At 64.6% G+C, this 57671-nt stretch carries 50 protein-coding genes and 1 pseudogene (2 of these 51 only partly in view); 28 read left to right on the forward strand and 23 right to left on the reverse strand.

The window, feature by feature from the left end:
- From J4D28_RS07465 to J4D28_RS07480, 4 genes are all read left to right on the forward strand, one after another.
- Positions 1-886: the 3' portion of an AraC family transcriptional regulator gene (locus J4D28_RS07465; protein WP_041988033.1), read on the forward strand. The gene continues 107 nt to the left of window position 1, outside the view; 886 of the gene's 993 nt are visible here — the last part of the coding sequence; its start codon lies beyond the left edge, outside the window; its stop codon occupies positions 884-886.
- 71 nt (positions 887-957) lie between these two features.
- Positions 958-2874 (forward strand): ankyrin repeat domain-containing protein, encoded by a 1917-nt coding sequence (locus J4D28_RS07470; RefSeq protein WP_103331570.1) that lies wholly within the window; start codon positions 958-960, stop codon positions 2872-2874.
- Between the two features lie 162 nt (positions 2875-3036).
- Positions 3037-4068 (forward strand): histone deacetylase family protein, encoded by a 1032-nt coding sequence (locus J4D28_RS07475; protein ID WP_009051617.1) that lies wholly within the window; start codon positions 3037-3039, stop codon positions 4066-4068.
- Between the two features lie 14 nt (positions 4069-4082).
- Positions 4083-5183: a polyamine ABC transporter substrate-binding protein gene (locus tag J4D28_RS07480; protein ID WP_038635808.1), complete on the forward strand. Its 1101-nt coding sequence runs from the start codon at positions 4083-4085 to the stop codon at positions 5181-5183.
- Between the two features lie 141 nt (positions 5184-5324).
- On the opposite strand, the gene J4D28_RS07485 is transcribed toward J4D28_RS07480, so the two are convergent.
- Positions 5325-6536: a YeeE/YedE family protein gene (locus J4D28_RS07485; protein ID WP_038635805.1), complete on the reverse strand. Its 1212-nt coding sequence runs from the start codon at positions 6534-6536 to the stop codon at positions 5325-5327.
- 39 nt (positions 6537-6575) lie between these two features.
- The gene (locus J4D28_RS07490) at positions 6576-8138 is read right to left on the reverse strand and encodes a PLP-dependent aminotransferase family protein (RefSeq protein WP_103331571.1); all 1563 of its coding nucleotides are present in this window, start codon (positions 8136-8138) and stop codon (positions 6576-6578) included.
- A 124-nt stretch (positions 8139-8262) separates the two neighbouring features.
- On the opposite strand from J4D28_RS07490, the gene J4D28_RS07495 reads away from it, so the two are divergent.
- Genes J4D28_RS07495 through J4D28_RS07505 form a run of 3 tightly spaced genes read left to right on the forward strand, consistent with a single transcriptional unit; the run spans position 8263 to position 10031 of the window.
- The gene (locus J4D28_RS07495) at positions 8263-8898 is read left to right on the forward strand and encodes an FMN-binding negative transcriptional regulator (RefSeq protein ID WP_103331572.1); all 636 of its coding nucleotides are present in this window, start codon (positions 8263-8265) and stop codon (positions 8896-8898) included.
- Positions 8895-9341, forward strand: coding sequence for a GNAT family N-acetyltransferase (locus J4D28_RS07500; protein ID WP_009051622.1), 447 nt, complete (start codon positions 8895-8897; stop codon positions 9339-9341). Before J4D28_RS07495 ends, J4D28_RS07500 begins: the two co-directional genes overlap by 4 nt.
- A gap of 18 nt (positions 9342-9359) precedes the next feature.
- Positions 9360-10031 carry a GNAT family N-acetyltransferase gene (locus J4D28_RS07505; RefSeq protein ID WP_009051623.1) on the forward strand — a complete coding sequence of 224 codons (672 nt, stop codon included), beginning with the start codon at positions 9360-9362 and terminating at the stop codon, positions 10029-10031.
- Between the two features lie 116 nt (positions 10032-10147).
- Here J4D28_RS07505 and J4D28_RS07510 read toward each other — a convergent pair whose 3' ends face one another.
- Positions 10148-11047, reverse strand: a complete 900-nt coding sequence (locus tag J4D28_RS07510) for a homocysteine S-methyltransferase family protein (protein WP_009051624.1) — start codon at positions 11045-11047, stop codon at positions 10148-10150.
- Positions 11048-11158: 111 nt separating this feature from the next.
- On the opposite strand from J4D28_RS07510, the gene J4D28_RS07515 reads away from it, so the two are divergent.
- A complete protein-coding gene (locus tag J4D28_RS07515; RefSeq protein ID WP_009051625.1) occupies positions 11159-11980 on the forward strand; it encodes an ABC transporter substrate-binding protein in 822 nt (273 codons plus the stop codon).
- Positions 11977-12813 carry an amino acid ABC transporter permease gene (locus J4D28_RS07520; protein WP_009051626.1) on the forward strand — a complete coding sequence of 279 codons (837 nt, stop codon included), beginning with the start codon at positions 11977-11979 and terminating at the stop codon, positions 12811-12813. The genes J4D28_RS07515 and J4D28_RS07520 overlap by 4 nt, the downstream gene beginning before the upstream one ends.
- Before the next feature lie 90 nt (positions 12814-12903).
- Here J4D28_RS07520 and J4D28_RS07525 read toward each other — a convergent pair.
- The 4 genes and pseudogenes from J4D28_RS07525 to J4D28_RS07540 form a co-directional block, all read right to left on the reverse strand.
- A pseudogene (locus J4D28_RS07525) lies at positions 12904-13167 on the reverse strand (helix-turn-helix domain-containing protein); the annotation flags it as partial.
- Entirely contained in the window at positions 13164-14438 is a 1275-nt protein-coding gene (locus tag J4D28_RS07530; RefSeq protein WP_103331574.1) for a type II toxin-antitoxin system HipA family toxin, read from the reverse strand. The pseudogene J4D28_RS07525 and the gene J4D28_RS07530, both read right to left, overlap by 4 nt.
- Positions 14439-14742: 304 nt before the next feature.
- A complete protein-coding gene (gene oadA / locus J4D28_RS07535) occupies positions 14743-16551 on the reverse strand; it encodes a sodium-extruding oxaloacetate decarboxylase subunit alpha (RefSeq protein WP_009051629.1) in 1809 nt (602 codons plus the stop codon).
- A 98-nt stretch (positions 16552-16649) separates the two neighbouring features.
- Positions 16650-18065, reverse strand: a complete 1416-nt coding sequence (locus tag J4D28_RS07540) for an acetyl-CoA carboxylase biotin carboxylase subunit (RefSeq protein WP_023967762.1) — start codon at positions 18063-18065, stop codon at positions 16650-16652.
- Positions 18066-18396: 331 nt separating this feature from the next.
- Here J4D28_RS07540 and J4D28_RS07545 point away from each other — a divergent pair, with 331 nt between their 5' ends.
- Positions 18397-19359: a LysR family transcriptional regulator gene (locus J4D28_RS07545; RefSeq protein ID WP_028683627.1), complete on the forward strand. Its 963-nt coding sequence runs from the start codon at positions 18397-18399 to the stop codon at positions 19357-19359.
- Here J4D28_RS07545 and J4D28_RS07550 read toward each other — a convergent pair.
- The 3 genes from J4D28_RS07550 to J4D28_RS07560 form a co-directional block, all read right to left on the reverse strand.
- Positions 19301-19513 (reverse strand): PA3496 family putative envelope integrity protein, encoded by a 213-nt coding sequence (locus tag J4D28_RS07550; RefSeq protein ID WP_007927592.1) that lies wholly within the window; start codon positions 19511-19513, stop codon positions 19301-19303. The genes J4D28_RS07545 and J4D28_RS07550 overlap by 59 nt on opposite strands.
- 240 nt (positions 19514-19753) lie before the next feature.
- Entirely contained in the window at positions 19754-20620 is an 867-nt protein-coding gene (hexR, locus tag J4D28_RS07555) for a transcriptional regulator HexR (protein WP_007927594.1), read from the reverse strand.
- 247 nt (positions 20621-20867) lie between these two features.
- Positions 20868-23732, reverse strand: coding sequence for a bifunctional diguanylate cyclase/phosphodiesterase (locus J4D28_RS07560; RefSeq protein ID WP_103330804.1), 2865 nt, complete (start codon positions 23730-23732; stop codon positions 20868-20870).
- A 246-nt stretch (positions 23733-23978) separates the two neighbouring features.
- Here J4D28_RS07560 and uvrD point away from each other — a divergent pair, with 246 nt between their 5' ends.
- The 4 genes from uvrD to J4D28_RS07580 all read left to right on the forward strand — a co-directional run bounded on the left by uvrD (position 23979) and on the right by J4D28_RS07580 (position 28421).
- On the forward strand, positions 23979-26162 hold the full coding sequence (gene uvrD / locus J4D28_RS07565) for a DNA helicase II (RefSeq protein ID WP_009041397.1): 2184 nt from the start codon (positions 23979-23981) through the stop codon (positions 26160-26162).
- Positions 26163-26454: 292 nt separating this feature from the next.
- Positions 26455-27333: a Tim44 domain-containing protein gene (locus tag J4D28_RS07570; RefSeq protein ID WP_009051633.1), complete on the forward strand. Its 879-nt coding sequence runs from the start codon at positions 26455-26457 to the stop codon at positions 27331-27333.
- 138 nt (positions 27334-27471) lie between these two features.
- Positions 27472-27879 carry an SMI1/KNR4 family protein gene (locus J4D28_RS07575; protein ID WP_007927598.1) on the forward strand — a complete coding sequence of 136 codons (408 nt, stop codon included), beginning with the start codon at positions 27472-27474 and terminating at the stop codon, positions 27877-27879.
- 56 nt (positions 27880-27935) lie between these two features.
- A complete protein-coding gene (locus tag J4D28_RS07580; protein ID WP_009051634.1) occupies positions 27936-28421 on the forward strand; it encodes a hypothetical protein in 486 nt (161 codons plus the stop codon).
- Here J4D28_RS07580 and J4D28_RS07585 read toward each other — a convergent pair.
- Positions 28418-30181: a cation:proton antiporter gene (locus tag J4D28_RS07585; RefSeq protein ID WP_009051635.1), complete on the reverse strand. Its 1764-nt coding sequence runs from the start codon at positions 30179-30181 to the stop codon at positions 28418-28420. The genes J4D28_RS07580 and J4D28_RS07585 overlap by 4 nt on opposite strands.
- A gap of 265 nt (positions 30182-30446) precedes the next feature.
- Here J4D28_RS07585 and J4D28_RS07590 point away from each other — a divergent pair, with 265 nt between their 5' ends.
- On the forward strand, positions 30447-30929 hold the full coding sequence (locus J4D28_RS07590) for an acyl-CoA thioesterase (protein ID WP_007927601.1): 483 nt from the start codon (positions 30447-30449) through the stop codon (positions 30927-30929).
- 62 nt (positions 30930-30991) lie between these two features.
- Here the strand turns inward: J4D28_RS07590 and pdxY are convergent, their stop codons facing one another.
- Positions 30992-31864, reverse strand: coding sequence for a pyridoxal kinase PdxY (gene pdxY / locus J4D28_RS07595; RefSeq protein ID WP_009051636.1), 873 nt, complete (start codon positions 31862-31864; stop codon positions 30992-30994).
- Positions 31865-31980: 116 nt separating this feature from the next.
- Between pdxY and J4D28_RS07600 the strand changes: the two genes are divergently transcribed.
- On the forward strand, positions 31981-32376 hold the full coding sequence (locus J4D28_RS07600) for a DUF3301 domain-containing protein (protein ID WP_009051637.1): 396 nt from the start codon (positions 31981-31983) through the stop codon (positions 32374-32376).
- Positions 32377-32518: 142 nt separating this feature from the next.
- On the opposite strand, the gene J4D28_RS07605 is transcribed toward J4D28_RS07600, so the two are convergent.
- From J4D28_RS07605 to dksA, 4 genes are all read right to left on the reverse strand, one after another.
- On the reverse strand, positions 32519-33481 hold the full coding sequence (locus J4D28_RS07605; RefSeq protein WP_103330803.1) for a GTP-binding protein: 963 nt from the start codon (positions 33479-33481) through the stop codon (positions 32519-32521).
- A 166-nt stretch (positions 33482-33647) separates the two neighbouring features.
- Positions 33648-34358, reverse strand: a complete 711-nt coding sequence (locus J4D28_RS07610) for a DUF1826 domain-containing protein (RefSeq protein WP_256587566.1) — start codon at positions 34356-34358, stop codon at positions 33648-33650.
- The gene (gene zigA / locus J4D28_RS07615; RefSeq protein ID WP_028683623.1) at positions 34358-35566 is read right to left on the reverse strand and encodes a zinc metallochaperone GTPase ZigA; all 1209 of its coding nucleotides are present in this window, start codon (positions 35564-35566) and stop codon (positions 34358-34360) included. Before zigA ends, J4D28_RS07610 begins: the two co-directional genes overlap by 1 nt.
- A gap of 33 nt (positions 35567-35599) precedes the next feature.
- Positions 35600-36004: an RNA polymerase-binding protein DksA gene (gene dksA, locus J4D28_RS07620; RefSeq protein WP_009051641.1), complete on the reverse strand. Its 405-nt coding sequence runs from the start codon at positions 36002-36004 to the stop codon at positions 35600-35602.
- Positions 36005-36138: 134 nt separating this feature from the next.
- On the opposite strand from dksA, the gene J4D28_RS07625 reads away from it, so the two are divergent.
- Positions 36139-36519 (forward strand): hypothetical protein, encoded by a 381-nt coding sequence (locus J4D28_RS07625; protein ID WP_053267916.1) that lies wholly within the window; start codon positions 36139-36141, stop codon positions 36517-36519.
- Between the two features lie 130 nt (positions 36520-36649).
- Here J4D28_RS07625 and J4D28_RS07630 read toward each other — a convergent pair whose 3' ends face one another.
- Entirely contained in the window at positions 36650-37870 is a 1221-nt protein-coding gene (locus J4D28_RS07630; RefSeq protein WP_101284034.1) for an N-acetylmuramoyl-L-alanine amidase, read from the reverse strand.
- Between the two features lie 130 nt (positions 37871-38000).
- Between J4D28_RS07630 and folE2 the strand changes: the two genes are divergently transcribed.
- From folE2 to thrS, 8 genes are read left to right on the forward strand one after another with little or no spacing between them, the layout of a single operon-like run.
- On the forward strand, positions 38001-38897 hold the full coding sequence (gene folE2, locus J4D28_RS07635; protein WP_101284036.1) for a GTP cyclohydrolase FolE2: 897 nt from the start codon (positions 38001-38003) through the stop codon (positions 38895-38897).
- Positions 38894-39562, forward strand: a complete 669-nt coding sequence (locus J4D28_RS07640; protein WP_009051645.1) for a metal ABC transporter ATP-binding protein — start codon at positions 38894-38896, stop codon at positions 39560-39562. Before folE2 ends, J4D28_RS07640 begins: the two co-directional genes overlap by 4 nt.
- A complete protein-coding gene (locus tag J4D28_RS07645) occupies positions 39562-40428 on the forward strand; it encodes a metal ABC transporter permease (RefSeq protein WP_009051646.1) in 867 nt (288 codons plus the stop codon). Before J4D28_RS07640 ends, J4D28_RS07645 begins: the two co-directional genes overlap by 1 nt.
- An 11-nt stretch (positions 40429-40439) precedes the next feature.
- Positions 40440-41324 (forward strand): metal ABC transporter substrate-binding protein, encoded by an 885-nt coding sequence (locus J4D28_RS07650; protein WP_103330802.1) that lies wholly within the window; start codon positions 40440-40442, stop codon positions 41322-41324.
- The gene (gene hisI / locus J4D28_RS07655) at positions 41321-41758 is read left to right on the forward strand and encodes a phosphoribosyl-AMP cyclohydrolase (RefSeq protein ID WP_009051648.1); all 438 of its coding nucleotides are present in this window, start codon (positions 41321-41323) and stop codon (positions 41756-41758) included. The genes J4D28_RS07650 and hisI overlap by 4 nt, the downstream gene beginning before the upstream one ends.
- Positions 41755-42315 carry a carbonate dehydratase gene (locus tag J4D28_RS07660; RefSeq protein ID WP_009051649.1) on the forward strand — a complete coding sequence of 187 codons (561 nt, stop codon included), beginning with the start codon at positions 41755-41757 and terminating at the stop codon, positions 42313-42315. The genes hisI and J4D28_RS07660 overlap by 4 nt, the downstream gene beginning before the upstream one ends.
- Before the next feature lie 2 nt (positions 42316-42317).
- Positions 42318-43655, forward strand: a complete 1338-nt coding sequence (locus J4D28_RS07665; RefSeq protein ID WP_103330801.1) for a dihydroorotase — start codon at positions 42318-42320, stop codon at positions 43653-43655.
- A gap of 41 nt (positions 43656-43696) precedes the next feature.
- Complete coding sequence (gene thrS / locus J4D28_RS07670) at positions 43697-45595, forward strand: threonine--tRNA ligase (RefSeq protein ID WP_009051651.1); 1899 nt, start codon at positions 43697-43699, stop codon at positions 45593-45595.
- 107 nt (positions 45596-45702) lie between these two features.
- On the opposite strand, the gene J4D28_RS07675 is transcribed toward thrS, so the two are convergent.
- Positions 45703-46224 (reverse strand): DUF3617 domain-containing protein, encoded by a 522-nt coding sequence (locus J4D28_RS07675; RefSeq protein ID WP_007927620.1) that lies wholly within the window; start codon positions 46222-46224, stop codon positions 45703-45705.
- A gap of 237 nt (positions 46225-46461) precedes the next feature.
- Between J4D28_RS07675 and cls the strand changes: the two genes are divergently transcribed.
- Positions 46462-47901, forward strand: coding sequence for a cardiolipin synthase (gene cls, locus J4D28_RS07680; RefSeq protein WP_103330800.1), 1440 nt, complete (start codon positions 46462-46464; stop codon positions 47899-47901).
- A gap of 1 nt (position 47902) precedes the next feature.
- Here cls and cfaB read toward each other — a convergent pair whose 3' ends face one another.
- The 5 genes from cfaB to hflK (J4D28_RS07705) form a co-directional block, all read right to left on the reverse strand.
- A complete protein-coding gene (gene cfaB, locus J4D28_RS07685; protein ID WP_009051653.1) occupies positions 47903-49090 on the reverse strand; it encodes a C17 cyclopropane fatty acid synthase CfaB in 1188 nt (395 codons plus the stop codon).
- A gap of 326 nt (positions 49091-49416) precedes the next feature.
- Positions 49417-51321 (reverse strand): cation-translocating P-type ATPase, encoded by a 1905-nt coding sequence (locus J4D28_RS07690; protein WP_028683619.1) that lies wholly within the window; start codon positions 51319-51321, stop codon positions 49417-49419.
- A complete protein-coding gene (gene hflK, locus J4D28_RS07695) occupies positions 51318-52376 on the reverse strand; it encodes a protease modulator HflK (protein WP_038635751.1) in 1059 nt (352 codons plus the stop codon). Before hflK (J4D28_RS07695) ends, J4D28_RS07690 begins: the two co-directional genes overlap by 4 nt.
- The gene (hflC, locus tag J4D28_RS07700; protein WP_028683618.1) at positions 52373-53416 is read right to left on the reverse strand and encodes a protease modulator HflC; all 1044 of its coding nucleotides are present in this window, start codon (positions 53414-53416) and stop codon (positions 52373-52375) included. The genes hflK (J4D28_RS07695) and hflC overlap by 4 nt, the downstream gene beginning before the upstream one ends.
- Positions 53413-55380 (reverse strand): protease modulator HflK, encoded by a 1968-nt coding sequence (gene hflK, locus J4D28_RS07705; protein WP_103330799.1) that lies wholly within the window; start codon positions 55378-55380, stop codon positions 53413-53415. The genes hflC and hflK (J4D28_RS07705) overlap by 4 nt, the downstream gene beginning before the upstream one ends.
- 240 nt (positions 55381-55620) lie before the next feature.
- On the opposite strand from hflK (J4D28_RS07705), the gene J4D28_RS07710 reads away from it, so the two are divergent.
- Both J4D28_RS07710 and J4D28_RS07715 read left to right on the forward strand, forming a co-directional pair.
- Entirely contained in the window at positions 55621-56274 is a 654-nt protein-coding gene (locus tag J4D28_RS07710) for a CDP-alcohol phosphatidyltransferase family protein (RefSeq protein ID WP_041987965.1), read from the forward strand.
- A gap of 10 nt (positions 56275-56284) precedes the next feature.
- Positions 56285-57671, forward strand: the 5' portion of a protein-coding gene (locus J4D28_RS07715) for a bifunctional alpha/beta hydrolase/class I SAM-dependent methyltransferase (protein ID WP_009051659.1). The gene runs 371 nt beyond the window's last position; 1387 of the gene's 1758 nt are visible here — the first part of the coding sequence; the start codon lies at positions 56285-56287; the stop codon falls past the right edge of the window.

Genomic DNA, 57671 nt, shown 5'->3' on the forward strand with positions numbered 1-57671 from the left:
CGCCGCCGACCTGAGCCGCGCCGACACCCGCATCACCACCAACCAGGAAATGCTGGTGTGCGCCAACGCCGTGGCCCTGCAACGGGATATCGGCCTGGAGCTGGGCCGGCGCATGCACGTTTCCAGCTACGGCATGCTCGGTTATGCCCTGCTCACCAGTGCCACCTTAGGTGACGCTTTGCGCCTGGCGCTGCGTTATCCGGCGCTGTTGGGAACACTTTTCGAGCTGAGCCTGGAAGCGGACGGCGAGCTGATCTGGCTGACCGCCGCGGATTACCGCGAGAACCCGGCGCTGGCGACCTTCAATATCGAGTTCTGCCTGGTGTCGCTGAAGGTCATCTGCGACGACCTGCTGGGCCATCCGTTACCGTTGCGCGGCGCCCGCTTCGACTACCCCGCCCCCGACTACCAGGGTCGCTACGCCGAGCGTTTCGACTGCCCGCTGCAATTCGATGCAAAGTCCAACGCCTTCGCCTTCGACCGGCGCTGGCTCGAGCAGCCGCTGCCCCTGGCGGACGCCATCACCCACCAGGCCATGGCCGAACGCTGCCGCAAACAGAACACCGAATTCACCGGGCGCCAGGCCTGGCTGGGACGCATCCGCCAGCTGCTGGCGGCGCAACTGGACGCCGCGCCGGGCCTGGAAGGCCTGGCCGAACAGATGAACTGCTCGGCCCGCACCCTGCGCCGGCACCTCAAGGACCTGGGTTGCAGCTATCAGGAACTGCTCGACGAGCTGCGCTTCGAGCGGGCCAAGCAAATGCTCTGCGAGGACGACTTGCCGATCTACCGCATCGCCGAGGCCCTGGGCTTCAGCGAAACCGCAAGCTTCCGCCATGCCTTCGTGCGCTGGAGCGGCGTCGCTCCCAGCCAGTTCCGGCCCTGACACAAACCCCGGCATAAAACCGCCGATTGCATTACATTGCCGGCCTTTCATACCGGCAAGGGACTGCAATCTTGAAACTCTTTACAGGCGCTGTTGCCAGGCACAACCGCTTTTACGGGGTCTGCCTGACACTGTTGATGCTCGCTGTCGCACCCGCCGCCCAGGCATTCGACCTGGACCTGGCCAAGATCAAATGGTGGCAAGTCTCCCGCGGCATTGTCCTGGACGAGCCGGAAACCGCCACCCTGCAGATCAAGCCGTTCCCCCTGCCCGGCCTTGCGCAACTTCCGGCGCGGATCGTGCTCAGCCAGTACCGCGGGCTGTTTTATCTCAATGCCTATCAGGACGCGCAGTACCAGCAGCGCATCTACAAGTCGCCGCCCTTGCCGCTGTTCAGCCCCGAGGAACTGCGGGCCTGCGTCTCGCCGGACGACCCGATCCAGGTCTCGGACAACTGGCCGCCCAGCAATCAACTCGAAGTCGGGCTGAGCCTGACGCCCTTGAGCTTCAACTGCATCAGCCCGGACTGGCAGCTCAGCCAGCGTTATCTGTTGATCGACCAACGTTATCCACAACAGCCGATGCTGGCCATCAGTCACCGCCGCGACCTGACCCAGATGGACTTCACCCCATTGCAACCGATCGGTAGCGAGATCGAGCAACAGTGGTTGTATGCCCTGCAGCGTTTTCCCCAGTGGTTCCGCCCCTTCAGCAGCGGCACGGGGCCGATCACCTTCAATGCCTATTCGCCACCGGCCACGGCGGACGACGTCTGGACCCAGTTCCGCGAGCTCCACGAGCAACTGCGCAAAGCCAAGGACAAGGCGCCGGGCATCCGCCAGGTGGAAGGTTTCTTCGCCGCCCATGACTTTCGCACCATCGCCCAGGACCGCAGCGAGTACCCGGGCCTGCTCAACGACATCGCCTACTGGACCAGCGAGGCCGGCCAGTTGAAAACCGCCCGCCCCTGGCTGCTGGAGGTGCTGCGCCGGGAACCCGGGCGCATGCCGACCTACCTCAACCTGGCCGACCTGGACTGGGCCCAGTTCGAACAACGACCGCTGGACAACATCCACCAGGGCCGCGCCATCGAACGCTATCGGCTGTATTGCGGCATGCGCCTGCAACGCCAATTGAGCGTGCCGCCGCGGGTATTGCAGCGTTTGGGCCTGAAGTCCGCCAACCCGCAGGCGTGCCAGGGCTTCTGGCCGCTGGTGGCCGCCGTGGACGCAGGCGACGAAGCCGAAGTCCGGCGCTTGCTGGCCGGTGGCGTCAGCGGCGAAGTCATGGCCGATGACGGGCGCAGCGCGCTGCTGCACGCCCTGGACGCGCCAAACCTGGAGATCGCCCGACTGCTGCTGGCCCACGGCGCCCATACCAGCGGCCAGTACAACTGGAGCACCCTGGCCCTGCAGGCCATGGAGCGCGACCTCAAGGACAGCCCCGACCTGAACCAGGGCGGGCGCCTGAAGTTCCTGCTGGAAGCCGGCGTCGCCATCGACGAGCAAAACAGCCGGGGCTACACCCCGCTGCTGCAACTGGCCGAGCAGCAACGCAACCTCGAAGGCTTCGCCTGGCTGCTGCAACACCCGCAGAACCTCGAACTGCGGACCGTGAATGACAACGAAACCGCACTGTACCGGGCCTTCTGGGGCAACAATTACGCGGCCATGAGGCTGCTGATAGATGCCGGCGCCAACCTCAACCTGAGCTACGGTCGTGGCACCTGCCATGACCAGCCCATGGGCCAGAGCCTGCTGATGTTCGTCGCCGACAAGACCTCCGCCGACGACAAGTCGCCCACTGTCAGCCAGCAGGAGACCCTGGACATGTTCACCCTGCTGTTGGAAAAAGGCGCCGATCCCGATGTCGGCCAGCGTTGCGAGAAAAAGGGTCGCGTCCTGCTGCTGGATATCATTGCCCGGAAAAAACGCGAGGACATGCTCCAGGTGCTGCAACGCTTCATTCAAGTACCGTCCGCAAGCTGAACCCGCTGGCGCCCCGCAATGGGGTGCCGTGCTGCTTCAGGGGGGCGAATTTCGGTCAAACGTTTTGGCCATATCGATCCCCTTTTGGCCGCTCCTGCCGTTCTCCAAAAGGCCCGGCGCCGCAAGACTGTGAGCACCGAACCAGCCTGCGGAGAACAAGAAATGCTGACGATCTACTCGGACGATCACCACCTGCACCACGGCCGCTGCGAACTGATCGACGGGCAACTGATGCCCTGCTTCGAAATGCCGTCGCGCGCCGACCACGTGCTGGACCGCGTGAAATATCGCAACCTGGGCCCGGTCGAGGCGCCCAGGGACTTCGGCCTGGGGCCGATCGAACGCATCCACAGCCGCGCCTACCTGGACTTTTTCAAGGGCGCCTGGGACCGCTGGGCGGCCCAGGGCATCGACGGCGACCTGCTGCCCTACACCTGGCCGGCGCGCACCCTGCGCAGCGTGATCCCCACCAGCCTGCATGGCCAGCTCGGCTACTACAGCTTCGACGGCGGCGCGCCGATCACCGCCGGCACCTGGCAGGCGGCCTACAGCGCCGCGCAAGTCGCCCTGACCGCCCAGGCGGTGATCCAGCGCGGCGCGCGCAGTGCCTTCGCCCTGTGCCGTCCGCCGGGACACCATGCCGCCGGCGACCTGATGGGCGGCTACTGCTACCTGAACAACGCGGCCATCGCCGCCCAGGCCTTCCTCGACCAGGGCCACAAGAAGGTCGCAATCCTCGACGTCGACTACCACCACGGCAACGGCACCCAGTCGATTTTCTACGCGCGCAACGACGTGCTGTTCACCTCGATCCATGGCCACCCGGAAGCCGAATTCCCGTTCTTCCTGGGCTATGCGGACGAGCTCGGCGAAGGCGCAGGGGTTGGCTTCAACTTCAACTACCCGCTGCCCGCCGGCAGCGGCTGGGACAGCTGGAGCGCGGCGCTGGAACAGGCCTGCGAGGAAATCCGCCGTTATGGCGCCGACATCGTGGTGGTGTCGCTGGGCGTGGACACCTTCAAGGACGACCCGATCTCGCAGTTCAAGCTCGACAGCCCGGACTACCTGGCCATGGGGCAACGCATCGCCGCCCTGGGCACGCCGACGCTGTTCGTCATGGAAGGCGGTTATGCGGTGGAAGAAATCGGCATCAACGCCGTGAACGTTCTCGAAGGCTTTCAAAGCGCCCAGTGAAGGAAACCCGCAACATGAACAGGCTCAAAAGCTATATCGCGCCCGCGCTCTGCGCGGCGCTGCTGGGCGGTGCCGCACAGGCTGAAGAACGTACCCTGCGTGTCTACAACTGGTTCGACTACATCACCCCCAAGGCCCTGGAAGACTTCAAGGCCGAGAACAGCCAGGTCAAGCTGGTCTACGACATCTTCGACACCAACGAGGCGCTGGAGGCCAAGCTGCTGACCGGCAACTCCGGCTACGACGTGGTGGTGCCGTCCAACGTGTTCCTCGCCAAGCAGATCGAGGCCGGGGTGTTCCAGCCGCTGGACCGTAGCAAGCTGCCGAACTGGAACCACCTCGATCCCAAGCTGATGAAGCTGATCGAAGCCAACGACCCGGGCAATAAGTTCGCCGTGCCCTACATGTACGGCACCATCCTGATCGGCTTCAACCCGGCCAAGGTCAAGGCCGCCCTCGGCGAGAACGCGCCGGTGGACAGCTGGGACCTGATCTTCAAGGAAGAGAACATCAGCAAGCTCAAGCAGTGCGGCGTGGCCCTGCTCGACTCGCCGTCGGAGATCCTGCCGCTGGCCCTGCAGCACCTGGGCCTGGACCCCAACAGCAAGCAGCCGGCGGACTACGCCAAGGCCGAAGCGCTGCTGCTGAAGATCCGCCCCTACGTCACCTACTTCCATTCGTCCAAGTACATGGCCGACATCGCCAACGGCGACATCTGCGTGGCGGTGGGGTATTCCGGCAGCTTCTCCCAGGCCGCCAACCGCGCCAAGGAAGCCAAGAACGGGGTGGTGGTGGACATGCGCCTGCCCAAGGAAGGGGCGCCGATCTGGTTCGACATGCTGGCGATCCCCAAAGGCGCGAAGAACCCGGACGATGCCTACACCTTCATCAACTACCTGCTGCAACCCAAGGTGATCGCCCCGGTCAGCGACTTCGTCGGCTACCCGAACCCGAACAAGGACGCCACCGAGCGGGTCGATCCGGCGATCCGCAACAACCCCAACCTGTACCCGACCGACACGGCGATGAGCACGCTGTACACCTTGCAGCCGCTACCCCGCGACGCGGAACGGGCACGGACCCGGGCCTGGACCAAGATCAAGGCCGGGACCTGATCGCCCGGCGCCTGTCTGTAGGAGCGGCCGGTCGACGCTCGATTGCCCGCGATGAACGATAACGCGGTGTGGCCGATACACCGCGGTGTCCCTATCGCGGGCAAGCCTCGCTCCTACAGAAGCTAGAAGCTCAAGGTCGATTCAACACCCCGTCAGCCCTTGCGGCTGGCGTTCCTCGGCAAAGAACCACGGCCGCAGGCGCACGCCCACGCCGTTGCCGATAAAGGCCGCCACCAGCCACAGCCAGCCGTGCAGGCTGCCGGAGGCGATGCCGCTGAAGTAGGCGCCAATGTTGCAGCCATAGGCCAGGCGCGAACCGTAACCCAGCAGCAACCCACCGATCACCGCCGCCACCAGCGAATGCGCGGGAATCTTCAGGCTCGGCGCGAAACGCCCGGCCAGGCCCGCCGCCAGCAAGGCGCCGAAGACGATGCCGATATCCATCACGCTGGTGATGTCCTGCCACACCGGCGCGGCCAGGGCCTTGGCGTTCGCCGCGCCCTGCCAGAACACCCAGCTGCCGACATCCACCCCCAGCCCGCTGGCGACCTTGGCGCCCCACAGGGCAAACGCCGAGGTGATGCCCCAGGGCCGTCCGGCCAGGGCCAGGGTGGCGAAGTTCAGCAAGGCCAGGGCGACCGCGCCCCACACCAGCGGCCAGGGCCCGCGCAGCAGACGGCGCCAGCCTTGGTGCGCGCTGTCGAGCGGTGCTTCCAGCGCGCCGTGGCGGTTCTTTTCCAGGCGCACCGTGACCAGGGCAATCAAGGCGAAAAGACCCAGGCTGAGCCCCAATGCCGGCGCCACACCGAAGCGCTGCACGATGGAAACCGGCGGCAGCGACGGCAAGGCGAACCACCAGTCCACATGCTGGGTGGCGATCAGCGAACCGCAGATGAAAAACAGCAGGGTCACCAGCATCCGTGCGTTACCGCCGCCCACGGTAAACAGCGTGCCGGATGCGCAACCGCCGCCCAGTTGCATGCCGATACCGAAGATAAACGCGCCGACAATCACCGAAACCCCGGCCGGCGCCACCAGCCCCGTGACCGGCGAACCGAACAGAGTCCCTGCGCCCAGGGCCGGGAAGAACAGCAGCACCGCCAGCGCCAGCATGACCATCTGCGCCCGCAGGCCGGCGCCGCGACGATCGCGGATAAACACCCGCCAGGCCGAAGTGAAACCAAAGGCCGCGTGATACAGGGTCAGGCCCAGGGCCGCGCCCAGCAGCAACAGCCACACCTGGCGCGAGCCGACCTGGGCCTGCAGGAATACGGCGCCGGCCAGCAACACGATCAAAGCGAACAAGGGCGCACCGAACTTGCGTTCGGGCACCGCGGAAAGAGTCAGGCTCATAAGGGTTCTCGGCAAAGACAATGGCCGCGAGTATAGCCATCACACGCCCCAGGCCCGACGCAGACGCTCCAGGGCACAGGCGATAGCGACCTCGGGCACAGCGGCGAAGCCCAGCACCAGCCCCGCGCGCGGGTCCCGCGGCAGCGGCGAATCCGGCAACCAGTAGTTGCTCAGGCCATTGATTTCCACATCCACCGCCGCGGCTTGCGCCACCAGCTCCTGCTCCCGGGCCAGGCTGTCCACCGGGATCGTCAGGTGCAGGCCCGCCGCCACGTTCGGCATCTTGCCCACCCCGGGAATATCCACAGGCCAGCCGGCCAGCAAGGCATTGCGCCGGCTCAAGGCGGCGCGGCGCATGCGCCGGATATGCCGCTGGAAATGCCCGGCGGCCATGAATTCGGCCATCACCGCCTGGGTGCTGACCTCGGAGTGGCGCACATCCACCGCCCGGCGCTGGGTGAAGGGCTGCACCAGCGCCGGCGGCAACACCAGGTAACCCAGGCGCAAGGCCGGGAACGCGACCTTGCCGAAGGTACCGACGTACAGCACCCGCCCCTGGCGGTCGAGGGCCGCCAAAGGTGCCAGCGGCGCCCCGCTGTAGCGGTACTCGCCGTCATAGTCGTCCTCGACTATCCAGCCGTTGCTGCGCTCGGCCCAGGCCAGCAGTTCCAGGCGCCGGGCCAGGCTCAGGGTCACCCCGGTGGGGTACTGGTGGGACGGCGTGACATAGGCCAGGCGGCAATCGCTCAGGCCCGCCAGGGCTGCACAGTCGAAGCCCTCGTTGTCCACCGCCACCCCGTGCAGGCGCGCGCCGGCAATCGCGAAGGCATGCCCCGCCGCCCGATAGCCGGGGTTTTCCACAGCCACGCCGTCGCCGGGGTTCACCAGCAACTGTGCACAAAGGCTTATGCCCTGTTGTGCACCACTGGTGATCACAATTTGTTCAGCGCTGCATTGCATACCGCGCGAACTGCGCAGGTAAGCCGCGATCAGCCCGCGCAGACGTTCTTCGCCGGCCGAATCGCCATAACACAGCTGGCCCAGATCCGGCTTGCGCCAGAAAGCCGCATTCAGCTTGGCCCAGACCTCGAACGGAAACAGATCGAAGGCCGGAATCCCCACCCGAAAAGCCCGTGGCGGACCGCTTTGCGGAGTCGACAGATGATGCTGTTCGACCCGCTCCAACGCCTCACTGTGGATAACTTTACTGGATGTAATCCCAGGTAAATTCGCGCTTTTTGTGGATAACCCTGTGGGTAAGCCTGGTGATAACCCTGTGGACACTTTTGTGGATAAATTTTTCGCCGACTTTTTGATCGGCAGCCGGCTCTCGGGCAATTGCGCCACATAGGTGCCGTCGCCGACCCGGCCTTCGATAAAACCCTCGGCGTACAGCTGGTCGTAGGCGCGCACCACGCTGTTGCGGGAAATCTCCAGAGCCGCCGCCAGATCGCGGCTGGCCGGCAGCCGCGTGCCGCTGGCCAGCCGGCCGTCCAGCACCCGCTGGCGCAACGCCTGGTACAGCTGGCGGCTGAGCCCCTGGCCGCGGTCCAGCTCGATACCGGCGGGGTTGAAGGAAAGCGGCAATGTCGGGCTGTTCATGGGCTTGCCCCTCTGAGCGGCGGGATAGAGCGATCAAATGGACCTATGAAAATGACCAAAGATGGCTCTTACAACAGACCAATAGCCTGCCTAGGATGCAGCCATTCGCCAAGGATATTTTTCCATGTACCTACCCCGCGCTTTCGCCGAAGAAGACCTGCCCACCCTACACCAGCTGATCGGGGAAACCCGCCTGGCCACCCTGGTGACCTACGGGGAACGCGGCCTGCAGGCCAATCACCTGCCGCTGTTGTTCGCCCCGGACCAGGGCCCGTACGGCACCCTCTACGGCCATCTGGCCAGGGCCAACCCGCAATGGCAGGAACTGGCCGACGGCGCCGAGGCGCTGCTGATCTTCCAGGGCGCCGAGGCCTACGTCAGCCCGTCGCTGTACCCGAGCAAGGCCGAGCACGGCAAAGTGGTGCCGACCTGGAACTACGTGAGCGTGCATGCCTATGGCGTGGCCGAGGTGTTCCATGAGCCGCAGCGCATCCGCGAAGTGGTCAGCGCCCTGACCAACCAGCATGAAGCCGGCCGCGCCAGCCCCTGGAAATTCGAGGATGCCCCCGCCGAGTTCATGGACAGCATGCTGCGCGCCATCGTCGGCTTCGCCCTGCCGATCCAGCGCCTGGAGGGCAAACGCAAACTCAGCCAGAACCGCACCGCCGCCGACATCGACGGCGTGCGCGACGGACTGGCCGCCAGCGCCGATCCCCATGACCAGAGCATTTCCCAACTGATGCGCCAGGAGCAGCCATGAGCCAGATCCAGATTCGTCCCGTCACCGCCAATGATCACGCAGCCTGGCTGCCGCTGTGGCAGGCCTACCTGCGGTTCTACGACACCGAGTTGGCCGACGCGGTCACCCGCAGCACCTGGCAGCGCTTCCTCGATGCCGCCGAGCCGACCCACGCCGCCCTGGCCTGGGACGGCGAGCAGGCGGTGGGCATGGTGCATTTCATCTACCACCGCTCCAACTGGAGCATCGAGAATTCCTGCTACCTGCAGGATCTACTGGTGATCCCGGAGCAACGCGGCACCGGCGTCGGTCGCCAACTGATCGAATTCGTCTACGCCACCGCCAAGGCCGACGGCTGCTGCAAGGTCCACTGGCTGACCCACGAAACCAATGCCACCGCCATCCAGCTCTACGAACGGATTGCCGAACGCCCGGGTTTCATTCAATTTCGCAAAGCCCTTTAAGCGTTCAAGGAGATTCCCATGCCGACCTCACTCGCTGACTGGCAAGGCGTGCCGCCACCGTCGACCACCCTGCTCGAAGGGCGCTTCATCCGCCTGGAAAAACTCGACCCGGCGCGCCACGCCGACGACCTGTGGCAAGCCTTCCAGGGCCCGGGCGCCGACCCCAAACTGTGGGACTACCTGCCCTACGGCCCCTTTACCGAACGCAGCGCCTTCAATGACTGGCTGAACAACCACGCGGCCAACAGCGACCCGTATTTCTTCAGCGTGATCGACCGGGCCAGCGGCCAGGTGCAGGGCTTGCTCAGCCTGATGTCGATCGTCCCGGCCCAGGGCCGCATCGAGATCGGCCACGTCACCTTCGGCGCGCCCATGCAGCGTTCGCCCAAGAGCACCGAAGCGGTGTACCTGCTGGCCAAGGAAGCCTTCGCCCTGGGTTATCGCCGCCTGGAATGGAAGTGCAACAACGCCAACGCCCGCTCGCGTTATGCGGCCGAGCGCCTGGGTTTCAGCTTCGAGGGCGTGTTCCGCCAGCACATGGTGGTCAAGGGCCAGAACCGCGATACCGCCTGGTATTCGATCCTCGATTCCGAGTGGCCGAAGGTCGGCGCCGGGTTCGAGCGCTGGTTGAGCGAGGACAACCAGAGCGGTTCGGGGCAGGTGAAGGGGTTGGTGGAGTGCCGGGGGTAACGCCCTTGTCCCGTGGTGTTTGATCTGACGTCATCGCGGGCAAGCCTCGCTCCTACTAAGGCCGGGTGCTGAACCTGTAGGAGCGGCCGGTCGACGCTCGATTGCCCGCGATGCTTTTAAGTCAGCTTCTGCGCCAGCACGGCAATGTGCTCCGGCCCGATACCGCAGCAACCGCCCAGGTGGCTGGCGCCGCGTTGCCGCCAGTCGGCCGCCCACTGCAGGTAGCCCGGTGGGTCGAGGTCTTCGCGCAGCGGGTCGAGGCCATCGTTGGCCGTGGCTTCTTTCGGCTGCGGCGGGAAGGCGTTGGCATAGGCGCCGATATTGATCTTCACCCCCAGCCGCTCGAAGGTTACCCGCGCCGCGTCGATCGCCGCGCCTATCACTTCCGGCTGGCTGCAGTTGAACAGCAGGGTTTCCACCCCCAGTTCGGCGGCCACCGCCGCCGCGTCCGCCACCGGCTCGCCGGAGCGCAAGCGCGGCACCTCGTCAGGGTTCTCATCGTGCAAGGTGAACGATAGCCAGAAGGCCTTGCCGTCCTTGGGCAGGCCGGCATGGATCGCCCGCGCCTCGACCGTGGAGCTCTGGGTTTCCGCCAGCCACAGGTCGACATGCGGGGCCAGGCCGTTGACCAGCGGCGCCAGCAACTCCGCGGCGCGAGCGGCCTCGAACAGGTCCGGGCGATAGGAGCCGAACAGTGGCGGCAGCGAACCGGCGACCCGCACCGGCTTGCCGGAAGCCTGGACCGCACGCCGCGCCAGCTCGCCGGCCAGGGCCGCCAGCGCCTGCCCTTCTGCGGCAAACCGCGCTTCGCCAATGTGGAACGGCACCACCGCGTAGCTGTTGCTGGTGATGACGTCGGCACCGCTTTCGATATATGCCGCATGCACCGCTTCCACCGCCTGCGGCGCTTCGCTCAGGGCCAGCGCCGACCACTCGGGCTGCCTGAACGGCGCCCCACGGCGTTGCAGTTCACGACCCATGCCGCCATCCAGAATTACCCTGCTGTCTGCGCCCATATGCTCTTTACTCATATGCTTATGAAAATAACTCACTATCTGAGTCGTTCTTATAACTATTTAATACGCACCATTCGGTTAATAACAACCTTTTTTCTGCTCGGGACTTCCATGAATTTCAAACCGCTGCTGGCCCTCGGCCTGACGATTCTCGCTGCCTCCAGCCAGGCTTTTGCCGGCGCTACCCTGGACCGTATCGAACAGAAAAAAGAGCTGGTGGGCGTACTGATGGAAAGTTACCCGCCGTTCTCCTTCCTCAACGATCAGAACCAGCTCGATGGCTTCGACGTCGACGTGGCCAAGGCCGTGGCTGACAAACTGGGGGTGAAGCTGCGCCTGGAAACACCGTCCTGGGACGTGATCGCCGCCGGCCGCTGGAGCGGTCGCTACGACATCTGCATCTGCTCCATGACCCCGAGCAAGGCCCGCGCCGAAGTCTTCGACTTCCCGGTGCAGTACTACGCCTCGCCCGCGGTGATCGTGGTCAACGCCAAGGACGACCGTATCCACGGTGCCAAGGACCTGAGCGACAAGAAGGTCGGCCTGACCAGCGCTTCCAGCTACGAGAGCTACCTGAACAAGAACCTGGTGATCGAAGGCGCCGAAGACACCCGGTTGCAGTACCCGTTCGACAACGTACAGATCGCCCCCTACGACACCGACAACGTGGCCTTCCAGGACCTCGGCCTGGGCGCTGGCGTGCGCCTGGACGCGATCCTCACCAACCTGGTGACCGCCCAGCCGCGTCTGGCCCAGGACCCGCGCTTCAAGCTCGCCGGCGAGCCGCTGTACGCCGAGCCCAACTCGGTGGCCATCGAGAAAGGCGACGCCCAGTGGCATGCCAAAGTCCGTGAAGTGTTCGCCCAGCTGAAGCAGGACGGCACCCTGAGCAAGCTCTCGCAGAAATGGATCGGCGCCGACATCAGCCAATGACTTCTTTTTCCCAACCGCCTCGGCCACCACAAACGCTGGCCGAGCCGACGCTCAAACGCCTCTTCGGTTTCCGCACCCGCCTGTACCTGACCTGGGCGGTGCTGTTCGGCCTGTTCGCCAGTTTCTTCCTGAGCTTCGACCTGAAGTTCTCGATCATCCTCGACAAGCTGCCCAACCTGCTCGGGGTGACCCTGGCCCCCAACGGCTTTCTGCAAGGCGCGGCGCTGACCCTGTTCCTCTGCCTCTGCTCGATCGCGCTGTCGTCGCTGCTGGGCTTCGTCACCGCCCTCGCCCGGCTGTCGAAAAGCGCCGTGGCCTTTGGCATCGCCAGCTTCTACGCCTCGTTCTTTCGCGGCACGCCGCTGTTGATCCAGATCCTGCTGATCTACCTCGGCCTGCCGCAGCTGGGCGTGGTGCCGGGCGCCATCGCCGCGGGGATCATCGCCCTGTCGCTGAACTACGGCGCCTACCTCAGCGAGATCTTCCGCGCCGGCATCCTCGGCGTGCCCCACGGCCAGCGCGAAGCCTCCCTGGCGCTGGGCATGCGCGACAGCGTGATCTTCTGGCGCGTGACCCTGCCGCAAGCCATGCGCACCATCATTCCGCCGGCCACCAACCAGTTCATCTCGATGCTCAAGGATTCGTCGCTGATCTCGGTGATGGGCGTCTGGGAAGTGATGTTCCTGGCCCAGTCCTATGGCCGCTCCAGCTACCGCTACATCGAAATGCTCAGCACCGCGGCGATCATCTACTGGCTGCTGTCGATCGGCCTGGAACTGATCCAGGCGCGGATGGAAAGGCATTACGGCAAGGCTTACGCCCAGCGCGGTTGAAGCTCAGTTGAGCGCCGAGGGCCCGGGTATGCCCGGGCCCTTTTCCAGGCGCTCCAGATCATTGAGCAGCGAGCGGGCGCGACTGGCTTTCTGCACATTCACCACCCCCATCTGCAAACCGAAGGGCTTGAACACCGCGTTCAGCGACTTGAGGGTCGGATTGCCGTCACCGTGTTCAATGTGGATCAGGGTGCGCAGGGAAATCCGGCACATCCTGGCGAACTGGCTCTGGTGCAGCCCCGTGACTTCGGTGCGCAGGCGCCTGACCGCATCGCCCAGCGGCAAACGGCCGGCAGCCAGCTCCTGCTGGATGTTGTCGATCAGCGCGCCGCGCTCTTCCAGGGTTGTAGTCATCGCAGTCCCCACTCCTGCAGGCGTCGGTCCAAGTGGCGCAAGTGAATGCGCGGGTGATTCAGGGTGGCATCGGGCAAGCCACTGGCGCTCAACAGGTCCGGCAGGGCCCGCAGCCGTTCGGCATCCTCCCGCAGGCGCGCCAGGGCGGCTTCAGGGTCGATCAGCGGCTTCAGGCTCGCGCACACCAGGCGCCAGTCCACGTCACCCGCCACCTCCATGCGCCCGGGCCATTTGATGGTCCGGGTAATGCCCTCGTCGTCCATGACCATGGGCGCCAGATCGTAGATTGGCGCCAGTTGCACCGCAGCTTCGGTGCGGATGATCGAGAGGTTGTGTCCGTGGTTGGACGAATTGCCGAGGATCTTGTTGAGCAGGTCCCGGCGCAGGTAATCCGCCACCAGCTCGGGGATCAATGACTCCTGGCCCGTGGACCGCCATAGTTCGGCAAGAATCCCCAGCACCTCGGTGTGCCGCATTGCCTGGCCATGGCCCACCAGCCCCGCCAGGGAATAGATCGACTCCACCGCCAGGCGCTCGACACCCGCCTGCGTCACCCGGCGGTCAAAGCGCTGCATCCAGAGGCTGGGCCTGGGCCCCTCTTCCAGGGCCAGACCCTCGGCCGGCAGCGTATCGATGCCCAGTTGCTGCAGCGCCCGGTAATAGTGGAACTCGCTCCTGAGGATGTCGCCGGCATTCTGCGTGGCCGGGTTACGCGGGAACTTCACCCACCAGTGGCGCGCCGCCGAGACATCGTCGAGCAGTGCGTCGGGGTACAGCAGGCCCTCAGGGTTCTGTGTCAGCAACAGCCTGGGGGCCTGGTCACCGATGCTCGCGGTACCGCCGAAAGCCACGCCCTGCTCATGGGCGTACTCGAGAAAGCGGTTATCGAGGGCGATCACCTGGTCCCGGGAAAATCCCAGCGCCGGACGCCGGCGCAACCCCGTCAGCGACTCCTTGATCCGCAGGTTGCCGAGGGGCGCCGCCGTGGAGCGGGCCAACAGGAACAGTTCGACGCCCATGCCGTCCGGCCGCTCGTGGCCAATCTGGCGCAGCAGGAAGCGCCCGGCCGCCGCTGTCGGGGCAAGGTCATAGAGAAAGGCCGGGGCCCGGTCTTCGCGCCAAGGCTCCCAGCCCAAGGGAATCTGCGCGCTGACCGACCTGGCCAGCGGACTGCCAACAGCCTCCAGGTTATCCACCAGGTACTGCTGCACATAACCAAAACTGCAGGGGCTGGCGAAGCCCTGTTCAGGCCTGTCGAAGGTCAGGGTCATGGCGTCGCTCCATGCCCCTGCGCGGTAGAGCTGCAACGTCAGCCGAAGCACTGTATCACCTGCAATTTGATGCACTTTCAATGAGCCGTATGGAAACTGCATGCATTCTAATGCAGATAGATTAATTTCAGGATGAAATAAGTGTATTAAATTGCACTTAACTAACATCCTCCCAAAGGCTGAAAATGCCCCCTCAGGCGGCTTGCGGCGGCACGCCGGACTGTTCCGCCAGCGCCCGGCAACAGGCAAAAAAAGGGAGGCCGTAGCCCCCCCGAGGTAAAACGTTGCAGATGAAGACCTGAACTCAGCCTTCGATCTCGATCAGGATTTCGCCCGGGTTGACCCGGTCGCCCTTGGCCACGTGGATGGCGGTGACCTTGCCGGCGATGGCCGCCTGGACTTCGGTTTCCATCTTCATGGCTTCGGTGATCAACACGGCCTGGCCGGCCTTGACGGTGTCACCTTCCTTGACCAGCACATCGACGATGTTGCCCGGCATGGTGGTGCTGACGTGGCCCGGCGCGCTGGCCTGCTTGCGCTTGCTGCTGCCGCTGCCGACGAATTCGTTGAGCGGCTCGAACACCACTTCTTCCGGCATGCCGTCGATGGACAGGTAGAAGTGGCGCTTGCCTTCGGCCTTCACCCCGACACCGGTGATGTCGACGCGGTAGGTCTCGCCGTGCACGTCGATGACGAACTCGGTCGGTACGCCTTCGCCGCCGGCCGAGCTCACGCCGCCCGCTTCCGGAATCGGCAGCAGCACTTCCGGCGTCAGGGTGCCGGCTTCACGCTCTTCGAGGAACTTGCGCCCGATGTCCGGGAACATGGCGTAGGTCAGCACGTCTTCTTCGGACTTGGCCAGGGCGCCGATGTCATTGCGCAACTTGGTCATTTCCGGCTTCAGCAGGTCGGCCGGGCGCACGTCGATCGCATCGATGCTGCCGATGGCCTGGCGCCGCAGCTTCTCGTCCACCGCGCCCGGCGCCTTGCCATAGCCGCCTTGCAGGTACAGCTTCACCTCGTTGGTGATGGTCTTGTAACGCTCGCCGGCCAGCACGTTGAAGAACGCCTGGGTGCCGACAATCTGCGAAGTCGGGGTCACCAGCGGCGGGTAGCCGAGGTCGTGACGTACCCGCGGGATCTCCGCCAGCACTTCGTTCATGCGGTTCAGGGCGCCCTGCTCCTTGAGCTGGTTGGCCAGGTTGGAAATCATCCCGCCCGGCACCTGGTTGACCTGCACCCGGGTATCGACCGCGGTGAACTCGCTTTCGAACTGGTGGTACTTCTTGCGCACGGCGTAGAAGTACAGGCCGATTTCCTGCAACAGTTCCAGGTCCAGGCCGGTGTCGAATTCGCTGCCTTTGAGGGCGGCGACCATCGACTCGGTGCCCGGGTGGCTGGTGCCCCAGGCGAAGCTGGAGATCGCGGTGTCGATGTGGTCGGCGCCGTTCTCGATGGCCTTGAGCTGGCACATCGCAGCCAGGCCGGCCGTGTCATGGGAGTGGACAAACACCGGCAGCGACTGCTCGGCCTTCAGCGCCTTGACCAGCTCGCCGGTGGCGTAAGGGGTCAGCAGGCCGGCCATGTCCTTGATCGCCACCGAGTCGCAACCCATGGATTCCATCTGCTTGGCCTGGGCCACGAACGCCTCGATGGTGTGCACCGGGCTGGTGGTGTAGGCGATGGTGCCCTGGGCGTGCTTGCCGGCGGCTTTCACCGCTTCGATGGCCACTCGCAGGTTACGCACGTCGTTCATCGCGTCGAAGATGCGGAACACGTCGATGCCGTTGACCGCCGCCTTGGCAACGAAGGCCTTGACCACGTCGTCGCTGTAATGGCGGTAGCCCAGCAGGTTCTGCCCGCGCAGGAGCATTTGCAGGCGGGTGTTGGGCAACGCGGCGCGCAGTTTGCGCAGGCGCTCCCACGGGTCTTCCTTGAGGAAACGCACACAGGCGTCGAAGGTCGCGCCGCCCCAGACTTCCAGCGACCAGTAACCGACTTTGTCGAGCTTGTCGCAGATCGGCAGCATGTCTTCGGTGCGCATGCGGGTCGCCAGCAGCGATTGGTGGGCGTCGCGCAGGATGGTGTCAGTAACAAAGATCTTCTTGGACATTCTTATCTCCTCATAGCGACAAGCTTCAAGCTACAAGCCGCAAGAAAAAGCTGATCTGCTTCTACTTGCAGCTTGCCGCTCACAGCTTGCCGCTGCATTCAAAGGCCTGCGTGGGCGGCGATGGCGGCGGCGATGGCCAGGGCCAGCTCTTCGGGTTTGCGCTTGATCGAGTAGTTGGTCAGTTCAGGGTGGCTCTCGACGAAGCTGGTGTTGAACTGGCCGCTACGGAATTCCGGGTTACGCAGGATTTCCTGGTAATACGCGGCGGTGGTCTTGACCCCTTGCAGACGCATGTCGTCCAGGGCGCGCAAGCCACGGTCCATCGCCTCTTCCCAGGTCAGGGCCCAGACCACCAGCTTCAGGCACATGGAGTCGTAGAACGGCGGAATGGTGTAGCCGGTGTAGATCGCCGTGTCGGTACGCACGCCAGGGCCGCCGGGCGCGTAGTAACGGGTGATCTTGCCGAAGCTCGGCAGGAAGTTGTTCTTCGGGTCTTCGGCGTTGATCCGGAACTGCAGGGCGAAACCACGGTGATGGATGTCTTCCTGCTTCACCGAAAGCGGCAGGCCGGACGCGATGCGGATCTGTTCGCGAACGATGTCGATGCCGGTGATTTCTTCGGTGATGGTGTGTTCCACCTGCACCCGGGTGTTCATCTCCATGAAGTACACCTCGCCGTCGGCGAGCAGGAACTCCACGGTACCGGCGTTCTCGTAGCCCACGGCCTTGGCCGCGCGCACCGACAGGTCGCCGATGTAGGCGCGCTGTTCCGGGGTCAGTTGCGGGCTCGGGGCGATCTCGATCAGCTTCTGGTTGCGGCGCTGGATCGAGCAGTCGCGCTCGAACAGGTGCACCACGTTGCCAAAGCTGTCGCCGAGGATCTGCGCCTCGATGTGCTTGGGATTGACGATGCACTTTTCCAGGAACACTTCGGCGGAGCCGAACGCCTTGGTCGCCTCGGAAATCACCCGAGGGAAGGCCTGTTCCAGTTCGTCCCGGCTGTTGCAGCGACGAATGCCGCGGCCGCCGCCGCCGGACGTAGCCTTGAGCATCACCGGGTAACCGATGCGGTCGCCTTCGCGCAGGGCTTCATGGATATCGGCGACGTTGCCTTCGGTGCCCGGGGTGACCGGCACGCCAGCCTTGATCATGCTGCGGCGAGCTTCGGTCTTGTCGCCCATGCGGCGAATCACTTCAGCCGATGGACCTATGAATTTGATTCCACGTTCGGCGCAGATGTCCGCCAGTTCGGCGTTTTCCGAAAGGAAGCCGTAGCCGGGGTGCAGTGCGTCGCAGCCGGTTTCCACTGCCAGGTTCACCAGCTTGCGCGGGTTCAGGTAGCCGGCCAGGGGTTCGGCACCGATGCTGTGGGCTTCATCCGCGCGCTTCACATGCAGGGCATGGCGATCGGCGTCGGAGAAGATCGCGACCGAGCGAATGCCCATCTCGGCGCAGGCACGCACGATTCGTACGGCAATCTCACCACGGTTGGCGATCAGGATCTTTTTTATCACTTGGAGGTACCCTTGAGCCGTTGGAACAGACAACCCGCTGGGTCTGTACGAAAAGTGGCTGCGCTCGGCCATGCTGCGTTAAAAACAGGCTCGGAATGCTCATTTAGGCTCCTAAACTCCGCTTCCTCGCCTGTTTTTGCCTTGCCTGACCTTCGCTCGCCTACTTTTCATACAGACCCTCGACCGGGTCGGCGCGTGACCAAATGTTTCAAGCCAGTCGCAGGCCCACACTATTCCTGTCGATGAATTAACAAAAATCAATAATTATTGGGTCGCTCATAAGCAAAGACTTATAGTTGATCCGACAGCCCTCGACGCGAGACCTTAGATAATGCGTAAGTCCTTGATGCGTATGACATTACGCCAATTGCAGATTTTCAATGAGGTCTGCGATCTGCGCTCCTACAGCCGGGCGGCCGACGAAATGTCTCTCACCCAGCCCGCCGTCAGCCTGCAGATTCGCCAGCTGGAGGAGCTGATCGGCCAGCCCCTGTTCGATTACGTGGGCAAGAAGCTCTACATGACCGAGGCCGCCGAGGCGCTGCAGCGGGCCAGCCGCGACATCTTCGGGCGCCTGGAGAACCTCGACATGCAGCTGTCGGACATGCAGGGTTCCTTGCAGGGCCAGCTGAAGCTGGCGGTGGAATCCAGCGCCAAGTACTTCGTGCCGCACCTGTTCGCCGCCTTCAAGCGCCAGCACCCGGAGGTCAATCTGCAACTGACGGTGGTCAACCGGGGCCAGGTGATCCGCCGCCTCTCGGACAACCGCGACGACCTGGTGATCATGTCCATGGTTCCGCAGGACATGGGCCTGGAATTCCTGCCGTTCCTCAACAACCCGATCGTCGCCGTGGCGCCGCCCGACCATCCGCTGTGCCACCTGGGGCCGCTACGCCTGCAGGACCTGGAGCCCTACAACCTGCTGGTGCGCGAGCAGGGTTCGGGCACGCGCCTGGCCTGCGAGGAGTATTTCAAGGAAAAACGCGTGCACTTCACCCAGACCCTGGAAGTGTCGTCGGCCGAGGCGCAGCGCGAGTGTGTGCTGGCGGGTCTGGGCGTGGCGCTGTTGACGCGCCACGCCCTGAACCTTGAGTTGGCGACCGGGGGACTCGTCGAGTTGCCGGTCGAAGAGCTGCCGTTGTATCGCAGCTGGTGCCTGGTGCAGGCCAAGGCTAAACGCCTGTCACCGGTAGCGCATGCGTTCCTGGGGTTTATCCGCAGCGAACGGGTGCAGATCAGCGGGCTTGTTGAACGTTTTGACGGGAAGCTGCCGAGGCTGCCTGCCAGTAATTGACGGCGTCCAGCTCGGGGTAGTCGTTGATTTCCTGCTGCAGACGGCGCAGCTCACAGCGATGTTCGATCGCGCGGCGAAATTCCATGCGGCGCTGGTCTTCCTGCTGACGACGGGTTTTGACTGCGCTGCTGCTCTCTTCGTAAGGCCGGGCCATTTCGAGTCTCCCAATGCGAGTACGGGAGTTTCACGATGGACGTCAGGCGTTACGGTTTGGCGGCGGCTCCATGACAGGACGATGAAAGCTGCCGTATGACGCCCGATTCCCTTGTAGGAGCGAGCTTGCTCGCGATAGCCGCGAAGCGGCGGTTCATCCCGCGACACCGCATCATTGTTGATGATTGTTCGCGAGCAAGCTCGCTCCTACAGGAGGACGCCCGACGATGAGGTGCAGCGTTCAATCGTCAAGCGCTTTGACCGACTTGGGCGACAGGCGCAGGCTGCGAAGGCTGCGCTTGACGCTCTTGAGGTGGTTGACCAGGCTCGGGCCGCGGGCCATGGCCACGCCCATCGCCAGGACGTCGATCACCACCAGGTGGGCGATACGCGAGGTCAGCGGGGTGTAGATCTCGGTGTCTTCGTGCACGTCGATCGCCAGGTTGACGGTCGACAGCTCGGCCAGCGGGGTCTGGCTCGGGCACAGGGTGATCAGCGAGGCGCCGCTTTCACGCACCAGGTTGGCGGTGATCAGCAGGTCCTTGGAACGCCCGGACTGGGAAATGCAGATCGCCACGTCGGTGGGCTTGAGGGTCACCGCCGACATTGCCTGCATATGCGGGTCGGAATAGGCCGCCGCGGTCAGCAGCAGGCGGAAGAACTTGTGCTGGGCATCCGCCGCCACCGCGCCGGAAGCGCCGAAGCCGTAGAACTCCACGCGCTGGGCCTGGGACATGAGGGTCACCGCCCGCTGCAACTCCACCGGATCGAGCTTCTCGCGAACCTCCATCAGGGTGTGCAGGGTGGTGTCGAAGATCTTCAGGCTGTAGTCGGCGACCGAGTCGTCTTCATGAATCGCGAACTGGCCGAAGCTCGCCCCGGCGGCCAGGCTCTGGGCCAGCTTGAGCTTCAGGTCCTGGAAACCCGAGCAGCCGATGGCCCGGCAGAAGCGCACGATGGTTGGCTCGCTGATACCCACGCTGTGGGCCAGATCGGCCATGGAACTGTGCATCACAGCCGCAGGGTCGAGCAGCACATGATCGGCGACCTTGAGCTCCGACTTGCGCAAGAGATGGCGTGATTGGGCGATGTGCTGCAACAGATTCAAAGGGCTGGACTCGTTGTTATGGGGCAGACGCCCAAGGATGTAGCAATTTTGTAGTTATACTACATGAATTCGCTTTTTGCCTGCTCAATGCGTAACTGAATCACCTTTGCACCCCACTGTTTCAGCCTCGCGTGCTCTTTGTAGCTGCTGGCGCAGCCCACGCCCGCACTGGGCTGTATCGCCACCGCTGCTTCGGTGAAAGCCAAATCTCGGATATTCCTGAAAACCTCTTGCTCCCTTGCGATTGCTACAAGGTCTCGGCCCTCAATAGCGCCGCCAGGCCCTCGGCTTCCACCGGCCGGCTGATCAGGTAGCCCTGCACCTCATCGCATTTCTGTTCCTTGAGAAACGCCAGCTGCCCCGGATGTTCCACCCCTTCGGCCACCACCTTCAGCGACAGCCCGTGGGCCATGGCGATGATCGCCCGGGTGATCGCCGCGTCGGCACCGCCTTCGCTCAGGCCGCGGATGAACGCCTGGTCGATCTTCACGTAGTCCACCGGAATCCGCTTGAGGTAACTCAGCGAGGAATAACCGGTGCCGAAGTCGTCGATGGCCAGCTTCACCCCCAGGTCACGCAATTGCTGGAAGGTCGAAACGATGTGTTCGACGCTGTCGAGCAGGTGGCTTTCGGTCAGCTCCAGCTCAAGGAAATGCGGCGCCAGCCCGGTCTCTTCCAGCACGCTGCGCACCAGGCTGACCAGCTTGCCCTGGCGCAGCTGATGCACCGACAGGTTCACCGATACCCGGATCGCCGGCAGCCCCTGGCGCTGCCACTCGCAGGCTTGCCAGCAGGCCTGGCGCAACACGAATTCGCCGATCGGGCCGATCAGCCCGATCTCTTCCGCGAGGCCGATAAAGTCCCCCGGCGGCACCCGCCCCAGATCGGGATGGTCCCAGCGCACCAGGGCCTCGGCGGCATTCAGGCGGCCGGTGGCGAGGCACAGTTTCGGCTGGTAGAACACCTTCAGCTGACGTTCCTCGACTGCCTTGCGCAGCTGGTTCTCCAATTGCAGGCGCTCCAGGGTGCTGGCTTGCAGGCTGGCGGTGTAGAACTGGAAGTTGTTGCCGCCCAGGTGCTTGGCGTGTTGCATGGCGATGTTCGCCTGGCTGATCAGCGCCGGAATTTCCCGCGCGCTGTCGGGCAGCATGCTGATGCCCATGGAGGCGCTGACCACCAGCTCGTGGCCTTCCACGGTGATCGGCAAACGCAGCTTCGCCGACAGGCGGGTGGCCACCCGGGTCAGGCTCGACAGGCTGCCATAGGCGTCGAACAGCACCGCGAACTCATCGCCGGACAACCGGGCAATGGTGTCGGCTTCCGGCAGCGCATTGACCAGTCGCCGCGCCATTTTCTGCAACAGTTGGTCGGCGACGTCGTGGCCCAGGCTGTCGTTGAGCAGCTTGAAACGGTCCAGGTTGATATGCACCAGAGCCAGGCTGCGGCCGCCCTGGCGCATCCGTTGATGGGCTTCGCGCAAGCGTTCGCGGAACAGCGAACGGTTGGCCAGGCCGGTGAGTTCGTCGTAATGGGTCAGGTAGCGCATGCGCTCTTCGGATTCGCGCCGCGCCGACAGATCGGCGAAGAAGCCCACAATATGACTGATATTTCCCCGCGTATCGCGCACCACATTCAACTGCAGCCACTGCGGGTACAGCTCGCCGTTCTTGCGCGCCTCCACCAGTTCGCCCTGCCAGCTGCCGTGCTGCTCAAGGGCCTGATGAATCACCGGATAGTGCCGGCGTGCGTCGCGGCTGCACGGCAGGTCGACCACATTGCGTCCGAGCATGTCCTCGATCTGGTAACCGGTGACCCGGCTGAACGCCTGGTTGATCGCCAGCAGCACGTAATCCGGGTCGAGGATCACGATGCCTTCGCTGGCCGCCTCGAACACCATCGCCGACAGGCGTCGCTGCTCTTCCTGCTGCTTGCTGGCGCTGATATCGCGCCGGGTGCCGACCATGCGCAGCACCCGGCCACCGGGGCCGCGCTCCACAGCGCGCCCACGGTCCTCGATCCAGACCCAGTGGCCATCGCCGTGGCGCACGCGGTATTCCACCAGGTAATCCTCGGTGCGCCCCTTCAGGTGCTCGACCAGCGCGCGCTTGAGCAGCGGCAGGTCTTCGGGGTGCAGCAGCGGCTTGAGGTGGCTGAGCATCGCCCGCACGAACTCCGGTTCCAGGCCGAACAGTTCCTTGATATGGCTGTGATGGACCTCGTCGGTCTGCAGGTTCCAGTCCCACAGCCCCAGCTGGCTGGCCTTCAGGGCCAGGGCCAGGCGCGCCTCGCTCTTGCTCAGGGCCTGGTTGGCCGCGTCCAGTTCGAGGCTGCGCTGGGCCACCCGGCTTTCCAGGCCGACCTGGGCTTCGCGCAGTTCTTCTTCGGCGCGGCGGCGCTGCTCGACTTCCCGCAGCAGCTCACTGTTGAGCTGCTCGCTGCGGCTCTGCGCCTGTTGCAGATGTTCGATCAGGGCCTGGTTCTGGAAACGCCGCAGCAAGCCCATCTGGATCAGGCGGTTGACCTGCCAGGCCACCACGCTCAGTGACACCAGCAGGATCAAGCCCAGCCAGCCCCAGCCACGCTGCTGTTCGTCGCCGCCCCAGAACAGGTAGCCGATCGCCGGTAGCAAACAGGGCAAGGTAAAGGACAGGAAGGCCGGCAGGCTGACCGCATAGGCCACGCTGGCCGAGAGGATCGCCGCGCCGATCAGGCCGAAGACCCAGGCCTGTTGCAGGAAATTGTCGGTGGGCATCAGGGCGATGCCAGCGCAGGCCAGGGTCAGGCCGCTGACGGCTGAGCCGAGCAGGAACATGCGGCGCCAGACCGGTTGCGCCTGGCGACTGGGAATCGCCGAGTCGAACGCCGCCACCTGGATCACCCGCAGGGCGACCAGGGCCAGCAGCCAGACCATCCACACGCTGACCAGCCAATAACGCTCGGGGGTCCACAGCAGCCAGGCGCAGACCAGGCCGTTGAGCAGCATGAACAGAGTGGGCAACAGGGAGCCCTGATAAAGCAGGCGCGTGCGCTCTACCGCCATCTCCATGGCGTATTGCTTGCGAACAACCCGAGGCTCCACGAAGGGTCCGGACGGGCCAGTGCTGAGTGTCATAGGCAGTGTTCTTATAATGATTGAGCCCGAAACGTCGCCGGAGCATACACAAGCAACCGCCCGGACCAAACTGCCTGGAATCATAAAATCGGCAAATCGGCTCGAGCGCCGATCCCGCTGAAATTCCTCCGGCCAAGCCCGGCCAACGGCTGCAGCCCGTGACCGACCGGTCGTCCCCAGCGTTCTTTTATCGGCTAAACCAAAGCTTGGTTTGCCCGGTGTGCGCCAGCCCCCTAGAATGCCCCGATGCGCGATGATCTCTCCCTTCTGCTGAACTCCCTCAACGATGCCCAACGCCAGGCCGTAGCTGCCTCCTTGGGTCGTCAGTTGGTCCTGGCCGGTGCTGGCTCCGGTAAAACCCGAGTGCTGGTGCACCGTATCGCCTGGTTGATCCAGGTCGAGAACGCCTCGCCCCACTCGATCCTGTCGGTGACCTTCACCAACAAGGCCGCTGCCGAGATGCGCCAGCGCATCGAGCAGTTGATGGGGATCAACCCGGCCGGCATGTGGGTCGGTACCTTCCACGGCCTGGCGCACCGCCTGCTGCGGGCGCACTGGCAAGAGGCCGGCCTGAGCCAGACCTTCCAGATCCTCGACAGCGACGACCAGCAACGCCTGGTCAAGCGGGTGATCCGCGACCTCGGCCTGGACGAGCAGCGCTGGCCGGCCCGGCAGGCCCAGTGGTTCATCAATGGGCAGAAGGACGAAGGCCTGCGTCCGCAACACATTCAAGCCAGCGGCGACCTGTTCCTGGCCACCATGCGCGGCATCTACGAAGCCTACGAGGCCGCCTGCCAGCGCGCCGGGGTCATCGACTTCTCCGAACTGCTGCTGCGCGCCCTGGACCTGTGGCGCGACCACCCGGGCCTGCTGGCGCACTACCAGAAGCGTTTCCGCCATGTGCTGGTGGACGAGTTCCAGGACACCAACGCCGTGCAGTACGCCTGGTTGCGCCTGCTGGCCAAGGGCGGCGACAGCCTGATGGTGGTGGGCGACGACGACCAGTCGATCTACGGCTGGCGCGGGGCGAAGATCGAGAACATCCACCAGTATTCCGAAGACTTCCCGGACACCGAAGTGATCCGCCTGGAGCAGAACTACCGCTCCACCGCCGGTATCCTCAAGGCCGCCAACGCCCTGATCGCCAATAACACCGGGCGCCTGGGCAAGGAACTGTGGACCGACGGCGGCGAAGGCGAAGCGATCAACCTGTACGCAGCCTTCAACGAACACGATGAAGCGCGCTACGTGGTGGAAACCATCGAAAGCGCCCTGAAGACCGGCCTGGCCCGCAGCGATATCGCCATCCTCTATCGCTCCAACGCCCAGTCGCGGGTGCTGGAAGAAGCGCTGCTGCGCGAGCGCATTCCGTATCGCATCTACGGCGGCCAGCGCTTCTTCGAACGCGCCGAAATCAAGAACGCCATGGCCTACATGCGCCTGCTCGAAGGTCGCGGCAACGACGCGGCCCTGGAGCGGGTGATCAACGTGCCGACCCGCGGCATTGGCGAAAAGACCGTCGAAGCGATTCGCGAACATGCGCGCCACAGCCATGTGTCGATGTGGGAAGCGATGCGCCAGCTGGTGGCCAATAAAGGTGTGACCGGACGCGCCGCCGGTGCCCTGGGCGCCTTCATGGAACTGATCGAGCACCTGGCGACCGTGACCGCCGAGATGCCGTTGCACCTGATGACCCAGACCGTCATCGAGCAGTCCGGCCTGATCGCCTACCACGAAGCGGAAAAAGGCGAGAAAGGCCAGGCCCGGGTAGAAAACCTTGAAGAACTGGTCAGCGCCGCGCGCAACTTCGAGCACACCGAAGAAGACCAGGAGCTGACGCCGCTGGCGGCCTTCCTCGGCCATGCTTCGCTGGAAGCCGGCGACACCCAGGCCGACGAGCACGAAGACAGCATCCAGCTGATGACCCTGCACAGCGCCAAGGGCCTGGAATTCCCTTACGTGTTCCTGGTGGGCATGGAAGAAGGCCTGTTCCCGCACAAGATGAGCCTGGAAGAACCCGGCCGCCTTGAAGAAGAACGCCGCCTGGCCTACGTCGGCATCACCCGGGCGATGCAGAACCTGGTGATGACCTACGCCGAAACCCGACGCCTGTACGGCAGCGAGACCTACAACAAGGTGTCGCGTTTCGTACGGGAAGTTCCGAAGGGGCTGATCCAGGAAGTGCGCCTGTCCAACAGCGTCAGCCGTCCGTTCGGCGGTGGCCAGTCGCAGAGCACCAGCAGCCTGTTCGGTGGCAGCGAGATCCCGGACACCGGCCTCAGCCTCGGCCAAGCGGTACGCCACTCGGTATTCGGCGACGGCGTGATCCTCAACTTCGAAGGCGCCGGCGCCCAGGCCCGGGTCCAGGTGAACTTCAGCGAAGGCAGCAAGTGGCTGATGCTCGGCTACGCCAAGCTCGAAGCCATCTGAAGCCTCGACTCCGACTTCGCCATGCAAGGGCGATGCTTCTGAACGAGAAGCGACCCGCGACATGGGGCGCAATCGGCCCGACCGGCGCCGGCAGTGAGACTGCTGGCGCCGGGATGTTTTGCCACTGAACCATCGCATCCGCCCAACGGACAAACCTGTACAGGGCCCACTTGCCTCGACCGAAGCTGAACCGCGGCTGTCAGGCAAAAGCCCGAAACACTCTGCCGCTAGCCAGTGACACTTCACCTGTGCAACATGGCGCGCGTGCCATCCACAAATGGGAATTCCCTTTATGAAACGTTTTCTTAGCATCGCCATGGCGTTGTGCATCGGCCTGACGATGAGCCTCGACGCCAACGCCAAGCGCTTTGGTGGCGGCAAAAGCGCCGGCGCTGCGCCGACCCACCAGACCAGCCAAATGGCTCCGTCCTCTTCCGGTATGGGTCCTGCCGCTGCGACCGCAGGGGCTGCCGGTGCCGCGGGTGCTGCCGCCAAAGCCGGCGGTGCTTCGCGCTGGCTCGGCCCATTGGCCGGTATCGCCGCAGGCGGCCTGCTGGCCTCCATGTTCATGGGCGACGGCTTCCAGGGCATGCAGATCTTCGACATCCTGATCATGGCGGTCATCGCCTTCCTGGTCTTCCGCTTCATCGCCGCCCGTCGTCGCAAGCAGCAGGAGCAGTACGCTCCAGCCGGCCACGCGCCGATGCAGCGTGAAGCCTTCGAGCCAAAACCGGCCTCCGGTTCGATCTTCGGCGGTTCGGCTGCACCTGCCGCCGCGGCCCGTCCGGTGATCAACGCCCCGGCCTGGTTCAACGAAGAGCGTTTCGTCGAAGCCGCGCGCAACCACTTCCAGTCCCTGCAGCAACACTGGGACGCCAACGAAATGGACAAGATCGCCGAGTTCGTGACCCCGCAGATGCTGCAGTTCCTGAAGCAGGAACGTGCCGATCTGGGCGACGGCTTCCAGTCGACCTACATCGACAACCTCAATGTGCAGCTTGAAGGCGTCGACGACCGCGCCGACAAGACCATCGCGACCCTGACCTTCACCGGCGTGTCGAAGAGCTCGCGTTTCGACCAGGGCGAAGTGTTCAGCGAAAGCTGGAACATGGAGCGCGCCCAGGGCGAAAACCAGCCTTGGCTGGTTGCAGGTATCCGCCAGAACGGCTGATCCTCTCCAGTGTCACATCGCTAATCGCAAAACCCCGGCCCAGGTCGGGGTTTTGCATTTCACGATTGCACTTATAGCGAGCTACTGTATAAACCGCCGTCTATTAAACCGCGCCATAGAGCTAAGAGGACCCAGGCCGTGGAAGAAGTCATCGAGCAACTCCGTGAAGCAAACGAACCGGTACCCGTTCCCCTGGAACTGCCGGATGAAGACCTGCTGGTGGAAATCGAAGAACAGCTGTTCATCAATATCCCCTTCGTCTTCAAAGAGTTCCTGTTGACCGTGAGCGATGTCGTCTACGGCAGCCTGGAGCCGGTCACCGTGACCGACCCGCAATCCCACACCTACCTGCCGGAAGTGGCCGCCACCGCCTGGGACATGGGCGTGCCGCGCGAGCTGATCCCGATCTGCCAGGACGGTGACGACTACTACTGCGTCGAGGAAGACGGCACCGTGGTGCTCTGGTCCGGCGAAGAAGAGCTGATCACCGAAGAGTCCTGGGAGTCGGTATGGCACTGGGCGCGGGACGTCTGGCTGGAAAGCTGATCGGCCTTGCGCGGTTTCGCCCCGCGGGCGCAGGTGCATGGATCGACTGCCGCCCGTTGCGTGACGTTCACAAGCGGTCGCCCCAGCGGGTCGATCGCCGCATTAGCCTCGACCAGGCCCTCGACCGCCTCAAGCAGTGTTACGGCAATCAGGATTTCGAGTTGATCGGCCATTCCGGTGGCGCGGCACTGGCCCTGTTGCTGGCCGCGCGGCGAGACGACACTACCCAGGTGCAAACCCTGGCCGGCAACCTGAGCCCTCGGCTATGGGCCAATGCGCTGGGGCTGAGCCCGTTGCACGGCTCCCTCGAGCCGCTGGACCAGGCACCCAAGCTGGCACGGGTAGCGCAACGGCATTTGCTCGGCCAGGCCGACCGCAGCGTGCCTGCCAGCCTCTACCCCACCTATCGGCAGGCGCTGGGGACGAAAGCCGTGTGTGTGCAGTCCGTCAGCCTGCCCGGAGTCACCCACGACCAGGGCTGGCTCGAAGCCTGGCAATACTGGCGCGACCAGCCCTTGAGTTGTGCATCACCCGGCAATTAGTGCCCGTTGTCTTCCTTGTGGTTATCCAGGGTATCCAGCAGCGCCACCTGCATCCGGGTGTGCACACGGATGAACCAGCGCCACAGCAGCGCGGCCACCGCCGCCGTCACCACCGCGATCAGCACCAGCAGCTCGGTGGTCGGCAGGATACTCGAAGACAGCGCCGCCAATAGCAGGAAGATCACCAGCAACGACAGCACCGGAATCACCTCGGCGATCACCCGGCGCACGCGCTGGGTGTGGCGCCCGGCCATTTCCGGCTTCACGCCCATCTCCGCCAGCAGCATCGACAGGGCCTTGAGCTTGCGATAGGCAGCGATCAGGAACGGCAGCGACAGCAGCAGCGCCCCACCCCAGATCAGCGCCTTCTGCCAGCTCGGATCGCCGATCCAGTCCTGCAGGTATTCGCCGATGCGCGCGGCGAAATAACCGCCGGAGAAGAAGATCGCCACCACCAGCGCCAGGTTGACCCCGACCTGCAACAGGATCCGCCGGATCATCGACGCCAGCAGCGCACCCTCGCCGTGCGGCTGGATGCTGCGCAACCATTCGCCGTACATGCCCAGCACCCGGCTCAGGCGGGTCGGCATCACGGCGGCGAGCTTCAGCGACAGCGGGTCGGCGGCACGGATCAGGTAAGGCGTGAGCAAGGTGGTAATGGCCGACACGGCGACCGCCACCGGGTAGAGAAAGTCACTGGTGACCTGCAGGGTCATGCCCAGCGCTGCGATGATGAAGGAGAACTCACCGATCTGCGACAGGCCCATGCCAACCCGCAGCGAGGTGCGGCCATCGTTGCCGGCGATAAAGGCGCCCAGGCCGCAGGACAACATCTTGCCCAGCACCACCGCAACGGTGATCACCGCGATCGGCCAGGCGTATTGCAGGAGGATCTGCGGGTCAATCATCAGGCCGATGGCGACGAAGAAAATGGCGCTGAACATGTCGCGAACCGGCTCGATCAGGCGCTCGATCTTCAGCAATTGCCGCGACTCGGCCATGATCGCGCCGATCAGGAAGGCGCCGAGCACCATGCTGTACTCCAGCTTGACCACCAGCAGGCAGAAGCCGAAACACAGCCCCAGCACGGTGATCAGCAGCATCTCGTTGCTTTCGAACTTGGCGACGTAGGCCAGCAACCGTGGCACCAGCAGGATGCCGATCACCAGGGCGACGATCATGAACAGCGAGAGCTTGCCGACGGTGGAGAACACTTCTCCGGAGCTGACGGTGCCGCTGACCGCGATGCTCGAGAGCAAGGCGATAATGCCGATGCCGAGGATGTCCTCGACGATCAGCACGCCGAAGATCAGCTGGGCGAAGCGCTGGTTCTTCATCTTCAGGTCGTTGAGCGCCTTGACGATGATGGTGGTCGAGGAAATCGCCAGGATCGCGCCGAGGAACAGCGAATCCATGGTGTTCCAGTCGAACCAGCGACCGATCTCGTAGCCGATCCAGATCATCAGCACGATTTCCATGAACGCCGCGATAAAGGCCGTGGCGCCGACCTTGAACAGCTTGCGCAGGCTGAACTCCAGGCCCAGGCAGAACATCAGGAAAATCACCCCCAGCTCGGCCAGGGTCTTGATCGTGTCTTCGTCGTGGATCAGGCCGAACGGCGGGGTGTGCGGGCCGATGATGAAGCCAGCGACGATATAGCCGAGGACCACCGGCTGCTTGAGCCGGTGGAAGAGAATGGTCACCACGCCTGCGACCAGCATGATCACTGCCAGGTCCTGAATAAAGCTGATGGCATGCATGGCGAGGGGCTCCTTGGGGTCGTTTTGTTGCGTGCGACGCGGCGGGGTGCGCGACCTGCCGGCCAGCGGGAAAAGCCCTTGGGACGGGCTTTTGAAGGTTAACATCGCGACTTGTGCCAGAAAGGCGGTGCAATATATGGAAACAGATAGATCGCCGCGTGACGGCGACCGCGAGCGCAGCGTCCCGTTATCGATGGTTTGAAACGCTGACCTAAGCACCCGCAGAGGTGCGCCCCGCAACCCTGCCTTAACCCGTGAGTGTGCTATGGAACCCGGAAACGCCCAGCTGTCGATGACGGTATTGATGACCCCTGACATGGCCAACTTCTCAGGCAATGTCCACGGCGGCACCCTACTCAAGTACCTAGATGAAGTCGCCTACGCCTGCGCCAGCCGTTATGCCGGCCGTTATGTGGTGACCCTGTCGGTGGACCAGGTGATCTTCCGCGAGCCGATCCACGTCGGCGAACTGGTGACCTTCCTGGCCTCGGTCAACTACACCGGCAACACCTCGATGGAAGTCGGTATCAAGGTAGTCACCGAGAACATCCGCGAGCGCTCGGTGCGCCACACCAACAGCTGCTTCTTCACCATGGTGGCCGTGGACGACCAGCGCAAACCCGCCGCCGTACCGCCCCTGCAACCACAAACCAGCGAAGACAAGCGCCGCTTCATGCAGGCCCAGCAACGCCGGCAGATCCGCCAGGAGCTGGAAAAGCGCTATCAGGAAATCAAGGCCGACGCCTGATGGTCCAAGACAGGCTCGCCGCTACCGAGCGAGCCTGTTCGTGATAAGCCCCACGCAACCCGTTACAGCTCGATCGGCACCGCCTCGAACCGCACCCGTGGATGGGTGATCCGGTCCTGGGCCCGTACCAGCTGCAACTCGTAACTGGCGCAAGCCTGGGTTTCCAGCAGCACTTCATGCACCGCCGCGGCGGTGAACTCGAACGCCGCCACCAGGCTGTCGCCCAGCAGCACCCGGGCCAGGAACAGGCCCGAAGTCAGGTCGCCCACGCCCACCGGCTGACGCGGGAATGCCAGCAGCGGACGACGCAGGTGCCAGCTGCCTTCGGCGGTCACCAGCAGCATCTCGAAGCCGTCCGGCAGCTTGCCCGGGTAATCCAGGTGCTTGACCAGCACCGCTTTCGGCCCACGAGCCAGCAGCGCCCGGGCCATGGCCAGGCAGTCGAACAGCGACTGCGGCTTGCGCCCGGCGAAGCTGTCCAGCTCCAGCTGGTTGGGGCAGAGGAAGTCCGCTACGGCGGCTGCTTCTTCCAAGAGGAAGTCGCTGACCTCCTGCGGCACGCTGCAGCCCTTTTCCGGGTGGCCCATCACCGGGTCGCACAGGTACAGGGCCTTGGGGTTGGTCGCCTTGATCCGCGCCACGCCACCGAGGATCGCCCGCCCCTGCGCCGCGCTGCCCAGGTAGCCGGACAGCACCGCATCGCAGTTGCCCAGCTCGCCGATGGCGGCAATGCCTTCCACCAGCTCCGGAATCTGGTGCGGCGACAGCACTTCGCCGGCCCACTGACCGTATTGCGTGTGGTTGGAGAACTGCACGGTATTGAGCGGCCAGACATTCACCCCGACCCGCTGCATGGGAAACACCGCGGCGCTGTTGCCGGCATGGCCGAAGACCACATGGGACTGGATCGCGAGCAGATGAGGCGTACGTTTCATTCGGGTCATTCCGTAAAACGATTGAAATTCGAGCCGCGCAGTATGCGACTAAACGCAACCTGTACGACAGACCGAAGACGCAGTTAAGCTGGTGCGACTTCGTTGGAGCGCACCTCATGCTGACCCTTGGAAACATTTTCGTGCTGATGCTGCTGGCGACCGGCGCCGCCTGGCTATGGCACAACCACGGCCTGCGCGAGCGGGCGCTGGAGAGGGTCAAGCAGCATTGCGCGCGGCTCGATATCGAGCTGCTGGACGGCAACGTGGCGCTGAAGCGCATCGGCTTCGTCAGGGACGCCAGTGGCCGCCGGCGCCTGGCCCGGATCTACAACTTCGAATTCACCGTCACCGGCGAAACCCGCCATGCGGGGACCATCACCCAGTTCGGCGCCCACAGCGCGCAGATCGAGCTGGCGCCCTACCCGATTGCAACGCCGGCGCCTCCACCCGTGCCGACACGCAGCGCCGAGGTGATCGAGCTGAGCCAGTGGCGTGAAGAGCGCAGCAAGTAAGACCTACATCCCATGCTTCTGTAGGAGCGAGGCTTGCCCGCGAAAAAGACGTCAACGATGACGCGGTTTACCAGGATAAATTGCCGCTTCGCGGCTATCGCGAGCAAGCTTCGCTCCTACAGAAGCATCGGACCACGTTGGGTTATTGGCAGCACTCGGCCAGGGATTTTTGCAGGACGGCCACGTCTTGCGGCTCGCTGAAGATCAGCTCGATCCGTGAATCGCGGCGCCATTCGCTGGCTTGCCAGTGCAACGCGGCGTTATCCAGGGCGTTGCCCGAGACCCAGCCATCGGCACCGTGGACCACCAGCTTGGCCCGGCGCCAGTCGAGGCTCGCCAGCCATTGCTCGACGAGCCCGACCTCGAACACCCGGCTTGGGTGCCAGCGCCAACCGATGCTCCAGCCGCCCTCCTGGGCCTGGCTCAGGCAGATGGGTTGGGCCGGATCGGTCCAGATCGCCGGCAACTGCGCCAATCCCTTGGGTACTTCGAAGGCCTCTACAGCCGCCCCCGCCTGAACGTCCGCGCCAGGCAAACGGTCCAGCGGCAAGGCCCCGCGGGTGCTCCAGAGCACCGGACAGGCCGGCAACTGCTCGAGAATGCCCTGACGCTGCACCGCGTCGAGCCCCTCCTCCTTGTTCAGCAGCAACAGGCCAGCGCTGGGCAGCGCCTCCTGTTGGGCCCGCGGCAGCGGCTTGCCGGCCGCCAATGCCTGGGCATCGAGCACCAGCACACAAGGTTGCACGGCCAGGACCTGTTGCCAGGGCGCCTCGCGCAATTGCTGGAGCAGCTGCGCCGGGTGCCCCAGGCCGGAAGGTTCGATAAACAGACGATCGGGCCGGGCCTTGCGCAACAGGCGCCCCAGGCCCACCTGGAACGGCGCACCGTTGACACAGCACAGGCAGCCACCGGCCACCTCGCCCAGGGCGATACCGTCCTCGTCCCGGGTCAGCAGCGCCGCGTCCAGGCCGATCTGGCCGAACTCGTTGATCAGCACCGCCCAGCGCTCATGGGCCGGACGCTGCGCCAACAGGTGCTGGATCAGGCTGGTCTTGCCCGCGCCGAGGGGGCCGGCGATGACGTGGGTGGGGATGTTGTGCAGCATGGGTGAGGCGCTCGGAAAGGAGGTGATTGATCCTACGCGCTAAGCCGCGGCAGCGAAATTCCCATGGCCGCTGCCGCTGGCTGCGATCGGCAGCGAAGCTGACGTGTTCTTGAGGACGTCAAAGGCGCCACGCGCCTTATCGCAGCCTGCGGCAGCGGCTACAAAGTCAGCCGAGCCAGTCCAGGGTGAGGATCAGCCGGCGTTCGCCGGGGGCCGGTTGCGGCGAGCGGTGGATCAGGCCGAAGCCCTCGTTGCCCAGCCACTTCTCGCCCTTGAACAGGGCCACCTCGCCGCTGGCGATCTGCTGGATCAGCGCGGCATCCGTGGGTTCGGCCTCGGCCTGGCCTAGCTGCCGGCGGTCCATCGCTCCCTCGCGCAGCCATTGGCTGCCAACACCGGCATAGGTGGTGATCAGCCGCACTGGCACATGGTCGACATGAAAACGCGGACACATGGCCTTATCCAGCACCCGCAGGCGCAGGCCGACGCGCTTGGCGCCCAGCAAGCAGGCAAAGGCGCTGACCAGCCAGGCGACATCGGCGATAAAGCCGTCGTATCCCTGCAGATCGCTGAAGCCGGAGGCCAGGCCGCGCAGGTTCGGCTCGGCGTCCTCAGTATCGAGTTCCAGCGACAGCGACTCGGCCAACGGTTCGTTCAGCGACAGCAGCAAGGCACCAAAATCGGCGATATGCGCCGGCAACCGGCGCTGCCACAGGGCCAGGTTGACCTCATCGTCCAGCACCTCGGCGAGGACGATGGGGGCCGAACCGGAAGACTGGCGACGTGTCGGCTTTTGCAGGATTGGTCGCAGGACTTCCGCACCCGCAATCGAGCGTCGACCGGCGGCTCTCACAGGGCTCAGGGACAGGTAAGGCATCAAGCAGCAGCCTCTTCATGCCAGGGGCCGAACGGGTCGCGCATCAGGCCCCAGCCCTCCACGCCCAGGGCCATTTCGTCGTCAGTCAGCAGGCAGTCGTCGAGTTCGGCGGTGAGCCGGGCGAAGTCGATGTTCTGGCCGATGAACACCAGTTCCTGGCGGCAGTCGCCGGTGGCGGCGGTCCAGTTGTGCATGATCGCCGCGGTGCTTTCCGCGTCCTGCGGCCAGTGTTGCTTGGGCACGAAACGCCACCAGCGTCCGGCGAAACCATGGCGCATCAGACCGCCAGCCTGGGACCAGCTGCCCGCCTCCTGATGCTTGCTGGCGAGCCAGAAAAAGCCCTTGGAACGCAACAGCTTGCCGTTGATCCAGGGGCGGTTGATGAAGTCGAAAAAGCGCTGCGGATGGAACGGCCGCCGCGCCCGATAGGCGCTGGAGGCGATGCCGTACTCCTCGGTTTCCGGCACGTGCTCGCCGCGCAGTTCCTGCAACCAGCCCGGCGCCTGGGCGGCCCGCTCGAAGTCGAAACGGCCGGTGTTGAGGATCTTCGCCAACGGCACTTCGCCCATCACCATGGGGATGATTTCCGCCTGGGAATTGAGGCGTTCGAGGATGGCGATCAGCTCCTGGCGCTCATCGCTGCCGATCAGGTCGATCTTGCTGATCAGGATCACGTCGGCGAACTCGATCTGCTCGATCAAAAGGTCGGTGATCGAGCGCTCGTCCTCCTCACCCAGGGTTTCGCCACGGGACGCCAGGCTTTCCGCGGCCTGGTAATCGAGCAGGAAGTTCATACCGTCGACCACGGTGACCATGGTGTCCAACCGCGCGATGTCGGCCAGGCTCTGCCCCGCCTCGTCGCGAAAGGTGAAGGTCTCGGCCACCGGCAGCGGCTCGGAGATGCCGGTGGATTCGATCAGCAGGTAGTCGAAACGCCCGTCCCTGGCCAGCTTGCCGACCTCTTCCAGCAGGTCTTCGCGCAGGGTGCAGCAGATGCAGCCGTTGCTCATTTCGACCAGTTTTTCTTCGGCGCGGTTGAGGCTGACATCGCGCTGCACTTCGCTGCCGTCGATGTTGATTTCGCTCATGTCGTTGACGATCACCGCCACCCGCAGGTGGTCGCGGTTGCGCAGGACGTAGTTGAGCAGCGTGCTTTTGCCGGCGCCGAGAAAGCCGGACAGCACGGTAACGGGGAGACGGTCGGTCATCAGGGGGTCCTCATCGGGGGCTGGGTGGCTGGGTCAGATCGCCCGTTGATGGCGTTCGCGCAGCTCTTGGCGTTCTTTGGCTTCGATACACAGAGTGGCGGTGGGCCGCAGCAGCAGGCGTCTGAGGCCAATGGCCTCGCCGGTTTCGCGGCACCAGCCGTACTCGCCGCGGGCCAGGCGTTCGAGGGCTTCGTCGATCTTGTCCAGCAGCTTCTTTTCCCGCTCCAGCAGGCGTAGTTGCCACTGACGCTGTTCTTCGGCGCTGCCGATATCGGCGGGGTCGCTGTGGGGCTCCTGCTCGCGCAGCACCTCGAACTCACCGTCGATGCGCTCTTGCAGCTCGACGCGCTGCGCCAGCAGCAGCTCACGGAAATAGGCCTGCTGGACGTCGTTCATGTAGTCCGCCTCGGGTTGGGCGAGAAGTTGCGCTTCGGTCATCGGGCGTTCAGTCATGGCGGGTCACGGATCAGGCTTTATTTAATGTTATAGTATAACAATACAAATAAGCCAACCCTCTCTTGCCGCCCACGACGAAGGGCGGGATGCTTGAGCGTCCCTTGCCGAGAACGCCGATGCGCAATGCCCTGAAATACACGCTGCTGAGCCTGTCCCTGCTGGTCGCGAACGCCGCCAACGCGCAAGTACCCAGCGCCCTGGCCACCTGCACCCGCAGCGCCAATCTGCTGGCCTGCGTGGATGCCGAAGGCAATGCCTACAGCGTCGCGGCCGCGGGCAACACTACCTATCTGCGAGGCTTCGAAGTGGCCGGCAAACGTTATTGGGCGCAGACCAACAGCCGCTACGGTCAACTGACTTTCTTTACCGGCCTGGCCTCCGATGGCGAAGCCTGGGTCGGCTACAGCCAGCGCGTCGGCTGGACCACCCGCAACCGTTTTTCCAGCTCCGGCGGTAGCAGCGGCAAGTTCACTTGCAGCCGGATCACTGGCTGCTAAGCAGAGTATTTTGTAGGAGCGAGCGGGCGGCGATCCGACTTGCCCGCCATGAACGCTTACGCGGTATAGCGGATACACCGCAGCGTCTTCATCGCACGCAAGCTGTGCTCCTACAGAAGCCTGGGCGGTGTCAAACCTGGGCTTTTTTCTGCTCCTGCAACCAGGCCATGTAGCTGTTCACCGGCGGGTTCTTCTGGAAGTAGCTCTGCAAGCCCGCGAACAACCCATCGGCAATCGCCTGCTGGTGCCGCGCGGTCACCAGGCGCTGGCTGTCGCGGCTGTTGGAGATGAAGCCGGTCTCCACCAGGATCGAAGGCACGTCGGGGGACTTGAGCACCGCGAAACCGGCCTGTTCCACGCGCTTCTGATGCAGGGTGGTGATGCCCGCCAGGCTGCCCAGCACGGTGCTGCCCAACTGCAGGCTGGCGGCGATGGTCGCGTTCATCGACATGTCGAGAATCACCCCGGCGAGCATCGGATCCTTGTCTTTCAGATTGAGCAGGCTGGTGGCGCCCAGCAGGTCGGCGCCGTTCTCCCGCTGCGCCATGAAGCGCGCGGTGGCCGAGGTCGCGCCACCTTCCGACAGTGCATACACCGAGGCCCCGGACGCCGTCAGGCGCGGCGCCGCATCGGCGTGCACCGAGATAAACATGTCGGCCTTGTGCTTGCGGGCGATCTCCACCCGCTTGCGCAGCGGCACGAAGAAATCGTCGTTGCGCACCAGCTTCACATCGAAGCCCTTCTCCCGCTTCAGCCGCTTGGCCAGCAGCTGGGCGATCGCCAGCACCACATCCTTCTCCCGTTCGCCCCGGGCGCCGACCGCCCCCGGGTCCTTGCCGCCATGGCCCGGGTCGACCACGACGATGATGTCGCGCTTGGGATGCACCCGGTCCGTCGGTGTTTCACGCGACAAAGCCGGGGCGGCGACCGCTGCGATCTGCTGTGGAACACGGCTGGCGTTGCTCAGGTCGAGCACCAGGCGGTGACCCTGGCCGTCCTGGGGCGGCAGCAAAAAGCTGTCGAGCCGCTGCGGTTCGGCCAGGTCGAGAACGATCCGCGTATCGCCCTGGCCAAAGTGCCCGGAACGGATCGAGCGAATCGGCGTGTTGGCCAGGGCCAGCTGGCTGAAATCCCCGCTGAGCTGCGCGCCGCTGAGGTCGATGATCAGCCGTTCCGGCGCGCTGAGAGTGAAGGTCTTGTACTGCACCGGCCCACTCAGATCGAGCACCAGGCGCAGCTTGTCGGCCGAATTCCATAACCGCAGGTTGCGGATCTGGGTGGCGGACACCCCCAAAGGCAGAACCAAGGCCGCGCTGGCCAACAGCAGGTTGAGCAACTGACGTCTGTGCATGACTTACACCGCAGATTGAGGAGCATCCAGGCTCGATAAGGCTTGGTGAAAAAACGTTCAGGAAAAAGGTTTCATCGACCGCATTGTTATAATATAACATGGCGAATTGTTTCCAACGATGGACCTGCTCATGAATGCGCTGACTCTGCCGGATATCGCCGCGCAGGCCGCACGCCAGGCCCTGCCCCTTGAGTGGGTGGGCATGTGTGGCATTGCCTTACCTGTGTTGTTTGATGGCCAGCGGATTGGCGCAAAAGCGGATGCCGGCGTCAGCCTCGACGATGGCGAAGCACGCGGCATTCATATGTCGCGCCTGTATCTGGCGCTGGAAATGCTCGAACAGGAAAACCTCACCCCGGGCCTGATGCGCCAGGTACTGCAACGTTTTCTCGACAGCCACGACGGTCTGTCCAGCAGCGCCTACCTGCGAATTCATGCCGATCTGCTGCTGAAACGCCCGGCCTTGATCAGCCCGTTGGCCGGCTGGAAAACCTATCCGGTGAGCATCGAAGCGCGTCTGAAAAACGCAATGTTCCACGTGGAACTAAAAATCGAGGTGCCTTATTCCTCCACCTGCCCTTGTTCCGCCGCGCTTTCCAGGCAGCTGATTCAGCAGCAATTCATCGATGACTTCGCCAACCGGCAGCTGCAACACGAAGACATCCTGGCCTGGCTCGGTTCTTCGAAAGGCATAGTCGCCACGCCCCACAGTCAGCGCAGCAGTGCGCAATTGCAGCTGCGCCTGGACGACTTTCTCGATGAGTTGCCGCTGATGGCAGCGATCAACGACGCCGAAGCCGCCCTCGGTACCGCCGTGCAAACCGCGGTGAAACGCGCCGACGAACAAGCCTTCGCCCTGGCCAACGGGCAGAACCTGATGTTCTGCGAAGACGCCGCGCGCCGCCTGAACCTCGCCTTGCAACGCTCGCCTGGCATCCGCGCCTTCCAGGTGCGCGTGGTTCACGCCGAAAGCCTGCACGCCCACGACGCCGTAGCGGAAAGCCGCTGGAACTGGGAGGCCGCATGATCGACCTGCAATCGCTGCGTTGGGGCGCGCCCGGCCAACCGCTGACGCCAGCGCTCGACCTCGAGCTGAAACCCGGCAGCCTGACCGCCATCATCGGTGCCAACGGCTCGGGCAAAAGCAGCCTGCTGAAGGTCATCGCCGGCCTGCAAAAACCCTTGGCCGGGAAAGTCAGGTTGCAGGTTCCCCGCCGTGGCGGCCTGTCCTTTCTGCCGCAGCAGCAATACCTCGACCGGCAGTTCCCCATCACTCTGCAAGAGCTGGTAGCCGCCGGCTTCTGGGGCGATCGGCAAAGCTCGCAACAACGTGCCGAACGCCTGCAGCGGGTGCTCGAAGACTGGTGCCTGAGCGGCCTGGAACAACGCCCGTTGATGGCCCTGTCCGGTGGCGAATTGCAACGCGCCCTGCTCGCCCGCCTGAGCCTCGCCGATGCCCCGCTGTTGCTGCTGGACGAACCCCACGCCGCCCTGGACGAACTGGGCCAGGCCCTGTTGTGGAAACACATCCACAGCTGGCAGCAGCAAGGTCGCACGCAAATCGTGGTCTGCCATGACCTCGCCGCCGTGCGCCAACACATCCCCCAGACCCTGGTGATCAAAGCCAGCGGTTGCCTGTTCGGCAGCAGCGAGGAACTGATCGTCCAGCCCCTGCGGATGCAGGTGGCCTGATGCTCGCCGCTGCCCAGCTCTGGCAACCCTTCCACGAATTCGTGTTCATGCGCCGGGCGTTGCTCGGCGGCCTGGTGCTGGCGTGCAGCACCGCGCCGCTGGGGGTGTTTCTGATCCTGCGGCGCATGAGCCTGATCGGCGACGCCGTGGCCCATGGCATCCTCCCCGGCGCTGCGCTGGGCTTCTGGTTCGCCGGGTTGAGCCTGCCAGCGCTGACCTTCGGCGGCCTCGGTGCCGGCCTGGGCATGGCCGGGCTGGCCGCCTGGATTACCCGGCGCACCGGTTTGCGCGAAGACGCCAGCCTGGCCGCGATCTACCCGATTTCCCTGGCCAGCGGCGTGCTGATTCTCGGCCTCGCCGGTAAGCGCCTGGACCTGCTGCACCTGCTGTTCGGCTCGGCCCTGGCGGTGGATGGGCCGACCCTCGACGGCATGCTCTGGGTCTCCGGGTTCAGCCTGGTGGCCATGGCGCTGATCTACAAAGCGTTGCTGCTGGACACCCTCGACCCGCTGTTCCTCAACAGCGTTAGCCGCCTCGGCCCCCTCGCCCACGGCCTGTTCCTGACCCTGGTGGTGCTGAACCTGGTGATCGGTTTCCAGGCCATCGGCGCCTTGATGGTGGTCGGCCTGATGATGCTGCCGGCCGCCGCCTCACGCTTCTGGAGTCGCCGCCTGCCGGTGCTGATCGGCATCGCCGCGCTGCTCGGCTGCCTCTCGGTATGGCTCGGTCTGTTGCTGTCGTTCCACTACTCGCTGCCCAGCGGCCCGGCCATCGTCCTGGTGGCTGGCGGCCTGTACCTGCTGTCCGTGGTGTTCGGTCCGGTGCACGGTCTGCTGCGCCGCCCGCCTTTGCTCACATCCCCATGAGGTGTTCCCCGATGCGCGCTCTACTCGTGCTCTTCAGTCTGTTGCTGCCGTTGTCGCTGTCGTCCGCCCAGGCCGCGGACAAACTCGCTGTGGTCACCAGCTTCAGCATCCTCGCCGACATCACCCGACAGGTCGGCGGCGAGCACATCCAGATCACCGACATGGTCGGCCCGGACGCCGACGCCCACACCTACGAACCAACGCCGGACGATGCCAAGGCCCTGCTCAAGGCCCGGCTGATCATCAAGAACGGCCTGGGTTTCGAGCCCTGGCTGGATCGCCTGGTGGCCAGTACCGCCACCCGGGCTCCGGTGATCACAGCCAGTCGCGGGGTGATCCCTCGTTCGCTGGATGAGGACGGTGAGACCATTCCCGACCCTCACGCCTGGCACAACCTGGCGAACGCCGAACTCTATGTGAGCAACATCACCAAGGCGCTGGTGGCCGCCGACCCGGCGAACAAGGCCGACTACGAACGCAACAGCCAGGCCTACCTGAAACGGATCTACGCGCTGTTGGCCGAAGCCAAGGCCAAGTTCGGCGCGCTGCCGCCGGGCAACCGCAAGATCGTCACCTCCCACGACGCCTTCGGTTACCTGGGGCAGGCCTACGGCATCGACTTCATGGCCCCGCAAGGCCTGTCCACCGAGCGCGAACCCTCGGCCGCCGAAGTCGCCGCGCTGATCACCCAGATCCGCAACGCCAAGGTCAAGGCGGTGTTCATGGAGAACATCAAGGACGCACGCCTGCTCAAGCAGATCGCCGACGAAAGCGGCGCCCAGATCGGCGGCACCCTGTACTCCGACGCCCTCGCCGCCAAGGGGCCGGCCAGCACGTTCGCCGGGTTGTTCGAATACAACCTGAACACCCTGTACGACGCCCTGAGCCAGCCATGAACAAGCGCCCTCCACTGTCGATGCTCGACCTGGAAAGCGCGCCCCTGGGCAGCCGTTGGCCGCTCACCAGCGTGCTCGATGCCCTGCCATGGAATGCCGACGGCCTGATCGCCGCCATCGCCCAGCAGCACGACAGCGGCGAGGTGCTGATGCTGGCCTGGATGAACCGCAGGGCGCTGGCCGAGACCCTGGCCAGCGGGCAGGTCTGCTACTGGTCGCGTTCGCGCCAGCAACTGTGGCGCAAGGGTGAAAGCTCGGGGCATCGCCAGCGCCTGCTCGAGGCACGCCTGGACTGCGACGGCGACGCCGTCCTGCTGCTGGTGGATCAGCAAGGCCCGGCCTGCCACACCGGGCGCCCCAACTGTTTCTACAACGCCATTCGCGACGGCGCGGTGCAGGTCATCAGCGCACCGCTACAGGAAACCCCAGCATGATTCGCAAAAACCCTTCCGGCGATCTGCCGGTCATCGCCGAGTCGGCCTACGTCGACAAGACCGCCATCATCTGCGGCAAGGTGGTGATCGGCGAGAACGTCTTCGTCGGCCCCTACGCGGTGATCCGCGCCGACGAAGTCAACGAACATGGCGCCATGGACCCGATCATCATCGGCGCCAATTCGAACATCCAGGACGGCGTGGTGATCCACTCCAAATCCGGCGCGGCGGTGACCATCGGCGAGTTCACCTCCATCGCCCACCGCTCGATCGTCCATGGTCCGTGCACGGTCGGCGACCGGGTATTCATCGGCTTCAACAGCGTGCTGTTCAACTGCGCGGTCGGCAACGGCAGCGTGGTGCGGCACAACTCGGTGGTCGATGGCCGCGACCTGCCGCAAGGCTTCTACGTGCCCTCCACCACCCGCATCGGGCCCAATACCGACCTCTCGCAGTTCCCGCCGGTCAGCGTCAGCGCCTCGGAGTTTTCCGAAGACGTGGCGCGCACCAACGTCGATCTGGTGCGCGGTTACAAAGCCCTGCAGAACGAGTTCTGAACATGAGCAGCGTGCTGATTCGCAACGCCCGGCTGGTCAATGAAGGACGCGAGTTCGACGCCGACCTGCTGGTGGACCATGGGCGCATCGTGAAGATCGCCAGCAGCATCGAAGGCGAGAATGCCCGCACCGAGATCGATGCCCAGGGCCAGTGGCTGGTGCCGGGCATGATCGACGACCAGGTGCATTTCCGCGATCCCGGCGCGCCGGAGAAAGGCAGCTTCTACAGCGAGTCGCGGGCGGCCGTGGCGGGTGGCATCACCAGCTTCATGGACATGCCCAACACCCAGCCCGCGACCCTGACCCTGGCCGCGCTGGAGGACAAGAAACGCCGCGCGGCCATCAATTCAGTGGCGAACTTTGGCTTTCACTTCGGCGTCAGCCGCGACAACCTCGACACAGTCGCCGCCCTCGACCCGTGCCTGGTGGCCGGGGTCAAAGTGTTCATGGGCGCCTCCACCGGCAACATGCTGGTGGACGATCCTCAGGTCCTGGAGCGCTTGTTCGCCGAGGTGCCGACCCTTCTCCTGGCGCACTGCGAATACACGCCCAGCATCCAGGCCAACGAGCGGCGCATGCAGGAGCGTTTCGGCGAAGCGATTCCCGCCGTGGCCCACTCCCTGATCCGCGATGCCGAAGCCTGCTACCGCTCCTCGTCGCTGGCCGTGGACCTGGCCAGGCGGCATGGCACTCGCCTGCATGTCTTGCACCTGACTACCGCACGCGAACTTGCGCTATTCGAAGACAAGCCGCTGGCGCAAAAGCGCATCACCGCCGAAGTCTGCCTGCACCATCTGCTGTTCGATGACCGTGACTACGCGCGCCTCGGGCACCTGATCAAATGCAACCCGGCGATCAAGACCCGCGCCGATCGCGACGCCCTGCGCCAGGCTCTGCTCGGTAACCGCCTGGATGTGATCGGCAGCGATCACGCGCCGCATACCTGGGCGCAGAAACAACTGCCCTACCGCCAGGCACCTGCCGGGCTGCCGCTGGTGCAACACGCCCTGCCCGCCCTGCTGGAACTGGTGGCCGACGGCGTGCTGCCCATCACCACCCTGGTGGCGAAAACCAGCCACCGGGTCGCCGACCTGTTCGCCATTCCCGACCGTGGCTACCTGCGCGAGGGTTACTGGGCCGACCTGGTGCTGATCAGGCCCGAACCCGAGGGCATCGCCGTGGCCCAGCAGCCGATCCTCGCCCAATGCGGCTGGACGCCCTTCGCCGAACGGCATTTCCGGCACAGCGTTGCTACCACCCTGGTGTCGGGGCAACTGGCCTGGCACGCCGGGCGCCTGTACGACAACTGCCAGGGTTTGCCGCTGCGTTTTACCCGCTGAGCCCTTTCCCCGAATCCCCCTGAAACACCAAGGAACACCCGATGATTCACATCACCCTGCCCGACGGCTCGCAACGCGAGTACGACCAGCCGCTTTCCGTGTACGAGGTGGCCGCGAGCATCGGCCTCGGCCTGGCCAGGGCGGCCGTCGCCGGCCGGGTGAACGATCAACTGGTGGATTGTTCCTTTGTGCTCGAGGGCGATGCCCGGGTCAGCATCGTCACCGCCCGCGAGCCCGAAGGCCTGGAGATCCTGCGCCACTCCTGCGCGCATCTGCTGGCCATGGCGGTGAAGGAGTTGTACCCCTCGGCCCAGGTCACCATCGGCCCGGTGATCGAGGACGGCTTCTTTTACGACTTTGCCTACGAACGGCCCTTCACCCCCGACGACCTGGAGCGCATCGAAGCGCGCATGACCCGCCTGGCCGCGACCAACCATGCGGTGCGCCGACGCGAGCTGTCCCGTGACGACGCCCTGGAATACTTCGGCAACCTCGGCGAGCACTACAAGGCCGAACTGATCCGCGACATCCCGCAAGACCAGGTCCTGTCGCTGTACCGCCAGGGCGATTTCGAAGACCTGTGCCGTGGCCCTCACGTGCCGTTCACTGGAATCCTCCAGGCGTTCAAGCTGACCAAGGTCGCCGGCGCCTACTGGCGCGGCGATGCCAAGAACGCGCCGCTGCAACGGATCTACGGCACTTGCTGGGCCACGCCGAAAGACCTCAAGGATTACCTGACCCGCCTGGAAGAAGCCGGCAAGCGCGACCACCGCAAGCTTGGGCAGCAACTGGACCTGTTCCATTTCGACGACTGCGCGCCGGGCTCGGTGTTCTGGCACGCCAAGGGCTGGACCCTGTTCCAGCAACTGATCGGCTACATGCGCCAGCGCCAGGATCAGGCCGGTTATCAGGAAGTGAATACCCCGGACGTGATGGACCGCAGCCTCTGGGAAACCTCCGGGCACTGGCAGAACTATCGCGACCACATGTTCAGCACCACCACCGAGGACCAGCGGGTGTTCGCCCTCAAGCCGATGAACTGCCCCGGCGCGGTGTCGATCTTCAGCCGTGGCCTGAAAAGCTACCGCGACCTGCCGCTGCGCATCGCCGAGTTCGGCAAGGTGCATCGCTACGAACCCTCCGGTGCGTTGCACGGGTTGCTGCGGGTGCGCCACTTCACCCAGGACGACGCACACATCTTCTGCACCCCGGCGCAAATGCAGGCGGAATGCGAGAGCACCATCGCCCTGGTGTTCGACATCTATCGCGACTTCGGCTTCCACGAGGTCGCGGTCAAGCTCTCCACCCGGCCAGCCCATCGCATCGGCAGCGACGCAGTGTGGGACCAGCTGGAAGGTGCCTTGTCCGGCGCCCTGGAGACCATGGCGATCGACTACCGGATCAACCCCGGCGAAGGCGCGTTCTACGGCCCGAAACTGGAGTTCGTGCTACGCGATGCCATCGGCCGCGACTGGCAATGCGGCACCCTGCAGGTCGACCTCAACCTGCCGGAACGTTTCGATATCAGCTACATCGACGAGCACGGCGAACGCCAGCGCCCGGTGATGCTGCACCGTGCGCTGTTCGGTTCCCTGGAACGTTTTATCGGCATCCTCATCGAGCATTACAGCGGCGCCCTGCCGTGCTGGCTCGCGCCGCGGCAGGCGGTGGTGATCACCATCAGCGAAGGCCAGGCGGACTACGCCCGATCGGTGGCCGACACCCTGCAGCGCCAGGGTTTGCGGATCGGCGCCGACCTGCGCAACGAGAAGATCAGCTACAAGATCCGCGAACACAGCCTGCAAAAGGTGCCGTACCTGCTGGTGGTGGGCGACAAGGAAAAGGATGGGGGATTTGTCAGTTTGCGCAGCCGCCATGGCGAGGACCTGGGGCGGTGGGCCGTGAGCGAGGTGGCCGAGCGGATGCGCTCGGCGTTGTAGCGACAGCGCCTGGGCGGACGCTATCGCGGGCAAGCTCCGCTCCTACAGAACTGCGGGCGTTCATGAAAGGTATGAACGCCCGCAGATCCGACTTGCCCGCGATGCTTTTAAGCCCTTGGTTTAACAGTCCCGCAATCCTGCCCCAGCCATACCGCGCGGGTGTCCATGCTGCCCTTCTGCTGGAAGCCGGTGGCATTGAAGGTGCCGATGACGTTGGTGGTGAACTCGCGATCGCTGAGGAATTTCGCCACGCCCGAGCCCTGGGCTTTCGGGCAGCTGAAGCGGAATTTCCATTGGTTGGAAGTACGGTCGGTGACCTCCTGGCGGCAGCCCGATTGCGGGTCTTGCAGCGGAATGGTGTCGGACTTCACCTGCTCCGGCGTCAGGCACACGCGGATGCCCTTGCCGCCCATGGTCACGCCCTGCTTCTCCAGCTGTGCCCGTTGCTCGGGGGTCAGCTGTTGTTGTAACTGGCCGAGAATCAACGACAGATCCGGCAGGCTCTGGTCATCGACTTTCATGTTGCTGGTGGTCAGTTCCCACAGGCCCGGTTGCAGCATCTGGGCCTGCGCGGCCAACGGAAGCGAGACAACGGCAGCCATGGCCAAACCCAGTAGACGAAGCTTCATCGAATGACTCCTAGACAGTAGTGGCCCGTTAGACGCCAAAAATGCAGCGGCGTTGCATGGCGAATTAATTAGCGACAATCGCTGTGGAACATGGTCTGTTAAGGTCTGCATGAAAAGTCGGCGAGCGAAGGTCGAGCCTGTTTTCGCACCAGGCCTGCGTAGAGTCGACAGCGCCCAGCGCGCAGCCACTTTTCGTACAGCCCCTAGGCATTGAATCTTCAGGAGCAAGGCTGCCCCATGGATTATTTTGGCCCGCACATCTTTGGCTATCTGATTGCCACCCTGCACATTCTCGGCCTGATCGCCGCCATCCACGCCGTGTTGACCGTCAGGACCGCCCAAGGCTCCATCGCCTGGGCCCTGTCGCTGCTGTTCATGCCGTACCTGACCCTGATTCCCTATCTGGTATTCGGCCGCAGCACCTTCGATGCCTATATCAAGGCCCGGCGCCAGGCCAACCTGGAGATGCGCAAGGCGATCAACGAGCTGAACTGGCGCCCCTGGGTCGAGGAGGCCCTGAGTGCCCGCGCCTCGGCCGCCTACACCTCGCTGCGGGCCATGCCCAAGCTGGGACGCATGCCCTGCCTGGCCAGCAACCATGTACAACTGCTGGTCAACGGCGATGCCACCTTCGCCGCGATTTTCCAGGCCATCGAGCGCGCCCGCACGGCAGTGCTGATCCAGTTCTTCATCATCCACGACGACGACCTTGGCCGACGCCTGCAAAAGCTGCTGCTGAAAAAGGCTAGCGAAGGCGTGGCGATCCACCTGCTCTACGACCGCATCGGCAGCCATTCCCTGCCCCACTCCTATGTGCAACCACTGCGCGATGCCGGCATCCAGGTACATGCCTTCGCCACCCGCAGCGGCTGGCTCAATCGCTTCCAGATCAACTTCCGCAACCACCGCAAGATTGTGGTGGTGGATGGCCTGCTGGGGTTTGTCGGCGGGCATAACATCGGCGACGAATACCTGGGGAAAAAACCGCCATTGGCGCCCTGGCGCGACACTCATGTTTCGGTCAGCGGCCCGGTGGTGGCCTGCCTGCAGGAATCCTTCGCCGAAGACTGGTTCTGGGCCTCGCGGCAACTGCCGCCGCTGATCCTGCCCGACACCTACCCCGACGACGGCGTGCTGTGCCAGGTGCTGGCCAGCGGCCCGGCGGACCCTTACGAAACCTGCTCGCTGTTCTTCGTCGAAGCCATCCACGCGGCGACCGAACGGATCTGGATCACCAGCCCCTATTTCGTCCCCGACGAAGCAGTGTTTTCCGCCCTGCGCCTGGCCGTCCTGCGCGGGGTGGACGTGCGGATCCTGCTGCCGTCGCGCGCGGACCATCGGATCGTCTACGCCGCGTCCAGCCTGTACGCCTTCGAAGCGGTACGCGCCGGGGTGCGGGTGTTCCGTTATCAGCCGGGTTTCCTGCACCAGAAAGTGGTGCTGATCGACAGCGAAATCAGCGCGATCGGCAGCGCCAACCTGGACAACCGCTCGTTCCGTCTGAATTTCGAGGTGATGTTGCTGACCGTGGACGAAGCCTTCGCCAGGGAGGTGGAACAGATGCTCAACCTCGACTTCGAACGCTCGCGCGAAATCGCCAAAGAAGAAAGCCGGGAAACCCACCGCCTGCAACAGCTTGGCATGCGGGTCGCCCGGCTTATTTCACCGATCCTTTAGCTCACGAGTAATACAAGTCGTCGCGAGTCCAGGGCAGTTCATGACTGCCATCGGCGTGAGCCTTGACCGCGAGAATCTGGTGCAGGTTGATCCAGCCGCGGGCGAAGGCATAGGCGCAGCCGGCCAGGTACAGGCGCCAGATGCGCAGGACCTGTTCCGGCACCAGCCGGGAGGCGGCTTCCAGGTTGTCTTCCAGGCGCTCGCTCCAGTGGTCCAGGGTGCGGGCGTAATGCAGGCGCAGGCTTTCCACGTCGACGATCTCCAGCCCCGCTTCGCTGATCTCGGCCGAGATCATCGCCAGGTGCGGCAGCTCGCCGTTGGGGAACACGTATTTCTCAATGAAGTCGCCGGCCCCACGGCCCACGGGACGTCCATCGGTGTGCTTGGCGGTGATCCCGTGGTTCATCACCAGCCCGCCTTCGCGCACCGCGCCGAACAGCGTCTTGCAGTACTGCGCCAGGTTGGCGTGGCCCACGTGCTCGAACATGCCGACACTCACCACCTTGTCGAAGCGGCCATCCTGGGGCAGATCGCGATAGTCCAGCAGTTGCAGTTCCACCTGGTCCTGCAAGCCTTCGGCGATCACCCGCTCCCTGGCCAGTGCCAGTTGTTCCTTGCTCAGGGTGATACCGAATACCTTGGCCCCGAATTCCCGCGCCGCGTAACGCGCCAGCCCGCCCCAGCCACAACCGACGTCCAGCAGGTACTCGCCGGGCTGCAAGCGCAACTTGCGGCACAGGTGGCGGAATTTGGCTTGCTGGGCCTGTTCCAGGCTTTCACTGCCGGTCTCGAAATAGGCACAGGAATAGGCCATGTCGCTGTCGAGCCACAGCTGGTAGAACTCGTTGGAAAGGTCGTAGTGGTAAGAGATGGCGGCCGCGTCGGTGGCCTTGTCGTGCAGGGAGCGTACCGGCAGCACTTGTTCATCGCCGTCCAGCAGCGCCTGGGTCAGCTCATCGCAAACCCGGATGACTTCGCTGATCGAGCCTTCCAGTTCAAGTTTGCCCTCGACGAACGCCGCCCCCAGCGCGTCGAGAGTGGGATGGGTGAGCTGGGTGACCAGTTGCGGGTCCTTGACCACAATGGTGACGCTGGGCGCCGGCCCCAGGTTGAATTCATGGCCGTCCCAGAGCCGCAGGCGTAGCGGTAGTTGCAGATTCTGTAAGGCCGGTGGAAGTTGCGCGAGCATGGATTATCCCCCTTGTTTCAGACGTCTGAGTGAGGTTAGACCATACTGAAAAAATAGCAGGCTATCGATCTGATAGCTGAAATTCATCAGTGCCGGCATTGCAACAATCCCTGGTGAACAGCCAGCCGACCGTCCCGGGGGCTGGGCCCTCTTCACAGATGACCGCCAGGCGGGCCCACAGTTCGACCTGGTTTCAAGTCTAGCTGCAGACGCTCATACCCGCGCTTCACACCCCGGCCCTCCTCTCTATATATAGAAGCAGCCGGTCGCGGCTCGAGGGGCAACAGCCACAAGCGGCGCTCCCTCAGCGCCGCCATTTTCCGCCTCTACAACTTGAGCAACGGCTCCTGGAAACGCAACAAACGCCCGGCGTTGCCCAGCACCAGCAAGGTGCTGAGGTTATGCAGCACCGCCGCAATCATCGCCCCCGCCGCGCCGAGCCAGCCGAACGCGGCGAAGGCGACGATGGCCAGGGTCCAGCCCAGGCCGATGATCACATTGACTTGCAGGGTCTGGCGGCACTGGCGGCTCAGGCGCACACAGGTGCCAAGGCGCCGCAGGTCGCTGCCGATCAGCACGATATCGGCCGAGGCCAGGGCAATGTCCGCCCCGCCCGCGCCCATGGCCACACCGACCACGCCAGCCTTGAGCGCCAGGGAATCGTTGATCCCGTCGCCCACCACCATCGGCCGGAAACCGCTGTCGATTTCCCCCAGCACGCGTTTGAGTTTGTCTTCCGGCAGCGCCTGGGCTTCGACATCGCCGATGCCGACATCCCGCGCCAGGCTGTCGGCCACGCTTTGGCGGTCGCCGGTCAGCAACAGCTGGCGACCCAGGCCCAGTTCACGCAACTCGTCGAGGGCAAAACGCGCCTCCGGCTTGACGCTGTCGGCCAGCAACAGCCAGGCGAGAAATTCACCGTTCAACGCCAGCCCGGCAATCGGTCCGTCATGCTCCGGTACCGCGGTAGTAGCGATGCCGAGTTGACTGAACAACTCGGGACGCCCCAGGGCCGCTTCGCCCTGTTCGGTCTGCGCCACCACGCCGAGGCCCTGGCGCTCGCGAATATCCGACAACACCAGGAAATGCTCCTGGGCCACCAACCCGGCCAGCGCGCGGCTGACCGGGTGGCTGCTGGCCGAACCGAGGCTGGCCGCCAGGTTCAACAAGGCCTGGCGATCTTCCCGCGGGCTGTCGATGGATTGCAGGCGCAAGGTGCCGAACGTCAGGGTGCCGGTCTTGTCCACTACCAGCGAGGTCAGGTCCGCCAGCTCTTCGAGGAACGCCGAGCTGCGAATCAGGATGCCGTGACGCGCTGCCACGGCGATCCCGGCAATCGCCGTGGCCGGCGCGGACAGCACCAGGGCGCAGGGACAGGCCGCCACCAGCACCGCGAGCATCGCCTGGGCATCGTTGGTGATGAACCAGGTCACCGCTGCCAGCAGCAACACCAGCACCATGTAGCTGCCGGCGTAACGTTCGAGCAACCGGGTGATCGGCGGCTTGGAGCGCTCGGCGCTTTGCATCAGCGCAATGACCTTGCCCAGGGTCGATTCGTGGCCGGTGCGGGTCACTTCCAGGCGCAGCAGGCCGTCGAGATTGATCGCCCCGCCGAACACCTGCATACCGACATCGGCCTCCAACGGCACCGACTCGCCAGTGATCGGCGCAGTGTCGAGGCTGGCTTGCCCGGACAGCACCAGGCCATCGGCGGGCACCCGGTCACCGGCGCGCACTTCGACGATATCGCCGGCCTTGAGCGTGGCGTTGTCCACCTCGCCAATGCTGCCGTCGGCCTGCACCAGGCGCGCATGGCTGCGGGTCAAACGGCCCAGGGCATGAATGGCTTCCTGGGAACCGATGACGCTGCGCTCTTCCAGCACATGGCCGAAGATCATGATGATCGGCAACAGCGCCGCGGTCAGCAGGTCGCCGGTGGCCCAGGCGCCGAGCATGGCCAGGGCGATCAACTGGTCGGTAATGCCGTGCAAGCTCGGGTAACGCAGGCTGTACCAGGCCGAACGCATCACCGGCAGCGCCACCAGCAACGAGGCAAAACCCAGCAGCAACTGGCTGACGCCGGTCTGTTCCGGGGCCAGCCAGCGCCAGACCAGGCCCAGGCCGAGCAGCCCCAAGGCCAGCATGGCCAGGGTCAGCTGGCGCGCGGCGCTGCGTTGTTCGGCGGAAGTCAGCATGCTCGCCGGCGCGGCGGCATGGGTGTGGGCAGTCATGGTTGGGCTCCCTGAATGATCAGGCGGGAATCGTCTTGGGGATTGACCGTGGTCACCGAGCCGGCCTGACCGAGAATCTTCGGCAGGCGTTCGCGGTAGATGCGCAGGAGCATTTCCGGGTCGGTGCCATTGCGTTGCGCCTGGGCCAGGCTCTGGATGGTCGCGGTGTCGGCCTGGGCCTTGGCCAGGCGTTCACCGGCCTGGGCGTGCGCCACCTGCAAGGTACGGTCGGCCTGTTCGTTGGCGGTTTGCGTGAGCTTTTCGGCGTCGGTGCGGGCGTTGGCCACCGCCTTGTCGGCTTGCTGGCTGGCGGTCAGCACCGCGTTGAAGGCGCTGACCGCCGGCCCCGGCAAACTGGACTGGACGTCGACCCGGGTCACCTCGATGCCGATCCCCTGCCCGGTCGCCGCCAGATCCGCCAGCCGTTGGTTGATACCTTGCACCAGATCGCCACGCAACCGTTCGCGACGCTCGGCGGCCTGATTGTCGGCCCCGATCAGTTCCGGACGCGCCACCAATATCGTGTCGAGATCGCGGGCGGCGGTCAGGGCCAGGGCACTGCGGGTCACCAGCCGATCCAGCGCCGGCAACACATGTTCGCCCTGCAACACGAAGGCATAGGGCTCGGTGACCTTGTAGAACACCCGCACATCCAGCTGCACCACCCCGGCGTCGCCGGTCAGCAGATAACCGGAACCGGCCAGGGCATCGCTCAGCGGTACGGCGAAACTCGCCACCTTGTCACCCTTTAGGGCCGCATCGGAACGCAGCAGGCTTTCCACCCGGCGCTCGATCACCCGGTCCGCGGCGGGCAACAGCACCACCTGTTCGAACGGCTGCGGCCAGGCCAGCAACAAACCGGCGTTCTGGATCCGGTCCAGGGCGCCGAAATGCAGGACCACCGCGCGGTTCTGTGGATCGATCTGCCGCACATTGGAAAACGCCCAGGCCAGTGCCGCCAGCACGGTCACCGCATACAGGGCGAGAAACGCCAGGCGACCGGCCTGAATCCACGGGCTGCCAAGTTCAGATGTTCCACGTGGAACCAAACTCATGGTTGCGACCCGGCGGCTTTATTACCGAGGGTCGGCGGCCCGTCCACCAGCACCCGGAACGGCGCGGCATCGGTGCGCAGAATCAGCTTGGTGCCTGGGGTCACCACAGTGCCCAAGGTGTCCAGCGAGCGCAGCAGGTTGTACAGCTGCGGCGAACCGGCATAAGCGCGGCCATAAATCTCCGCCGCCTGCACTCGGGATTGCGCTTCGATATCCGCGGCTTTCACCGTGGCGTCGGCCTGGACGATGCGCGCATCGCGCTCGGCGGCGGAACGGATTTGCGCCGCTTCGCGCTTACCGATGGCCGTGCGCTCAGTGGCGATGGTTTCACGCTCGGCGCGCATGCGGTCGACGGTGGCGGTCAGAGTCACCGAGGGCAGGGTCAGGCGTTCCACGCCGACTTGCAGCACGCGCACGCCATAGGTACTCAGCAATTGCTGTTCGATCTGTTTGCGCAACTGGGCTTCGAAGTCGGCGATGCGCACCTTGCTCGCATCGGTGTTCACCAGATTGGCCAGGTCGAAACTGCTGGCGGTGGTTTCCAGGGCCGAGCCGACAAAGGTACGGATCTGCCGCGCCGCTTCGTCCGGCTGGTTCTGCACCGCGCGCATAAAGCGCTTCACGTTGTCCGGGTCGCCCTGCACCTGCCACGCCACATAGGCCTGGACGATGATGCGCAGACCGTCGCGGGTGCCGACATCCTGCAAACCGCTGGACGTGGTGCGCAGGCGCAGGTCCACTGGGATCGCCGCCTCGAACGGTGCCGGCCAGCGCCAGCCGAGGCCAGGCTCCAGCAGCACGCGCGCCGGGTTGCCGAAACGGGTGATCACCGTGGCTTCGCCGGAACGCACTTGCACCAGGCTCGCCGCAGCGACGGCGAACAGCACCAGCAACAGCGCCCAGGCCATGCGCCGCCAGGGAAAGGGCCCCGCCTCTTCCGGCGCGCCGTGGTGATGATGGTGCCCGTGGTGGTGATGACCACCGTGGCCGTGATCGTGGCCGGCGTGATCCTGATGATCGTGGGAATGGGACTGGCTCAATGGACGGCTCCTGGCTGAGCGGTGTTACCCGGCACCGAAGGCTCGGTTGGCAAAGTGAATGTACGCAGGTCGAGGGTCGGTGCGTTGGCGCCGCCCAGGCGATGATCGAGTACCAGCAACTTGGCGTTGCGCAGGCCCTGGCTCAGCTGGCTCAAATACTGCTCCAGCACGAATGCCTGGCCGGCGCTGGCATAGGCCTTTTGCTCGGCGGAGAAACGCAGGTCGGCCGCTTGCGCCGTGGCCTGCACTTCATGGGCGGTGGCTGTGGCCTGGTCGCGGGCAATGCTGGCCTGCAACTGCGCCTGGTTGGTCTGCTCGCTGGCCGCGCCGCGCTCGCGGGAAATCAGCGCCTGGGCGCCGATCTGCGCGGCCTGGACACCGTGATAGGCATTGGCGGCGCCCGCCGGCGGGTGAATGGCTTCGACCACGGTGGCGAGAATCTCCACCCCGCTGTCGAGCTTCTCCAGGTCGGCCTGCACCGCGCGGCCGATATCCTCGGCCAGGTTGGTACGGTCTTCGCCCAACAGGCCATCGAGGGTGCGCGAGGCAAAGTCGTGGACCAGGATGCGACTGGCGGTGCTGCGGATCAGCATCGGAATGTCGGCGCTGTTGTAGGTCGCCGCCAGCGCCGCCTGATCGCTCAGGCCGATACGATAGACGAAGCGCACATCCATGTTGACGATCTGGAAGCTCTGTTTGTCGGCACTGCCGCTGGCGATCACCTGGGACTTGTCGTTCACGTGGCTGGCGTCCCACAAGCGGTTGGCCACCAGTGGCGGCGGCCCTTCGGCGGATGCCGGTTCGACTACGGTAGGCGCCTCGCCGACGCTGGTGGCCAGTTCATGCACCACGCCGTTCTCCACACTCAGCACCCGCCCCAGCGGCCAGGGCAGACCCGCGTGCAAACCCGGGCCAAAGACCGCCACCGGCTTGCCGAAACGTTCGTAGATACCTCGCCCCTGCAACGGCACTTCATGCAGGCCGGTGAGCAGCCAGCCCACCCCGAGCACCACCAGCAGTACCGGCAGGAACGCCCGGCGCATATAAGTGAAGGCCCAGATCTGCCGCAGGTCGATGCCGAAGCGGTTGTGCAGTTCGTGCTGCAAGGCCAGCAAGGGCTGCGGCGGCCAGCGCAACAAATCGGCAATCACGCTGTGGGCCAACATGCGCGGTTCCAGTTGCGCGCGACGCGGGCTGAACAACGACAGCACCGCGCGCAGCAGGAACTCCAGGGTCACCAGCGCCGGCAATACCCCGATCAGTGCGCCCAGACGCACCGGCCAGAGCGCCGTATCGCTGCTGAACAACAGGCACAGCGCCGCCAGCACCAGGCTGATGATCGCCACTCGCGCCAACTGCGCCAGCGCCGCGGCCTCCGGCCATTCGCCGGGATGTTCCTGGCTCAATTGGCGCTCGAACACCAGCAAGCCGAAGGCCAGCAACAGCGCCAGCACCGCACCGACATTGCCTGCCAGGCCCAGGGCTGCGGCGGGCAGGCTCAGGTTCCACGCCTGCTCGATGACCAACAGCACCAGCAAGGCCCAGCCACCCAGCCACAAGGTCGGCGCGCCGATCTGCGCCAGCAGCCCGGACCAACGCTGGCTGATGCCGTCCAGCAAGCGTTCGTACCAGCCGTCATCGGGCAAGGGTTCGTCCACAACCGGCTCCGGGCTCGGCGCCACATCCGGCGCGCGCAACACACCCGCGCGCCAGGCACTGACCCAGCCCGCCGCCTGCAGGCCGCCGACCAGCACCAGCAAAGCCGCCGCCAGATTGACCAGCAACGCCGGCCACAAGGATTGCGGGGCAAACAGGTCAACGAAAAACGCCAGCACCAGCCCTACCCCGGCCAGCCCCGCCAGCCCGATGCCCCAACGCTTCAGACGGCGCTCATGAAAGGCCGCCCGCTGAAACCTCGGCAAGGCTTCGACCCCCGCCCCTTCAGTCTCAAGATCGACTTGCATACCACCCCAACGCTAATCATTAACCCGTTCCGGCCTGTGGATAACCCTTCGGCAGGCCGCTGTATTTGTCACAAATCGTTACGATATAACGATAGTAGTGAAATTTTCGTCGCTTACCTATGCCTTTATTTGCCATGAGCGCGTCACAAAGCCGGGGAAAACCGCTGCTGCGCTGATGCCAGCCCGCGAGATCTGTGGCCATAATCCGTGGCCCACTTTGTGACAAGGAAACGTCCAGCCATGCTCTCCATCTACCAACTCAAACCGCGCTTCCAGAACCTGCTGCGGCCTTGGGTCCAGCGCCTGTACGACAACGGCACCACGGCCAACCAGATCACCGTGCTGGCGGGGGTGATTTCGGTGCTGGTGGGGGCCCTGATCGGCAGTTTCGCCAACCACCTCTGGCTGTTCATCCTGATCCCGCTGTGGATGATCCTGCGCATGGCGCTGAACGCCATCGACGGCATGCTGGCCCGGGAATTCGGCCAGCAATCGCGCCTGGGCGCCTATCTCAATGAATTGTGCGACGTGATTGCCGACAGCGCGCTGATCCTGCCTTTCGCGCTGATTGCCGGCGTCAGCCTGCCGCTGGTCCTGCTGGTGACGCTGCTGGCGCTGTTCAGCGAATACGCCGGCGTGCTGGGGCCGATGATCGGCGCCTCGCGTCGCTACGACGGCCCCATGGGCAAGAGCGACCGGGCGTTCGTACTCGGCGTGCTGGCCACCGGCATCGCCCTGGGCTGGCTCAGCGCCGCCTGGATCAATGGCCTGCTGGCGGTGGTCGCCGCGTTGTTGGTCTACACCTTGATCAACCGGGTTCGCCAGGGCCTGCTCGAAGCACGACAGCAAGACGTGCCGCAACAAGAAATGCAGCAAAACGCCCCCTCAGAATAAGGAAGTTGCCATGCGCGAAGCTCTCCACCAGACCTTCACCACTCACGACGGCGTCGAGCTGTTCTACCGCCACTGGCCGGCCACCGCCGCCCCCGCGGACGGCCCGCGCCAGGCCGTGCTGCTGTTCCACCGCGGCCACGAACACTCCGCGCGCATCGCCCATCTGGTGGACGAACTGGACCTGCCGGCCTTCGATTTCTTCGCCTGGGACGCCCGCGGCCATGGCCAGTCGCCCGGCGCCCGGGGCGACAGCCCGAGCTTCGCCACCAGCGTGCGCGACGTGCAGACCTTCTGCGATCACCTGCGGGCCAGCCACGGCATCGACGAAGAACACATGGCCGTGGTGGCCCAGAGCGTCGGCGCGGTGATCGCATCCACCTGGGTCCATGACTACGCACCGCGCATCCGCGCCCTGGTGCTGGCGTCGCCGGCGTTCAAGGTCAAGCTCTACGTGCCTTTCGCCCGCCCGGGCCTGGCGCTGATGCGGCGGTTTCGCGGCAACTTTTTCGTCAATAGCTACGTCAAGGCGCGCTTCCTCAGCCACGACCCGGCGCGGGTGGCCTCCTATGACAGCGATCCGCTGATCACCAAGGCGATCTCGGTGAACGTGCTGCTCGGCCTGTACGAAGCCGCCGAGCGGGTGGTGGCCGACGCCCAGGCGATCCAGGTGCCGACCCAGTTGCTGATCTCCGGCGCCGACTTCGTCGTCCATCGCCGACCCCAGGAGCAGTTCTTCGAGCGCCTGGGCAGCCTGCACAAGGAAAAACACATCCTGCCGGGCTTCTTCCACGACACCCTCGGCGAGAAGGCCCGGGCCCCGGCCGTCGCCAGCGCCCGGCGGTTCATCCTGCAGAACTTCGCACGACCGCTGAACCGCCCTTCCCTGCTCGACGCCGACCGCCTGGGCCTGACCTGCGCCGAGTCCGAGGCACTGGCGGCACCGCTGCCGCATAACTCCCTGCGCGACCTCTACTGGCGCCTGACCCGCGCCAGCATGCGCCTGGGCAGCCAGCTCTCGGCCGGGGTCAAGCTGGGCTTCGACACCGGTTTCGACTCCGGCAGCACCCTGGACTACGTGTACCGCAACCAGGCGACCGGCACTTCGGCCCTGGGCCGGATGATCGACCGCAACTACCTGGACTCCATCGGCTGGCGCGGCATTCGCCAACGCAAGCTGCATGTGGAAGAACTGCTGCGCCTGGCCATGGAGAAATTGCGCGCCCAGCAGCGCGAAGTGCGCATCGTCGACATCGCCGCCGGCCACGGGCGCTACATTCTCGAAGCCTTGCAGGGCGTCAGCCCGCTGCCGGAATCGATCCTGCTGCGCGACTACAGCGACATCAACGTGCGCGACGGCAGCGCGCTGATCGCCGAGAAAGGCCTGGGCCAGATCGCCC

The sequence above is a fragment of the Pseudomonas sp. GW531-T4 genome, assembly GCF_017349615.1.
Taxonomy (GTDB): domain Bacteria; phylum Pseudomonadota; class Gammaproteobacteria; order Pseudomonadales; family Pseudomonadaceae; genus Aquipseudomonas; species Aquipseudomonas chlororaphis_I.

Coding starts and splice junctions, on each gene's coding strand:
- J4D28_RS07475 (WP_009051617.1), top strand. CDS start 3,037: ATGCTGACGATCTACTCGGACGATCACCACCTGCACCACGGCCGCTGC.
- J4D28_RS07480 (WP_038635808.1), top strand. CDS start 4,083: ATGAACAGGCTCAAAAGCTATATCGCGCCCGCGCTCTGCGCGGCGCTG.
- J4D28_RS07485 (WP_038635805.1), bottom strand. CDS start 6,536: ATGAGCCTGACTCTTTCCGCGGTGCCCGAACGCAAGTTCGGTGCGCCC.
- J4D28_RS07490 (WP_103331571.1), bottom strand. CDS start 8,138: ATGAACAGCCCGACATTGCCGCTTTCCTTCAACCCCGCCGGTATCGAG.
- J4D28_RS07495 (WP_103331572.1), top strand. CDS start 8,263: ATGTACCTACCCCGCGCTTTCGCCGAAGAAGACCTGCCCACCCTACAC.
- J4D28_RS07500 (WP_009051622.1), top strand. CDS start 8,895: ATGAGCCAGATCCAGATTCGTCCCGTCACCGCCAATGATCACGCAGCC.
- J4D28_RS07505 (WP_009051623.1), top strand. CDS start 9,360: ATGCCGACCTCACTCGCTGACTGGCAAGGCGTGCCGCCACCGTCGACC.
- J4D28_RS07510 (WP_009051624.1), bottom strand. CDS start 11,047: ATGGGCGCAGACAGCAGGGTAATTCTGGATGGCGGCATGGGTCGTGAA.
- J4D28_RS07515 (WP_009051625.1), top strand. CDS start 11,159: ATGAATTTCAAACCGCTGCTGGCCCTCGGCCTGACGATTCTCGCTGCC.
- J4D28_RS07520 (WP_009051626.1), top strand. CDS start 11,977: ATGACTTCTTTTTCCCAACCGCCTCGGCCACCACAAACGCTGGCCGAG.
- J4D28_RS07530 (WP_103331574.1), bottom strand. CDS start 14,438: ATGACCCTGACCTTCGACAGGCCTGAACAGGGCTTCGCCAGCCCCTGC.
- oadA (WP_009051629.1), bottom strand. CDS start 16,551: ATGTCCAAGAAGATCTTTGTTACTGACACCATCCTGCGCGACGCCCAC.
- J4D28_RS07545 (WP_028683627.1), top strand. CDS start 18,397: ATGCGTAAGTCCTTGATGCGTATGACATTACGCCAATTGCAGATTTTC.
- J4D28_RS07550 (WP_007927592.1), bottom strand. CDS start 19,513: ATGGCCCGGCCTTACGAAGAGAGCAGCAGCGCAGTCAAAACCCGTCGT.
- J4D28_RS07560 (WP_103330804.1), bottom strand. CDS start 23,732: ATGACACTCAGCACTGGCCCGTCCGGACCCTTCGTGGAGCCTCGGGTT.
- uvrD (WP_009041397.1), top strand. CDS start 23,979: ATGCGCGATGATCTCTCCCTTCTGCTGAACTCCCTCAACGATGCCCAA.
- J4D28_RS07570 (WP_009051633.1), top strand. CDS start 26,455: ATGAAACGTTTTCTTAGCATCGCCATGGCGTTGTGCATCGGCCTGACG.
- J4D28_RS07585 (WP_009051635.1), bottom strand. CDS start 30,181: ATGCATGCCATCAGCTTTATTCAGGACCTGGCAGTGATCATGCTGGTC.
- J4D28_RS07590 (WP_007927601.1), top strand. CDS start 30,447: ATGGAACCCGGAAACGCCCAGCTGTCGATGACGGTATTGATGACCCCT.
- pdxY (WP_009051636.1), bottom strand. CDS start 31,864: ATGAAACGTACGCCTCATCTGCTCGCGATCCAGTCCCATGTGGTCTTC.
- J4D28_RS07600 (WP_009051637.1), top strand. CDS start 31,981: ATGCTGACCCTTGGAAACATTTTCGTGCTGATGCTGCTGGCGACCGGC.
- J4D28_RS07605 (WP_103330803.1), bottom strand. CDS start 33,481: ATGCTGCACAACATCCCCACCCACGTCATCGCCGGCCCCCTCGGCGCG.
- J4D28_RS07610 (WP_256587566.1), bottom strand. CDS start 34,358: ATGCCTTACCTGTCCCTGAGCCCTGTGAGAGCCGCCGGTCGACGCTCG.
- zigA (WP_028683623.1), bottom strand. CDS start 35,566: ATGACCGACCGTCTCCCCGTTACCGTGCTGTCCGGCTTTCTCGGCGCC.
- dksA (WP_009051641.1), bottom strand. CDS start 36,004: ATGACCGAAGCGCAACTTCTCGCCCAACCCGAGGCGGACTACATGAAC.
- J4D28_RS07625 (WP_053267916.1), top strand. CDS start 36,139: ATGCGCAATGCCCTGAAATACACGCTGCTGAGCCTGTCCCTGCTGGTC.
- J4D28_RS07630 (WP_101284034.1), bottom strand. CDS start 37,870: ATGCACAGACGTCAGTTGCTCAACCTGCTGTTGGCCAGCGCGGCCTTG.
- folE2 (WP_101284036.1), top strand. CDS start 38,001: ATGAATGCGCTGACTCTGCCGGATATCGCCGCGCAGGCCGCACGCCAG.
- J4D28_RS07640 (WP_009051645.1), top strand. CDS start 38,894: ATGATCGACCTGCAATCGCTGCGTTGGGGCGCGCCCGGCCAACCGCTG.
- J4D28_RS07645 (WP_009051646.1), top strand. CDS start 39,562: ATGCTCGCCGCTGCCCAGCTCTGGCAACCCTTCCACGAATTCGTGTTC.
- J4D28_RS07650 (WP_103330802.1), top strand. CDS start 40,440: ATGCGCGCTCTACTCGTGCTCTTCAGTCTGTTGCTGCCGTTGTCGCTG.
- hisI (WP_009051648.1), top strand. CDS start 41,321: ATGAACAAGCGCCCTCCACTGTCGATGCTCGACCTGGAAAGCGCGCCC.
- J4D28_RS07660 (WP_009051649.1), top strand. CDS start 41,755: ATGATTCGCAAAAACCCTTCCGGCGATCTGCCGGTCATCGCCGAGTCG.
- J4D28_RS07665 (WP_103330801.1), top strand. CDS start 42,318: ATGAGCAGCGTGCTGATTCGCAACGCCCGGCTGGTCAATGAAGGACGC.
- thrS (WP_009051651.1), top strand. CDS start 43,697: ATGATTCACATCACCCTGCCCGACGGCTCGCAACGCGAGTACGACCAG.
- J4D28_RS07675 (WP_007927620.1), bottom strand. CDS start 46,224: ATGAAGCTTCGTCTACTGGGTTTGGCCATGGCTGCCGTTGTCTCGCTT.
- cls (WP_103330800.1), top strand. CDS start 46,462: ATGGATTATTTTGGCCCGCACATCTTTGGCTATCTGATTGCCACCCTG.
- cfaB (WP_009051653.1), bottom strand. CDS start 49,090: ATGCTCGCGCAACTTCCACCGGCCTTACAGAATCTGCAACTACCGCTA.
- J4D28_RS07690 (WP_028683619.1), bottom strand. CDS start 51,321: ATGACTGCCCACACCCATGCCGCCGCGCCGGCGAGCATGCTGACTTCC.
- hflK (WP_038635751.1), bottom strand. CDS start 52,376: ATGAGTTTGGTTCCACGTGGAACATCTGAACTTGGCAGCCCGTGGATT.
- hflK (WP_103330799.1), bottom strand. CDS start 55,380: ATGCAAGTCGATCTTGAGACTGAAGGGGCGGGGGTCGAAGCCTTGCCG.
- J4D28_RS07710 (WP_041987965.1), top strand. CDS start 55,621: ATGCTCTCCATCTACCAACTCAAACCGCGCTTCCAGAACCTGCTGCGG.